The following is a 57,510-nucleotide window of genomic DNA, read 5'->3' as shown; positions in this document are numbered from 1 at the left end:
ACGTCATTCGGGAGCTCGTCACGGAGTCCTACCGCCTTGTCGTCGCGCAATTGCCCCGGTACTCCCGCCCCATCGACCCAGAGACCTTCGGCCGCGCGGACCTCCGCGAAAAGACCGAGGAATAATCTCACACCCGCGGCCAGGCCTGCGTGCACGCAGCACGCCCACGCCGGATGAACGCAGGGTCCGATACCATCGCCGTATGGACCATTTCGCAGTCGTCGTCATCGGCGCTGGCCAAGCCGGGCTTGCCTGCGCCCAACAGCTCTCCTTCCGCGGGCTCGAACCAGGTGAAGACTTCATTGTCCTCGACGCGAACGAGGGGCCCGGCGGCGCGTGGCGCCACCGGTGGGACTCACTCACCCTCGACAAAGCGCACGGGATCGCAGACCTTCCCAGCATGAAGGCCCCCACCACCGAAGACGGCGCGGGCCAGCCCGCCAGCCGCGTGGTGAGCGACTACTACCAGCGCTACGAGGAACAGTTCCACTTGGCAGTGCGACGCCCGGCGCGGGCCGTGCGCGTCGAGGAGGCTGACGGCTTCATTGTCACGCTTGCCGATGGCACGGAGCACGGCTGCCAGGTCATCGTCAACGCCACCGGCACGTGGGACAGTCCGTACATCCCAGACCTCCCGGGCCTGGAGACCTTTGGCGGCCACGTGCTACACACCCGCGACTTCGTGCGCCGCGAAGACTTTGCGGGCCAGCGCACGCTCATCATCGGCGGCGGGTTATCGGCGGTGCAGTTCCTCCTCGAGCTCGAGGGGGTCACCGACACTATGTGGTCGACGCGCCGCGTCCCGGACTTCGTACGTACCGAATTCGATCACCACTGGGGCCGCAACGTCGAAGAAGCCGTGCGTGAGCGCACCTTCGCCGGCTACCCGCCGGCCTCGGTGGTCTCGGCCACCGGTATCCCGCCGTGGGAGGAATATACCGAAGGAGTGCAGCGCGGTGTCCTCGTCTCGCGCGGCACGATTACTCAGGTCACGCCCACCGGCGTCGTCTTTGGCGACTCTCCTGCCACGGACGCCGCTCGTGCCTATTGGGATCCTTTCCCCGCCGGGCACCGTGAGGACTTTGACATTTTGTTCTTTAATACCGGCTTCCGCCACTCACTAAAGCACCTCGAGCCCCTGGGAATCTTCAGCCAGCGCGGCGGAATCGAAATGACGGATGAGGTCACAGTCAAAGCTGACCCGCGTATTCTACTCGCCGGCTACGGCTCCACGGCCTCGACGCGCGGGGCCACTCGCGCCGGCCGCCTAGCCGCCAAGCGCGCGGCACATCTCCTCTTTCCCGGCGGGCGTTAACGACGCCTCCCTTTTTCTTGCGCGCGATGTTAAACTCAGCTTATTGTTGTCACGTCAACCAAAAGAAAGATTCAACATGAAAGCCTTCGGTTTCCTCTCCTTCGGTCACTACGCCTTTGGCGGTACCCGCGGCCCGAGCGCCGAGAAGATGGCGAAAATCCATCTCGAATTATCCCAAGCCGCAGACGAGATCGGCGTGAATAACGCCTCCTTCCGCGTTCACCATTTCGTGCCACAGGCCTCGGCCCCCATGCCGTTGCTTGGCGCTATCGCTGGCTCCACCAAGCACATCGAGGTCGGCACCGGAGTTATCGATATGCGTTATGAAAACCCGCTCTACCTCGCTGAGGAAGCTGCGGCGCTCTACCAGCTCTCTGGCGGCCGCGTGGCCCTGGGCGTGTCCCGTGGCGCCCCGGAGGTCGCGGACCGCGGCTGGGAGGCCTTCGGTTACAAGGGTGAGGCCCCGAACGGCGCAGACGTTGCGCGTGACCACTTTGAGAAGTTCCTCGAGGCCATCCAGGGCTACGGCTTCGCGCATGCCGCTCCGCTCGAGCGCCAGTACCCGCAGATGTTCCAGCCAGGGTCCGGCCTGCCGGTCTTCCCGCATGCTCCCGAGCTGCACAAGCACATCTTCTACGGCTCCGGCACGCACACGTCCGCGGCCCAGGCCGCCCGGGACGGCGTCAACCTCATGAGCTCCACGCTCGTCTCCGAGACCACCGCAGATACCTTGGGCGAGGTCCAGGTTCAGCAGATCAACGCCTACCGTGAAGCATGGAAGGAAGCGGGCCACGACTGGGCACCGCGTATCTCCGTCTCCCGTTCGATCTTCCCCATCGTCGATGGCGCCGATGCACAGATGTTCGGTATGCAGGCCTCCGGCCACGACCAGGTCGGCGCCCTGCCGGACGCCGGCAACTCCATCTTCGGCCGCACCTACGCCGCCGAGCCGGATAAGCTCATCGAGCAGCTCAAGGCCGACCCGGCCATCGCCGCCGCCGATACCCTGCTCATCACCGTGCCCACCGGCATGGGCGTCGACGTCAACGTGAAGATCCTCGAGAACTTCGCCACGCACGTCGCGCCGGCCCTGGGCTGGAAGCCGAATACGGAAGGCCCGGTGACGGGTTATCCGATCGACTAATACACTGCTAGATATGCAACATCTGGCGGACCTCATCCTAGAAAATCCCTCGGCATTTCGTGACCGCGTGCACGAGGATTTCTACACCAGGATTCTCGAGGCCCGCCAGATTTTTGGTTTTCGCATGGCCGAGACCCACGTGGACATGGCTCCGGCCCTCGCGTGGTACCTTCAGCACTGCTCGGAGGGCGGCGTGCCCAACGCGCACGCGCGCGAGCGCATTGCTTTCCTCGGCCGCGACCACCGCCGCCACGGCTTCCCTCCCGCGGCATTCGCCGCGTTCTCCCAGTCCCTCATGGCGGGCCTGAAGCCCTTTGAGCTTTCCGATGCCGCCTCCCACGCCGCCCAGCGCGCCTTCACTGAGCTCGCCGCCCTGCTCTCCGGCGCCGCCGAGGAGGCTGACCTCGCAGGCACCCCGCCGGCGCACCAGGCACAGGTCGTCGACGTCGTCCGTCCCAACCGCGAGCTCGCCCTCGTGCGCCTCGAGTCCGCCATGCCTATTGACTTTGCACCCGGTCAGTATTTCCCGGTGACGTCTAAGTTTTTACCCGGCACCTGGCGTCACCTCACCCCGGCCGCACCCGCGACCTCCACAGGCCAGCTCGAATTCCACGTGCGCGGCGTGGGGGATGCCTCGCGCACCCTCGCGCGCGCCCAGGTGGGCGACACGTGGACCCTCGGCGCGCCGCGCGGCGAGTTCGCGCACACGCTGGGCGACGGCGATTACCCCGTCTTCCTCTGCTTCGGGGTCGGCTGGGCAGCCGTGCGTACCTGGCTCCTCGCCCAGGTCGAGGCCGCCACCGAGACCCCCGCCGACATCGAGTGCTCGCTCTACTCGGTGGCACCGAGCCCCGGGCATCACTACGACACGACGGTGCTCGACAACCTGGCTGCGCTCAACCCGGACATGCGCGTCCATCTCCTCGTCGACGCCGCGGAGGACCCGCTCCTCCTGGGTGCCCCCGAGCCTGACGTCTACTGCGAGCCCACCAACGATCCCGTCATGACCATGCTCTCGCGCGAGGACGCCCACGGCTCCCGCTTCATTCTCGTGGGTCCCGAGGCCCGCGTCACGGACGCCGCCGCGAAGCTGCGCGCCGCGGGCATCACCGCCGTCGAGGCACACCCCTGGGGACGAACGAGTCACAGTTTCTAGCCCGGCGCACCGCGCGAATTTACACTGGATTTATGACTGAAAATAATTCACGTATCCAGCTGCGTTCCGCCATGCCGGAGACCTCCCGCGCGCAGTACGCCGTCACGGACACCATCGTCGCCCGTGCCACCGAGCTCGGCATCCCCCGCGCCGTCCTCGAGCTCGCCTTCGTCCGCGTCTCACAGGTCAACCGCTGCGCGTACTGCACGGATGTCCACTCGCGGCTCGCCACGAAGTTCTACACCGAGGCTGGAGAATCTGCCGAAGACATCACCCGCAAGTTCGCCCTCGCTCCCGGCTGGCGCGAAGCCGCTGGCGTGTACACCGACCTCGAGCGCGCCGGACTCGACATCGCCGAGGCTGTCACGAGCGTCGAGCACGGCGCCCTTCCCGACGAGGACTATGACCGCCTCCGCGCGCAGCTCGGCGATGACGTCCTCGCGGTATTCCTCATGGGCTGCATCAACATGAACGTCTTCAACCGCATTCACCTGTTCTCCCACACCGTGGTGGGCCAGCCCTAAGCAGCGGTAACATCTCTAGAGAACAGGCAGCGCCTTGCGCGCCTTGTCCACCTCTGTCATGTCGAGGTCGGCATAGAGGATCTCGTCCTCGTAGCCGGCCTCCTCAAGCCGAACGCCGGTGGGGCCCACCACAACGCTGTGCCCCAGCCCCGTCGGCCCCGAGGCCTCGCCCGCCATGGCTTCGCCGCCCGGGCGCGACTGGCCTGCCGCCACGATGTAGCTCGTGGAATCCAGCGCACGCGCCGCCGAGAGCAGGCGCCATTGCTCGCGCTTGCCCGGCCCGTCAGCCCAGCTAAACGGCACGGCGATGACCTGCGCACCCGCGCGCGCCAAGTCTCGGAACTGCTCGGGGAAGCGCACGTCATAACACGTCGCCACGCCCACGGTCACGCCGTCAAGGTCAAAAGTGACCAGGTCCGTGCCCGGTCGCACGGTATCTGATTCCTTGTAATCAAAAGCGTCATACGTGTGAATCTTGTCGTAGCCGCAATGGATCCCGGGGCCAGTGATAAGCGCAGTATTCGAGACGCGATGGATAGTCTTCCCGTCACGCTCGACGGCATCGGCAGGCCGGAACATGCCCGCAATGACCGTGACCCCCAGCTCCTCAGCCACCTCGCGCAGCCCCGTGGCGAAGGGACCATCAAAATCGGATGCCTGCGTATCGAGACGCCCGGAGTTGAAGCTCTGCGCCGTCGCCTCCGGCAACACGATAAGCCGCGCGCCCTCACCGGCAGCGCGCCGGATAAGCTCCGTGGCGCGCTCCAGGTTGGCCTTCGTATCTCCAGTGGACGTAAATTGCACAGCTGCGACCTTCATGGTTGCCCAATGTAATGGGCAACCGGTGAGTTATCCACAGATTTCTTTTTTTCGCCCTTGCCAGATGGCGGCGCACCCCGTAGTTGTGAAGGCATGATCTACTTCACTGATAACGCACCACAGCACCTGTCCACTCTGCGCAGCCACCACTTCACGCCGCACTTTCCTACCGCAGGAGGCCCGCACACCTCCCGCGCCTTAGCCACCGCCACCGCTCGCTGGTCGTCAGCGATTAGCCAGGCTGAGGCTGCTCGCGGGGCACACCTCGACGCCCTCGAACGCCTACTTACTGATATGCGAGTCGGCGACGAAGCACTCGCCGCGCGCTTAGGAGGCCTCCCATGAGCCCCGCGCGTTCCTTAGCCACCGCCGCCGCCCAACTCGACTCCACCTCCTCTCGCCTGCACGGATACACAGTGGAGTGGCTCTATCATTCGGATACCCTATTTTTGGCAACAGCTGGCCTCGCACCTGAAAGCGCACGCCACAACGTCGAGCTCGCCCGCGCGTCCCTCAAGCAACCACGCGCCGAAATGGCCGCCGTGGCGGGAGTCCTCCGCAGCTACTCCCCACTAGAAGACCTCCTCGAACCGCTTGCCGATGGCCTCGCCCCCGGGCTCGCGGGCATCGGCGAGGCGCTCGACTGGATGTGCGCCCGTGAGATCGCGGCGCTCTGCTCGGACATCACAACCGAGCCACCCCACCTTCTCGAAGACTTCGAGGGCCTCTCACTCGAGGGAATTCATGAGATTCATCTATCCAGCGCCCCAGCACACGTCATAGCTTTGGCCGAAGCCAACCCCGATCTGCTCATCCTCGAGGCCTCCGAGGGCAGGTTCGCCGCCCTCGTGGATCCGACCTCCGCCCGCACGCAACCGTCGTCCATCACCACGTATATCCCCGGCACCGGGTCCTCGAATCCGGCGAGCTGGCAGTCTCACATCGACAATGCCCGAGCGCTCGCCACCGCGACGGGAAGCCCGGCCGTCGCGTGGGTGGGATACGACGCGCCGCCGCGAGTACCACTGGCCGCCCGGCGCGCTCCCGCAGAGAAAGGGGCCCGCGCGCTCACCCGTTTTCACCGCACGCTGCGTCGCCGCTTCCCACGCGCGCAACATATCGTGGTCGGCTATTCGTATGGTTCGACGGTCGCCGGCTACGCCGCACGCGACGGCATGCGCGCCGACGATCTCGTCTTCGTGGGCAGCCCCGGCGCCGGCGTCCATCGCGCCGACGAACTTCCGGGACGCGTGTGGTCCGTGACGAATGCGGACGATCCGATCCGCTATTCCACGGGTCCCGTGGGCGGCGTCCACGGGACCGATCCCAGCACGCCGTGGTTTGGAGCCGACCCCGTGCCCGGAACGCAGGGAAGGCCGGGTGACCATTCCAGCTATTGGTCAGACCCGGCCTTCTTTGAGGGCGTGGGAGCTATCGCCCGGCGCTACTAGAACAGGCCCGCCGGCTGCTCGCTGTAGGAGACCAGAAGGTTCTTGGTCTCCTGGTAGTGAGCGAGCATCATGAGGTGGTTCTCGCGGCCGATACCAGACTCCTTGTAGCCGCCGAACGCGGCGTGCGCCGGGTAGACGTGGTACTGGTTCACCCACACGCGACCTGCCTGAATGTCACGACCAGCGCGGTAGCAGATGTTCGCATTGCGCGACCACACACCAGCGCCCAGACCGAAGTTCGTGTCATTCGCAATCTGGATGGCCTCGTCGTAGTCCTTAAAGGTCGCGACGGAGAGGACCGGACCGAAGATCTCCTCACGGAAGATGCGCATGTCGTTCGTGCCCTTGAAGACGGTCGGCTCGATGTAAAAGCCGTTGTCCAGGCCCTCCACCTTATTCACGTGGCCACCGGTGAGGACCTCCGCGCCCTCCTTCGGGCCAATCTCCAGGTACTCGGTAATCTTGTCCATCTGCTCCTGGGACGCCTGGGCACCCATCATGGTCTCCGTGTCGAGCGGGTGGCCAATCTTAATCTTCTTCACGCGCTCGATGGCACGCTCGATGAACTTGTCCGCGATGGACTCGTGGACGAGCGCGCGCGACGGGCAGGTGCAGACCTCGCCCTGGTTGAGGGCGAACATCACGAAGCCTTCGACGCACTTCTCGAGGTAGGTGTCATCCTCGTCCATGATGTCCGGGAAGAAGATGGACGGGGACTTGCCGCCCAGCTCAAGGGTGACCGGAATGAGCTTGTCGGCAGCAGCCTTGTTGATGATCTTGCCCACCGGGGTCGAGCCTGTGAAGGCGATCTTTGCGATGCGGTCCGAGGTGGACAGCGCCACACCGGCTTCCTCGCCGATGCCGTTGACGATGTTGACGACGCCTGCAGGGAGCAGGTCGCCGATGAGCTCCATAACGAAGAGGACGGAAGCCGGGGTCTGCTCGGCCGGCTTCAGGACGACCGTATTGCCTGCGGCGAGCGCCGGCGCCAGCTTCCACGCCGCCATGAGGAGCGGGAAGTTCCACGGGATGATCTGGCCCACGACGCCGAGCGGCTCGTAGAAGTGGTAAGCGACGGTGTCCTTGTCGATCTGCGACAGGCGGCCTTCCTGGGAGCGCAGGGCGCTCGCGAAGTAGCGGAAGTGGTCGACCATGAGCGGGATATCTGCGGCGAGCGTCTCGCGCACAGCCTTACCGTTATCCCATGTCTCCGCGACGGCAATCTTCTCGAGGTTCTCCTCGATCCGATCCGCGATCTTGAGCAGGATGTTGGCGCGCTCGGCGGGCGAGGTGTGGCCCCAAGTCTCAAAGGCCTTCTCTGCCGCGTCGATGGCGAGGTTGATGTCTGCTTCCTTACCACGCGCAACCTGGCAGAAGACCTCACCCGTGATCGGCGTGATGTTGTCCATGTACTCGCCGTCGGCTGGGGCAACCCACTCGCCACCGATGTAGTTGTCGTAGCGGTCGCGGTAGGTGACGATGGAGCCTTCAGTGCCGGGATCTGCGTAGCGGGTCATGGTGGTGTCCTTTCGAAGCGGAGGCGTCGCCACAATTCTTTCCTTTAGTGAGCTACGCCATATCGGATTGAGTTACCCCACAGTAACTGAAATGACTTAACTACCGCCACAACTCCGGCACTACTTCTTTGCGAAACTTTGCAAGGATCCCCCACCCATGAATATTCACGCTGTTCACACGACATCCGACCCCAACTCAACGGGGGTATTCCAATCGGCTGGCAGGAATCAAAAACACCCGAGCGCTCTTCCTGTTGGCTCAACAAAGGGGGCGCTCGAGTGTACTGACGTGGCGTACTGCGCTAGCGGCTGCGCTTGCGGCGCGGGGTCCACATGACCACAGAGGTCGACCGCGGAACGTGGACGAGTTCGCGACCCGTCGAAGTGCCCATTCCCCTTGAGCACCTGCGAATCCGGACGAGCCACCTGGAAGATCGTTGTGGCAGCCTTGACACGATTCCTGCCACTAGAGACCGGCATGAGACTGGCTAGATTGGGGGCAACCATTCAGCTCGACTTAACCCCTGTTAAAAGTGGGCCGGGACTCTCATGTGGAGACACCAACTTCGACACGTAAGGTTGACCAAGCAGCCACGTTGACGTACCGTAAGAAGCGATAGATCCTCGGTCAGGCCTCTAATCCCGCAAGGGACAATGCATAAATGACCGGGGCCTTTCACATTCTAGGAAGCTCATGGTCAAACACTGGCACAACTACGACGAACAAATCACGCTGCTTCAAGAACGCGGTTTGAACGTCGCTGACACCGCATCAGCAGCCGAATTTCTATCTCGCGTAAACTACTACCGTCTTTCGGGATATTTCCGTTATTGGCAAGTTGACCCAATGGCAGGCAACAATCGCTTCCTCGATGGTTCCTCCTTTGAAGATATTCAGAGGCTCTACGAAGCCGAGCAAGACTTGGTTGCAGTATGCGATGAAGTTCTCCACCCGATCGAGGTCCTTCTGAGAACCCGGTTCGCCTACTATTACGCACAGCGGGTCGGAGCGATCGGAACGTTCGCCCGTGGTGACGGGTTCACGCAATCGCCCGATCCTAATGACGAACGTGTCGAAGAACATGCGCTGGCGAATTTAGATCGCAGCAAAGAGACCTTTGTGTCTCACTACCGCGATGAGCTCAAAACGGGCAACGCTTACAGCATCGATGCCTATGCGCGCATGCCCATCTGGGTAGCGGTTGAGGCCTTCTCGTTTGGCAGTCTATCCAGGCTTATTGAAGCTTCAAGCAAGTCCGGAGTGCTGCACGACATGGCAGCGTCGATGAACGTTTCTCCAACTACGCTGCCAAGCCAAGTCCGGTCATTCGTCTACTTGCGCAACCGCAACGCCCACTGTGCGAAGCTGTGGAACCATGCGGTCCTCGACCGTCCAGGACTCCTGCCTAACATCGTACGACGAGTCAAACGAAACCACCGTCAGTTCAGTGATCACTCGATCTACAAGATCTTCGTAGCGCTTGACCAGGTCGCCACCAAGACCGGCCTCCAGCATGATTGGCTCGCCAACCGCGTCGAGCCAATCCTTGCCACGCATCCCCTTCTTGCCGCAGGCATCGCAACCCCAGCCCGCTACGGAGAAATGTCGACGCAACTACTCACCACAGACCACTAGCACCGCACCGTCCCGCCTACGACATCCCACTCAAAATAGACGATGAAACCACAAGCACCCGAGTGCCCTCCTGTTGAGCCAACAGGGAGAACCCTCGGGTGCAGCGAGCTGGCGTGCGACACTAGCGGCTGCGCTTGCGGCGCGGGGTCCACATGACCACGGAGGTCGACCGCGGAACGTGGACGAGCTCGCGGCCCGTCGACGCAGACGAGGAGCGGGCACGCAGCTCGCGGACTTCCTCAAGAAGCGCGTCGCGCTCGGCGAGAAGCTGGTCGCGTTCCTCGGTGAGCTCGATAATCGACTTAATGCCAGCGAGGTTGACGCCTTGCTCCTGGGACAGCTCCTGGATGTGGCGCAGCAGCTCGATGTCTCGGTCAGAGTAGCGGCGTCCGCCGCCGCGCGTGCGGGCTGGGGACACCAGGCCCATCCGGTCGTACGTGCGCAGGGTCTGCGCATGCATTCCGGAAAGCTCCGCAGCGACGGAGATAACGTACATCTTCTTCGGTGCCTCGCGCGGACCGTCGGTGGAATTGGCCATCACTGCTCACCTGCCTTACTTGTTGCCCGCCCAGTCGGCGCGCGGGTTAAAGCCGGAGTCGCGCTCAGCCTGTGCGTAGGTGCGCAGAGCCGAGGTGGCTGCGGCATCGAGCGCCGAAGGGACCTTGACCTGGACCGTCACCATGAGGTCACCCGGTGTACCGGAACGGCGCGTGATGCCACGGCCACGCACGCGCAGCGTGCGGCCATCCGGAGTACCGGCGGCAATCTTCACGCGCACCGGCTGGTCGAGCGTGGGCACCGTGATGGTGTCGCCGAGAGCCAGCTCCGCAAAGGACACGGGGACCGTGATGTGCAGATCGTCGCCGTCACGGGTGAAGACCTTGTCCGGCTTCACGGACACGCTCACAAAGAGGTCGCCCGCGGGCGTGCCGTTGGGGCCTGCCTCGCCTTGGCCGGCCAGGCGTACCTTTTGGCCGTCGATGACGCCGGCGGGGATGCGCACGGTGATGGAACGAGTGCGGCGCACGGTTCCGCTTCCGTTGCAGTCCGGGCAAGGATCCGTGATCTTCTGGCCGGTGCCGCTGCAGTCGGTGCACGGCTGGGAGAAGCCGAAGGTGCCGCGCTGCTCCGAGGTGAACCCGGTGCCGTCACAGCGAGAGCACTTCTGCTTCTTGCCGGAGCGGGAGCCGGAGCCATGGCACGTGGTGCACGGCGCGTCACCCGTTAGTTGGAGCGGAAGCGTCGTCCCTTTCGCCGCTTCACGGAATTCAAGGGTGACGTGCGTTTCGACGTCCGCCCCCCGCGACGGGCGAGCTGTTCGGCCAGCACCACCGCCGCGGTTGAAAACGCCACCGAAGATATCCCCAAAACCACCGCCGCGAGGCGCTCCTCCAGCGTGTCCAAAGATGTCCGAGAGGTCGAAGTCCGCTTCGAAGCCTTGCCCCGGCGCTGTGCGAAACCCGCCGGGAAAGCCGGCGCCTCCCGTCCCAAAGCCGCCGCCGCGTGCGACCATAGCCTTGAAGTCGTCGTATTCCTTGCGGGTCGCGGCATCAGCGAGGACCTCGTGGGCCTCGGCGACGGCCTTGAAGCGTTCGAGCGCCTCCGGATTATCGGGATTAGCGTCCGGGTGGTTCTCGCGGGCCAGCTTGCGGTAGGCGCGCTTGATCTCCTCCGGGGTTGCGGATGAGGAGACCCCCAGATCCGCGTAATAATCTTTCTCTGCCCATTCAGGTTTCACGCTCACTGGGCATCTCCTCCTTTCGTGTTGGTCGCCGGCCCACACCGGCGTGGTGTCATTGTCAACGTGTGTTCTAAAGCTCTAACTAAAAATCTAAAAGGTGCGGATACACCGCGGGCGCCGGATAACCATTGGTGTGGCCCCGGCGCCCCAGCGTTCTACTCCGCGTCAGTCGCTGACTCAGCCTGCTCGGCGGGGTCCGCGATAATCACCATGGCGGTGCGGATGAGCTTCTCGCCCACCCGGTAGCCCTGGCGCAGGACGGTCCCGATGACCTGCTCGGAACCGGAGGAGAGATCCTGGACTGCCTCGTGAATCTCCGGGTCGAATGCGTCGCCCTCCACGCCGAAGGCTTCCACCTTCTGAGCGGTGAGCACGCCCACGAGCTTGTCTGAGATGGACTTGAGCGGGCCATCCTCCAAGTCGCCGTGCTGGCGAGCCAGCGCAAGGTCATCGAGGATGGGCAGGAACTGCCCCAGCACCTGCGCCTTAGCGGTCTCAATGACCTGGGAGCGCTCGCGCTCCGTGCGGCGGCGGTAGTTGGTGTACTCCGCGTTGAGACGCTGCAGGTCCTCGGTGCGCTCGGCGAGCTGCTCCTCGACCGTCGGCTCAGCAGAAGCCTCGGCGTCGGAGGCGGCATCGGCAGCCGCGGCCTCAGCCTCTGCGCCGTCCTCGGTGGCGTCGAGGTCAGCCTCGACGTCGGCGAGGGCCTCTTCGAGGTCGGACTCGAGCGTGGGGTCAAGCTCCTCAGCGGAACCGTCAGCCTGGGCGGCGCGAGCCTCCTCGGCAGCGGACTCGGCGCGGTCGGCCGAAGTAGCCTCCGGGTCGGTGTGCTCCGGGTCGCCGGGGTTATCCGGCATTCCGTTGTGGTCAGCCATTACTTGTTGTCCTTATCTTCGGTGTCCTCGTCGACAACCTCAGCGTCGACGACGTTGGGGTCTTCGTCAGCTCCTGCCGACGCGCCAGCGTCGGCAGCGGCGGCATCGGCAGCCTGAGCCTCGTAGATCTGCTTACCCATCTCCTGGGACTCGGTATTGAGCTTCTCCACGGCGGACTTGATGGCCTCGATGTCCTCGCCCTTGAGGGCCTCGTCGACGGCGTCGGCAGCCTCGGTGACCTTGGCCTTGACGTCCTCAGAAACCTTGTCTGCGTTCTCGTCAAGGAACTTGCGGGTCTGGTAGGAAGCACCCTCAGCCTGGTTGCGGACCTCCTGCTCCTCGCGGCGCTTCTTGTCCTCCTCAGCGTGCTGCTCGGCGTCCTTGATCATGCGGTCGATCTCCTCCTGGGAGAGGCCGGAACCATCCTGGATCTTGATGGTGTTTTCCTTGCCAGTGCCCTTGTCCTTCGCGGACACGGAGACGATGCCGTTGGCGTCGATGTCGAAGGTGACCTCAATCTGCGGCACACCGCGCGGGGCCGGAGCGATGCCGCCCAGCTCGAAGGAGCCCAGCAGCTTGTTGGCCGAAGCCATCTCGCGCTCGCCCTGGAAGACCTGAATCTGAACCGACGGCTGGTTGTCCTCAGCCGTGGTGAAGGTCTCGGACTTCTTAGTCGGGATGGTGGTGTTGCGCTCGATGAGCTTGGTCATCACGCCACCCTTGGTCTCGATACCGAGGGACAGCGGGGTGACGTCGAGGAGCAGCACGTCCTTGACCTCGCCGCGCAGAACGCCAGCCTGCAGGGCAGCGCCGACGGCGACAACCTCGTCCGGGTTCACGCCCTTGTTCGGCTCGCGGCCAGTCATCTCCTTGACCAGCTCAGAGACGGCCGGCATACGGGTGGAACCACCCACGAGGACGACGTGGTTGATGTCCGACAGGGACAGGCCAGCGTCCTTGATGACCTGGTTGAACGGCGCCTTAGTGCGGTCGAGCAAGTCCTGGGTGATCTTCTGGAACTCGGTGCGGGACAGGGTCTCGTCGAGGAAGAGCGGGTTCTTGTCCGAGTCGACCGTGATGTACGGCAGGTTGATGGTGGCGGATTGGGAGGAAGACAGCTCAATCTTGGCCTTCTCCGCGGCCTCGCGCAGACGCTGCAGGGCCATCTTGTCCTTGGTCAGGTCAATGCCGTTGGCGTTCTTGAATTTCTCCACCAGCCAGTCGACGATGCGCTGATCCCAGTCGTCACCACCGAGCTGGTTGTCACCGGCGGTAGCCATAACTTCAACAACGCCGTCACCAATCTCCAGCAAGGAGACGTCGAAGGTACCGCCACCAAGGTCGAAGACCAGGATGGTCTGCTCCTGCTCGCCCTTCTCCAGGCCGTAGGCCAGAGCAGCGGCGGTCGGCTCGTTGACGATACGCAGGACGTTGAGGCCCGCAATCTGGCCGGCTTCCTTGGTGGCCTGGCGCTGGGAGTCCTCGAAGTACGCCGGGACGGTAATGACGGCGTCCGTGACGTCCTCACCGAGGTAAGCCTCCGCGTCGCGCTTCAACTTCATGAGCGTACGAGCGGAAATCTCCTGCGGGGTGTACTTCTTGCCATCAATGTCCATGGTCCAGTCGGTGCCGATGTGGCGCTTGACGGAGCGGATGGTGCGGTCAACGTTGGTCACAGCCTGGTTCTTGGCAGACTGGCCAACGAGGATTTCGCCGCCGTTCTTCGCGAATGCGACGACGGACGGGGTGGTGCGAGCACCTTCAGAGTTAGCGATAACAGTCGGCTCGCCGCCTTCCAGAACGGAAACGACCGAGTTCGTGGTGCCGAGGTCAATACCTACTGCGCGTCCCATAATGATGTTCTCCTTCTACAGGTTTGTTGTGTATTCATCGTTTCGGGCTGCCCCTTAAGTCTTAAGGGTTGACCCGGCGTGACTCAACTTCGCTGGAGTCCTTGCGCCACTCTAACAGAAGTCCGCGACTCGAAGGTAGAACCTTGAGCGCCTGTCACTCAACCTACACAACGGCATGACTTCCAAAGTTGTTCCCATATGACTCAACTTTCTTCAAAGTTTTCCTAAACCCGCAGGTAAAAGGTAGAAAATATTTTTCCACCTCCACGAAAGAACCCGGTTACCCCCGCGTGCAGGGATGGGTTGACTGGGCTCACAGTGCTCGCTATCTTTCTCCTCAAGCGAGATGGATCACGCAACGCACCCCGGTTAGAGGCGCGTCACATGGCAGCTCGCGCGGTGCCCGGCATAAAAGCCCACGTTGAAACCCAGGTATAAAGACCTGGTTAAAGCCCGGCTTCAGGCCCCGGCACCTCGTACCTACAAGGGCGCACGCACCCGTGAGGCCCCCTCAAGTGCACCACCACATATTTTCTTCTTCGGACCCGACTCGCCCCGGGCCACGGCACACCAGCCGCGAGCCAGAGGCAGGGACGTGTCTGAGCACCGTGTGTCGTGCTTTCGAGGGTTCGGCCACGGTGAGCATGACTGAGAGGTACTGTCACTATGACCAGCCAGAATTCTTCTGCCCCAGCGCACACTCGCCTGCCGGAATCCGATGATGTCGACGCCGTCGTCGAGGCCGCCGTCGCCCGCGCCCACGAATTCCTCAACGCCAGCGCGGACGATCAAGACAAGGGAACCGAGCAGCTCGCCAGCCTGCTGCGGGATTCCGATGGCGTGAACTTCACCATGGACTTCGTCGACCGCGTCATGCGTCCGGAGGACAACGCCGTGGCCGCCGACGCCCTCAAGGACGTCACTAGCCGCTATGACGCGCGCTTCCTGGGTCTTATCAACGGCACGCTCGTGGGCCTGGGTGGCTTCTTCGGTCCGATCCTCCCAAGCCTCGTCATGCCGCTCGCGCGCCTGCGCATGCGTCAGATGGTGGGCCACCTGGTCCTCGACGCGGAGTCGGACGCCCTGGACAAGATGCTCGACAAGGCCGCGGCGTCCGGCGAGCACTTGAACCTCAACCTTCTCGGCGAGGCCGTCCTCGGCGAGGACGAGGCCCGCTCGCGCGCCGCGCGCACCCTGGCGCTCATCCAGAACCCCAAGGTCACGTACGTCTCCGTCAAGGCGTCGTCGATGGTGGCGCAGCTCAATCCTTGGGATATCGATGGCTCGGTCGAGCGCTTGAAGGAGCGTCTGCGTCCGCTCTACGAAGCCGCGGTGGCGCGCAGCCCGCACGTCTTTATCAACCTGGACATGGAGGAATACCACGACCTCCACCTCACCATTCGCCTCTTCAAGGAGCTGCTCAGCGAGCCGGAGTTCCACAACCTCGAGGCCGGCATCGTGCTCCAGGCCTACCTGCCTGATACGTTCGAGGCCCTGGAGGAGCTCGCGGAGTTCGGCGTTGAGCGCGTCGCCAAGGGCGGAGCGCCCATCAAGATCCGCATCGTCAAGGGCGCGAACCTCTCCATGGAGCACGTCCAGGGCGAGATCCACGGGTGGAAGGTCGCCACCTACGAGGACAAGGCGCAGGTCGACGCGAACTACTACCGCCTGCTTGACTACATCGTGCGCCCGCAGTTCGCGGACGCCGTGCGCATCGGCATCGCCACGCACAACCTCTTCACCGCGGGCATGGCCTACGAGCTCGCCACCAAGCGCGGCGTGCTGCGCATGCTCGACTCGGAGATGCTCCAAGGCATGTCCCCCGCCCAGCAGGAGGCCGTCCGCACCCGCTTCGAGGGCCGCCAGATTCTCTACACCCCGGTCGTCCACGCCGAGGACTTCGACGTCGCCGTGTCCTACCTCGTGCGCCGCCTCGAAGAAAACTCCGCGTCCCAGAACTTCCTCTACGCGCTCTTCGCGCCGGACCAGAAGCAGGCCCTCGCCGATCAGGAGCAGCATTTCCGGACCGCCGTCGCCGAGCGCTGGGAGACCTTTGCTGGTCCGAAGCGCACGCAAGATCGCGTCGATGAATCAACGAACAAACAAGGACGCCAGGCCCCACGCACCGGCCGTTTTGCCAACGAGCCGGACACGGATCCGGCGCTGCGCGCCAACCGCCAGTGGGCACAGGAAGCGCTCACCACCAACCCAGGCGAGCACGGCATCGAAGAGGTCACCGATCCCCAGCAGGCTGTCGCCGCCATCGCGACGGCCAAGGCGCTGGCGCCCGAGTGGGGTGCGAAGACCGGCCACGAGCGCGCGGAGGTCCTCGACACCATCGCGGACAAGCTGGCGGACCACCGCGGGGACTTCATCTCCGTCGCCGCGTGGGAGGCTAACAAGACGGTGACGCAGACGGACCCGGAAGTCTCCGAGGCCATCGACTTCGCCACCTACTACGCCCAGTCCGCACGCTTGCTTGACGATGCCCGCTCGATCTTCACCCCGAACCAGGTCACCGTCGTCACCCCGCCGTGGAACTTCCCGGTGGCCATCCCGGTGGGCGGCATGCTGTCCGCGCTCGCCGCGGGCTCGGCCGTCATCATCAAGCCGGCGCCGCAGGTCGTCCACTGCGCCAAGGTCGCCGTCGACGCCATCCACGAGGGCCTGCGCGAGCACGGCCTCGATCCCAACCTCGTCCAGCTCGTGCTCACCGACGAGGGCGAGGCTGGCAAGGCACTCATCTCCCACGAAGACGTCGACGCCGTCATCCTCACCGGCGCCTCGGACACCGGCGCGCTTTTCCGCTCCTGGCGCCCGGAGATGAACCTCATGGCGGAGACCTCCGGCAAGAATGCGCTCATCATCACCCCGGCCGCGGACCCGGACCTGGCCATCGCGGATCTCTACAACTCGGCGTTCGGCCACTCCGGTCAGAAGTGCTCCGCCGCCTCCCTCGTCATCTTCGTCGGCGCCGCAGGCACCTCGCAGCGTCTGCGCACGCAGCTTATCGATGCCGCCAAGACCCTGAAGGTCGGCCCCGGCCACGACATCACCACGACGATGAACGGTCTCGTCGAAGCTCCCGGCGAGAAGCTCCTGCGCGGCCTGACCCAGCTGGAGCCGGGCGAGACGTGGCTGCTCAAGCCGGAGAAGCTCAACGAGGAGGGCACCCTGTGGTCCCCGGGCATTCGCGATAACGTGCAGCCAGGTTCCTGGTACCACCTGAACGAGTGCTTCGGTCCAGTGCTCGGCATCATGCATGCAGACACCCTCGAGCAGGCCATCGCGTGGCAGAACGCCACTGGTTACGGGCTCACCGGCGGCATCCACTCGCTCGACGACAAGGAAATCGAGTACTGGATGGACCACGTCGAGGTGGGCAACGCCTACGTCAACCGCGGGATTACCGGCGCCATCGTCCAGCGCCAGTCCTTCGGCGGTTGGAAGAAGTCCGTCATGGGCCCGGGCGCGAAGGCCGGCGGCCCCAACTACGTCCCGCAGATGGGCACGTGGTCCGACGGCGAGCTCCGCGTCCACGACGTCGACATCCAGGCCCCGGTCAAGGCCCTGCTCTCTCAGCTTCCCGATGCCCCCGGCGCTGGGTCCGGCGAAGGTCTCAGCGGCGGACTCAGCGAGGAGGACGTCGCCTGGCTGTGGCGTGCCGGCGAACTCGACCAGCTCGCCTGGCAGGAGGAGTTCGGCCGCGAACACGACCGCGCAGGACTCATCTCCGAGGCCAATATCTTCCGCTACCGCCCAGTGCTCGAGCCGCTGCGCATCCGCATCGGCTACGGCTACGCGCTGCGCGACGTCGTCCGCCATGCCCTCGCCGGCGCCCTCCTGCGCGCCGAGTTCGACGGCGCCCACTTCGGCAACGTGGAGCCGCGTTTCTCCGCGACGCCGGAGATTGCAGCCGAGCTGGCGGAGCGGGGCATCGGCACGCTGGGCGTCACAGTCGCTGCACAGTCGGACGAGGACTTCGCCCGCGAGCTGGCCCACACGCCGTCTGCACGCGTGCGTGCACTCGGCGCCGTCGCGGACGATGCCCGCACGGCCGCCGTGGAGTCCAACTCGGTCATCCTCGACCAGCCGGTGCTTGCCGATGGCCGCCGGGAGCTCCTGCCCTACCTCCTGGAGCAGGCAGTTTCGGTGACCATGCACCGCTTCGGTATCATCCGCTCGGTCGCTGGCATCGCGCGTTAAGCGCGCCTGCGGCGTGCCATAGACGCACGCTGTCATGCCCCAACTTTCTGCCCTTTGTGCAGGAAGTTGGGGCTTTTGTGGCAATATGGGACGGGTGAGTTCTGACAAATCCCAGGAAAACCCCAGCCAGTCCAACGCTGCCGCTGAATCCGGCACCGCCGTGCCCCAATCGGGCACCGGCGGCGCGCCGCGCATTGCCCAGCCCCTCGTCGCCGCGGATGAGCAGGGCATCGGCGCCGATGTGCCCGATGCCCTCGCGCACGACCGCAAGTCCGCCGTTATCCACCACGACTTTAAAAAGCTCGCGTCGACCTCGTGGCGCTTTATCGTCATCGTGGCAGCCATCGCGCTCATCGGCTACGTGCTCAAGTTCGTGTGGGCGGGGATCCTCCCGGTCATCCTCGCCATTTTGGTCTCCACGGTGCTCTATCCCGTCACCGCGTGGATGCGTACGAAGTGGCGCTTCCCTGCGGCATTAGCGGCGGCGACTACCCTCATCGGGTTCTTCGCCATCGTCGGCGGAATCTTCACCGCCATGGCGCCTACGGTCAAGGAACAGAGCGGCCAGCTGTTCTCGCAGGCCGAAGAAGGCATTAACAAACTCGTCGGCATGACGGACCAGCTGCCCTTCAACGTCGACCAGGCCCAGATCCAGTCCGTGGTCGATGACGTCACGAACCTCATTAAGAACCAGGCCTCCAACATCGCTGGCGGCGTGCTCTCTGGCGTGTCCACGGTGAGCTCCATCGTGGTCACCCTCGTCATCATGCTCTTCCTCACCTTCTTCTTCATCAAGGAAGGCGAGAAGTTCCTGCCCTGGCTGCGCAAGTACGTGGGCCACTCCACTGGCTGGCACATCACGGAGCTGTCCAACCGCATCTGGAAGACGCTGTCTGGCTTCATCCAGGCCCAGGCCACCGTCGCCTTCGTCGACGCCGTCCTCATTGGCGCTGGCCTGTGGATCATGGGCGTGCCGCTGGCCTTCGTCATCGGCGTCGTCACGTTCTTCGCCAGCTTCATCCCCGTCATCGGTGCTGTGACCGCCGGCGTCCTCGCCGTCGCGGTTGCGCTGGTCTCGCAAGGCTTCACCAGCGCCATCATCGCGCTCATTATCGTCGTCGCCGTCCAGCAGATTGAGGGCAACGTCCTCCAGCCGCTGCTGCAGTCCAAGGCCATGGGCCTGCACGCGGCCATCATCCTGCTCTCCGTGACGGTCGGCTCCGGCCTGGCCGGCATCATCGGCGCGTTCCTTGCTGTGCCCGTCGCCGCGACCCTCGGCGTCATCTTCCGCTACAACGCACTCGTGACCTCCATCCGCTCCGGCGAGGTCGACCCCGCCGCCGCGGAGATCGTCACCGGCGCGCCCAAGCCCGATAAGAAGTCGAAGAAGAAGGACGCCACCAAGGCCGCGGAAGCCGTCACCCACGAACAAGACGCCAACGACAACGCGACCGACTCCAGCCCCGACATGGACGCCGCCCGCGACATCGAGCGCCTCGCGCCCGACTCCCCGCGCGCCAAGGTGCGTGAGCTCTACCTCGCGATGGCGCCGAGCGCGAACTAAACAGCTCACTGCCCAACCTCCCGCTCCACATGTCGGCGCGGGAGGTTTCAGCGTTTTACGCCGCTCGCATTCATCCCCCACCCACAGACAGCACGAACGTCACAACGCAGTGTGACCTCCATGATTCTCATGAAGAGGCGTTCATGTCGACACCCCCTGGCATGCTGTGGTCACTCGATTACAGCACCACAGTCAAGGAGCTTCGCCATGAGACCGCTTACTATCATTCGCCTCAGCGTCCCCCTTGTTTTCGCTGCGCCCTTCGCGTGGAACGCCGCCCTGCGCCGGTACCGCCGCAGCCGCGCCATCCCGCTCGCCGCGCCTCGCGCCCGCAGTCCTCACAACACAGGCCCCAGCGAGCTCAATCTCGATGACGCCAAGCAGGCCATCGCCACGGCATTAACCACCACGCCGCCTTCCACCCGTGTCACCGTCACTAGCGCGAGCCCCGCCGCTCACGCGGCGTACACGAAGGCTGGGTTCACGTTGCCCGCCATCAACGCGATGTTGACCACCGCGGATTCGTTCCCGGGCCGGGGTGGCCGCTTGTGTTTCCTTACTGCCGCACACTTCCTCGTCGTCGACCCCACCGACGGTGTCCTCATCGATTTCGCGCCAAAGAAGGAGACCCACACACAGAAAGCGGACCAGCACCGTCCTGCCCCGTGCACGTCCGGCACGCGCCGTCAACCCACGCGCTCCACACGCCACCGCACCAAGCCTGTAACGCTTCCGCTTCCCACGACGCGCAAGGATTTCATCGACCTACTCGAAGACCGCGGCTTCACCATCACGCCAGGCCGAAAGCACGCGAAGATCACGCATCCTGCTCATAAGGGAAAGCAGAACATCATCCCCTCCACCGCCTCTGATTATCGGTGGATCGCCAACGCCGTGCGCGATATCAGGCACAACTTCGGCATTGACCTGCGGCGGGCTGCCGGGGAAGACGTCTGGGAGGCAATGACCACTAGTGGGCTGCGATGAATCCCGACTTCACGCACGCCTCATGCAGCTCATGCGCCGCGCGCGGCAGCGCGTCATCCCACTTGCCCACACTCGACTCGTTCGCCGGATCTGAGACCTGCTTGAGCAGCGTCACCGGCACGCCAAAGCGCTGGCACACGGCGGCGATGGCATAGCCCTCCATGTCGCACAGGCCCGAGTCCTGCGCGAGTCGGTCACGCGTCGCCGTATCCGAGACGAACATGTCGCCCGTGGCCAAGCCCTGGACCGGATGGTTGCCGGAGACGGGAATCTCGATGACCTTGGGCAGCAGGTAGCGGTCGATGTCGGTGAGGATGTCGAGCTTGAAGTCGTGCTTGGTCACGCGGTCAATCTCGTAGACGCCATCCAGCCCATCGCGCAGCGCGCCCACCGTGCCGATGTTGACCACCCGGCGCGGCAGGGTGCCCTCCTCGCGCGCCACCGTGAGATACTCCGTGAGCGCTATCGCCGCCGGCAACGTGCCAATACCGGTCACCAACAGCGGAGTGCCCTCCGGCAAGGCCGCAGCTTCTTTATCCACTGCGGCAACAAAGAGGATCTCTGCCGCATAGTTGTCCAGAGCCTCACTGGCGTTGGGATAAGCATTGAGGGTTGCATCCATAGTGTCTAAGAGTAGCGGACTAAGGATGCCCGCGACCTCCACAGAGTGCACAAGCCAAACAACCACTGTGATGTTAAGCTTTGGGCTAACTGGGGGCCGTCATGCAACTGAAAAACGGCCCCAAGGATAACCTCGGGACCGAAATTTCTTTTAATTTGCAGGTGATTCCTGCTCAGTAACACTCAGCCTACTTCTTCTCTTCAGAACAAGCAAACCTTGCCAATGCAAAGTTCACGTAAGACGTAATAAATGAAAAAATCGACTTCTCTCAAGCTCCTCAGCAATATTCCTGCCCCGCGATTTGAGACGTATCTTGAGGAGGCAGATCAAGATCCCGAAAGGGCTCTCGCGCTTTATCAGTGGAACATCGAAGTGGCAGCCGCCGTCACTAGCACTCTAGCGATCGTCGAAGTTGCACTCCGCGACACAATGGACCAGCAACTCCGAGAATGGAATGCACTCAAGGGCGGAAACAGAGATTGGATCACCCAACCTCAGGTACCGCTTTCACACATTGTCCGACCAACTCCGCCTCCCCAGTGGTCAAACAATCCGCGCCGACGTTCAACGGATTTATACGGGAAGTGGTGGGAAGCTAAAGCACTCGGGGCAATGAACGATCCCCTGCAAGGCCGCCCCAATCGAAGACCAACCCACGATGATTTGGTGGCTTCACTGACTTTTGGCACATGGAGACACCTCATCCCCAAACCCGTGAGCATGGGAGGTCGCTCAACTGCCCCACAGATTGACATCTGGAATGAGGCTTTAAATCTACGTACCAACCTGTGCGGAACGGGCAAAGGTTTCGATACTTCAGCAGGCACAGCGTATTACTGGTGTTCGACATTGTTGCATGCGCGAAATCGAGCGTCTCACCTCGAACCACTCCTAGATGTTCCCACGCTACGCCACTGGCACCGTATCGCCAGCCGCACTGTGCGCGCTTTATGGCCAGGGGCCGAGATATGGATTACTGGGCCAGCCCGAATCCCGGAGGTGATCAGCCGGAAGCCTTGAAAGGCGTAGCTCATGCGGCCTTCTCGGGGACTAGTCCGAGAATCGAGCATCCGATTTCCAAAAGAAGAGCTTACGTACCTTCTTCCGGGGGTCCCAGGGGCGAGTCGAAAAAATGGCGCCGCGAGCCTCCTGCCGGCGCCGATGCCACCTCGCGCAAGATTATCGGTATCCCTGCAGGCCACACGCACTTTTTAAAATCCTCAGCTCAGGTACATTGTGGAGAAGTAATCCTGTGTGAACGCCTGGAGGAATAACGTGAAGAAGCGCATCGAAGTCACCGCGGCAGTCTTGGTCCGAGACGGCAAGGTTCTTGGAGCCCGGCGCGGCGAGCAGATGTCTTTGGCGGGTTTCTGGGAGTTCCCCGGTGGAAAGATCGAGCCGGGCGAGACACCGGAGCAGGCACTGCACCGCGAGCTCAAAGAGGAGCTCCTCATCGACGCCCAGGTTGGCGAGCACCTCGTCACCACGGAGCACGAATACGACTTCGGCATCGTCGTCCTTGCATCGTTCCTGTGCCGACTGCTTTCGGGCGAACCGAAGCTCACCGAGCACGCCGAGATCCGCTGGTTCGCGCCGGAAGATCTGTTGTCCGTCGACTGGGCGCCCGCTGACGTCGAGGCCGTCGAGCTCGTTCTGGCCCGCATGCAGCAGCCTTAAGCCGAACGGCCTCAGAAACATCTACAGACCAGCACGACATGGATAACCGCACTCTCCTTGACGACGTCCGCTTCGGATTTGTCGATCGCCGCACGCCCGCCGAGAAGATCCTCAATCCGCGGCTCATCAGCAATGAAAAGCCGGACACCATGCACCGCGCGATCCGCGATGAGCTGCGCCGCGCACAATCGTTTAGCTTCTCCGTTGCGTTTATCTCGGCGAGCGCGCTGGCGCTCCTCAAAGAGGACCTTCTCGAGTTCGTGGCGCGCGGCGGTCGCGGCGAGATCATCACGTCGAACTACCTCGACTTCAACGAGCCGACCATGTTCCGCGAGCTGCTGGGGCTCGAGGGCATCACCGCCTACGTCCACGACGATGAGCACGGCGGCTTCCATCCCAAGGGTTACGTCTTCCACGACCCTGGCGAGGTCACCGCCATCGTGGGCAGCGCCAACCTCACTCCCCATGCGCTCATTCACAATCGCGAGTGGAACCTGAAGTTCTCGACGAGCTATGACGGCGATATCGCGCTGCAGCTTGAGGATGCCGTCCGTCTTCAGCGCACGCGCGGAACGCTGCTCACCGAAGAGTGGATTGCACGCTACGAGCAGACGCGGCGCAACCGCGTGCTCATCGTGCCCGATGCGGCGCCGAACGCTGGCCACATCGTCGCCAACGCCATGCAACGCGAGGCGCTCGACGGCATCGGAAAGCTGCGGCAGGCCGGTGAGAAGAAGGCACTCATCATCTCCGCGACGGGCACGGGCAAGACCATCCTCGCCGCACTTGCGGTCAAGGAGATGGCCCCGCGGCGCGTGCTTTTCATTGCTCACCGAGGCGAGATTCTCTCCAAGTCCCGCTCCGAATTCCAACGAGTGCTGGGCGGTGCCGACAACGACTACGGCCTGCTCGTCGGCGGCCATAACGACGCCGACGCGCGCTATGTGTTCGCCTCCGTGCAGTCCCTCAACAGCCGGGATGCCTATCGCCAGTTCGCTCCCGATGCCTTCGACGTCATCGTCGTCGACGAGGCCCACCGCGGCGCCGCGGCCAGCTACCGCACGCTCATCGACTACTTCCGTCCCGGTTTTCTCCTCGGGCTTACCGCAACCCCGGAGCGTCCCGACAGCGGCGACATCTTTGAGCTCTTCGACTACAACGTGCCCTATGAAATTCGCCTGCAGGCAGCCCTCGATAACGATATGTTGGCGCCGTTCCACTATTACGGCGTCACCGATTATGAGACCGAGGACGGCAAGCTCATCGAGGATACAACGCAATTGTCCCGCCTCGTCTCCCACGAACGGCTCGCCCACATTCTGCGCACGCTCGAGACCTACGGACATGCCGAAAACGTCCGTGGCCTCATCTTTTGCTCCCGCATCGAAGAAGCGGTGGAGCTCAGCAATGGGCTCAACCAATCAAAAATCAACGGCCGTCTGCTCACCACCGTCGCTCTTTCCGGCAAGGACAGTCCCGAGGTCCGCGACGCCGCGCTCCGTCGACTCAACGCCGGCGAGCTCGACTACATCCTGACCGTCGATATCTTTAACGAGGGCGTGGATATCCCCTCGGTCAACCAAGTCGTCATGATGCGCAACACGCAGTCGTCCATCATCTTCACCCAGCAGCTCGGCCGCGGCCTGCGCAAGGCTGCCGGCAAAGACCACCTGCGCGTCATCGACTTCATCGGTAATTACACGAATAACTACCTCATTCCCGTCGCCCTCTTTGGCGACAACAGCCGCAACAAGGACTCCATCCGCAAGAAGATCATCGACGCCGCCGAGGACAACACCATCTCCGGCGTCTCCAGCGTTAACTTCACGAAGGTCGCCCGCCAGCGCATCTTCGCCTCGCTTGCCGTAGCACGCATCGACAGCCTCGCCGAGTTCAAGAAAGACATCGCATCACTTCACTCGCGGCTCGGCCGTATTCCCCGCCTCATCGACTTCGCTCGCTTCGACACCGCGGACCCCTACGTCCTCGCCACGCGCCGCACGGATCATTATTGGGATTTGCTCGTCAAGGCCAAGCTTGCCGATGCCCCTTCACCGCGGGCGTCCGAATACCTCAAGTTCCTCTCGCGCGAGCTGCTCCATGGCAAAGCCCCGCAAGAGCTCATCCTTCTTCAGCGTCTGCTCTCGGGTGGTCCGTGCTCATCGTCTGAATTCGAGTCGATCCTCGAAGCCCACCACGCCGCACACTCACCAGCCGACCTCAGCGTGGTCGAGCGCGTTCTTTCCCTCGAGTTCTTCACGGAGGGCGCCTACAAGTTGGAGGGCGTCGTCACTCTTGCCGACGGTGTCTATCGTCTCGATCCCACTTTTATCGAGACCTACCGCAGCAATCTCGAGTTCCGCGCTCACGTCGACGACGTCATCGAGACCGGGCTCTTCCTCTCCCGGGAGCGCGGCTTTACCGGCGGCGAGCTCAAGGTGGGCAACAAATACTCGCGCAAGGACGTCTCGCGACTGCTGCGTCTCGAGTCCAACCAGGAGGGCACGCTCAACGGCTACAAGGTCGACAAGTACTCCGCGACCATTCCCATTTTCGTCAACTATCACAAGGCCGAAGACGTCGACGCTTCCATCGCCTACGAGGATAAGTTTCTCGACACCGGCACCATGAAGTGGTTTACGCGCTCCAACCGCACGCTCCGCAGCGGCGAGGTCCGCGACATCCTCGCTGACGAACTGCCCATTCACCTCTTCGTGCGCCGCGACGACACCGAGGGACGCGACTTCTACTACCTCGGTCTCGTTCACCCCAGTCAGCCCGAGCAGACCACCATGCCCCAAACCGGCCAGCCCGTGGTGACCATGCACCTCACTCTCGAGCAGCCCCTCACCGAGGAATTCCTGGGCTACCTCCAGTCGAAGTCCTAAATTTCGCGCCATCACAGGCAAGTGGAACGCCGAACCGTTCGGATCCTGGGTGTTAAATCGTTCAATCGCAGGGTGTTAAAACGTTCAATTAAAGAGTGTTGAAACGTTCAAAGTCAGGGTGTTAGAACGTTCAATCTTCCTGCGCGAGAGCTTCTGGCGCACCAAAATAATGGGGATTGCCGATTTTCTGAGCTGCGGGAACGCTCATGTCCTCGACTGTGGCGGGGCGGGAAGCAAAGGTGAGCGAGAGGGCATCGGCAAGCTCGGAGTACGTCGCGGTCATACTGGCTCCTGCGGGATACGGCGCGCAGTGGGCGAGACAGCCTAGACTGCCCGGCTGAAAGTGCCCCGGCGCGAAGTCCAGGTGCACGGCGGCGAAAAGACCGAAATTTTTAACCTCATGGCTCGACAAAGACTGAGGACGCAGGAAACTACTTCCACGTCTTTCTCCGTTTGGATTGACCGCGGGTCCCCCCAAAAGCCTGCATGTCACGTATATGTGCATGATTTATGTCACCTGGTGAAACACTATGAAATTCACAAACGATTATTAAATTAAGAAAGGAAATTCTGTTCCTTTCGCCCGCTCTATCACTCAATCTCGAGTTTGCTTCATGCCTCTCGCCTCTCGCCTCGCACCCACTGCCGTCGCTCTGGCTGCCGCCACCTCCCTCATGGCGGCGCCGGCGTCGGCCGTTCACAATGCGCCGATTGCTTCCGATGCCCTCTCGAACACCGCCGCGCGCGTCACCGCCGACGTCGCAGGTGGCGAGTTTGTATGTACCGGCGCCGCCATTTCACCGACCGTTATCCTGACTGCCCGCCACTGCACAACCCAGGCCGATCCGACCTCAGTGACGGCACCGGATGGCACCGTCATCCCCGTTACTGGCTTCACTGCAAGTAACAAGTCCGACCTCGCCGTGCTCAAGCTGGGCCGAACCTGGACTGGGGATATCGCCCGCACTTCCGTGGTTCCTGCCCGTTCGAAGTCCGCCTTCGCTGCCTATGGAATGGGTGGCGACGAGAACAACACGCTACGCATCTCGCGCGGCGTTGTCACGATTCCCGTGTCCTCGAATACCTCCATGAGTTTCGATGGTCAGTTGCTCTCCCCCGCTCATGGGTGAGACCAGCGATGGTTCCTCCTGGGAGCACGGCGATTCGGGCGGACCGGTAGTCAACAACAACGGCGAGATCATCGGTGTCATTTCGGGCGCCTCGGCGACGGGATTCTTCTCCGACAAAGCGATGAACGTCATCGGACCGCTGTCCGTCGATGCCGCGTTGCTGACCAACGCAGGAGTGACGCCGGTCGTGTCGTCCCAGTCGGATCCCACGCCGCCTGTTCCGGGCACCATCATTCCGAATCCGTCGGACCTCGTTCCTGGCTCGAGCAGCTCTGATGCGGGTTCGTCGCTGGATGCCGGCTCGATCATCGGCATCATCACTGCCGTCATCAGCCTGCTGGGCGTACTCGGCGGCCTCGCCTCGCAGTTCGGCCTCATCTAACGAGTAGGCACGCACAGAAGCCGACGCAGTGAATGCGTCGGCTTTGACATTCTTGGAGTGTGGCTGAGCCGTGGGGCTCCCCCACCTTAACTAGGCGAGGGCGGGGGCGGCGTGGAAGTCCTCGTTGGACTCCATGCCGATGAGGGCCTCGATGTCCGCGTGTGCCAGGGCCTCGGTGAACTCGTCGCGGATGCGGTCCCAGACGGCAGTGTTGCGGCCGCCGTGCAGCCTCCACTCGCGGTCGCGACGCGCGTAGACCGCAGCGCGGTCCGCGAACTCGTTGAGCAGGTGGCCGTGGTGGCCGCGCACCCAGTGGACGTTGACCACGACGCCGGCGTCGCGCCATTCCTGGACAATCTGCGCACACTTCTTCATGCCAACGTGATGCAGAAGGCCCGGGTACTCCTCCGGCTGGTTGAAGAGGCGATAGCACGTCATGCTGTCCGTGAGCACGTCGATGACGCGGAATCCACGGTGGCCGTAGCCCTGCACCGCCGAGGCTATGGCAGTGGCTTCAGCGGGCGCGATGGATTGAGCGCGCAGGCTACCAATAAAAAGGTCGCCGGTCGAGGACGCGGCTGCCCAGCCAGCGGTAGAGCCGTACGTGTTGCGGGAGGCGTCCGTGCCAACGACAACGTGAGCAAGAGCCGCGTATTCGGCAGCAGCCTTGGCTTCCTCTTCGCGGGCACGCTTGGCTTCGTACTCGTCCTGCAGAGAGGTCACGGCGGCGGAGTGCCAGGTGCGGCAGGCCTGCCACGTGGACTGCATGGCGGCGCCGGAGACAACAGTGCGCACAACCATGCCGGGGTACTCCTCCGGGTAGGCGGTGAGCACCTGGCAGACCTCCGGCGAGGAGACGTACACGGCCGTGGTGCCGTCCTCTGCAGGAGCGGCATGCTGCGACCACAGGCGGTGGAAGGCCTCTGCCATGACGCCGGCGAGGTCCAGTGCCTCGGCGCGAGCGACCTGCATGCGGCAGTCCTCGAGATCGCCACCAAACCCGCGCTCCTTGGCTGGCGTCAGGACGCGGACAAAGAGGTCCTTGGCACGACCATTGCAGCCGGTGGAGACGACCGCGTAGCGGACCGAGTCAACGGTGAGCAGCGCACCATAGACGACGAGCGATGCAGCGACCGGGCGCGCGGAGGCAGCGATGGCAGCCGGATGAGGGGTCAGCGTGCCGGGTGTGTGGGAATAGGGGGCGGACATGGGATTGGTTCCTTTTCTTCTACGAGGGTCGACATCGGTCATAGCGCTCGGGATTGCGCGCTATGGTGTCCACCTTAAGAAGCGACTCGACATGAGCATGGGCGCTTAAGACCGGAGCCTAGAACGAGCATGCGAAAGCCCCCGTCGCGGCATCCACGTTCGTTCGATCACCGTCAGCATCGAGCGAGGTCAAAGGCCCTAGGTTACAAAAATGTCGCCCCGAAAACCACAAAATTCGGCCGGACACCACAGGCTTTCTGCGATGTCCGGCCGAATTCAGGGCCACTACACAAGGTGCGGCCTAGCGCAGGCGCTGCCCCACGAAGCCAGCGGCCAAGGTGTTGCCGCTGGACTGGTCGATGAGCAGGAAGTTGCCCACGGCGCCACGAGCGGCGTAGTCCTCCACGGGCAGTTCCTGGGCGGTCTGCAGCGTGATGTGCGCGATGTCGTTGAGGGTGGCCTTGTCGGGGTTGTCGGTGTCGGCAATGCCGTCGAGGTCAAGGATGCGGTCGACACTCGTGATGCGGGCCTTGACCTGGGCCGCGCCGTAGCGCAGCGTGAGCATCTGACCCGGGGTGAGGTCCTTCTCGGTGAGGACAACGGCGGTGGCGGCGAACTCGCGGACGGGCTCCGGGCGGGGGCCGGCGGCGAGGAGATCGCCGCGGGCGAGGTCGATCTCATCGGCAAGCCGGAGGACGATGGAGTCGCCGGCGCAGGCGGCATCGGCAGGCCCATCGGTGGTGTCGATGTTGGTCACGGTCGTGGTGCGGCCGTGCGGGGCGGTGACCTCATCGCCCACGGCGATGGAGCCGGCCTTCACGCGGCCCGCGTAGCCGCGGTAGTCCGAGGCATGTTCGCGGATGACGTACTGAATGGGGAAACGGAAGTCGAGCTCCTCCGCGCGGCCACCGGTGACGGGGATGGACTCAAGGACCTCCAGCACGGTGGGGCCGGTGTACCAATCCATGTTGGTCGACGGCTCGACAACGTTATCGCCCTTGAGCGCGGAGATGGGCACGACAGTGGAGTCGGTGATGCCCAGGCGGTTGGCGATGGAGTCGAAATCCTCCTCGATGGCGCGGAAGGTCGCCTCGTCATAGTCGACCAAGTCGATCTTGTTCACGGCGAGGATGACGTGGCGCACGCCCAGGAGCGCCGCGACGTTGAGGTGGCGGCGGGTCTGCTCGACGACGCCATAGCGGGCATCGATAAGCAGGACGACGACCTGGGAGGTCGACATGCCGGTCACAGTGTTGCGGGTGTACTGCACGTGGCCCGGGGTGTCCGCGAGGATGAACGTGCGCTTATCCGTTGCGAAGTAGCGATAGGCGACATCGATGGTAATGCCCTGCTCACGCTCGGCGCGCAAACCATCGACGAGGAGGGAAAGATCCATGCCGTCGAAGCCGCGGTCCGCAGAGGAGCGTTCCATGGACTCGACCTGGTCGGCGAGTACGGACTTGGTGTCGTAGAGCAGGCGGCCCACGAAGGTGGACTTGCCGTCGTCTACGGAACCGGCGGTGCACAGGCGCAGGGTCTCACGCTCTTTGAGGGCGGCTACCTGCGGCGTTGCGGTATCAATAGCGGTAGTCATCAGAAGTAGCCTTCCTTCTTGCGGTCCTCCATGGCGGACTCGGAGAGTTTGTCATCGGCGCGGGTGGCGCCGCGCTCGGACAGGGTGGAGATGGAAATCTCAGCGAGGATCTCGTCCGGGGTGGACGCGGTGGACTCGACGGCACCGGTGCAGGACATGTCGCCCACGGTGCGGTAGCGCACGGTCTTGGTCACGAGCTCCTCACCCTCCTTGGGGCCGCCCCACTCACCGGGGCACAGCCACATGCCGCCCCGGTTAAACAGCTCGCGCTGGTGGGAATAGTAAATGGACGGCAGCTGCAGGTTGCGGGCGCCGATGTATTCCCAGATATCGGACTCCGTCCAGTTGGAGATGGGGAAGACGCGGACGTTTTCGCCGGCCATCTTGCCGCCGTTGTAGAGGTCCCAGAGCTCGGGGCGCTGGCGGCGCGGATCCCAGCCGCCGAAGGAGTCGCGGATGGAGAAGATACGCTCCTTGGCGCGGGCGCGTTCCTCGTCACGGCGGGCGCCGCCCAACACAGCGTCGTACTGGCGCTCGGCGATGGTTTCGACGAGTGGAACGGATTGCAGGGGGTTGCGCGTTCCGTCGGGGCGCTCCTGGAGGTCGCCGCGGTCGATCCAGTCCTGGACCTTCGCGACGTGGAGGCGGGCACCAGTTTCGGCGACGAGACGGTCGCGGAACTCGATGACCTCCGGGAAGTTGTGGCCGGTGTCGACGTGGAGGAGCTCGAAGGGCACGGTGGCCGGAGCGAAGGCGCGGCGGGCGAGCTCGAAGACGACCACGGAGTCCTTGCCGCCAGAGAAGAGCAGGCCGACCTTGTCGAATTGGCCGGCGACCTCGCGCAGGATGTGGAGGGATTCGTTCTCCAGGTCCTTGAGGTGCGGCGAAAGGTGTGTCTTGGTTGCAGTAGTCATGTCGTGTTTCCTCTTGTTCGTGCAGCCCTTTATTCGTGTAATCCGCACTCGGTCTTGCCATCCGCAAAAACGCGGCCAGAGCGCGCGTCCTCGCCGTCGGCGACGGGGAAGGTGAGCGGGGCACAGCCAATGGAGCGGTAGCCCTTGAGCGTGAGCGGGTGGATGATGAGGTCGTGGTCCTTGATGTACGCGTCGGTGTCATCGAGGTCCCACGTAATAATCGGCGAGATTTTCAGGCGGCCGTGGTGGTCGAGGCTCAGCGCCGGCGCGGTGGCGCGGTGCTCAGAGTCGGCACGGCGCAGGCCGGTGACCCAACCGACGTAGGGGTCCATCGCCATGTTGAGCGGCTCGACCTTACGCATGCGGTTATACGCGGCGACGTCGCGAGCATAGAGGCGGGGGCCGTAGATCTCGTCCTGCTCCTCGGGGCTCAACAGCGGGAGGACGCGCACGAGCGGGAGGTCCGGGTAGCGCTCCGCGACGCGGTCGGCGGTCTCAAGGGTCTCCGGGAAGTGGAAGCCCGTATCAATAAAAAGGAGGTCCGCGTCGAGGTGCGCGCGGTGCGCGAGCTCGGCCAGAACAGTATTCTCCATAGACATCGTCACAGCGAGGCGGCCCGGCGCGTGCTCGGCGGCCCACTCGATGATCTCTTCTGCCGTCGCGTCATGGAGCTTGTCTGCCCAGTCCTCGACGAGCGCGCGGTTAGTGGCGGCCACCTCGGGGTCAAGCGGCGCGGTATCGCGCGTGCCCTCGGGGCTCATGGCCGGGTCGCGGAACGTCTTTCCCGCGTCCAGGAGATTAATCGGTTCTGTCATGCCGAACACTCTAAAGAACCACGCAGTCTGCTGCAGCCCGAACCGGACATTACGGGGCGTGAGCTTGCCCGATGTGATGAATGTTAATTGCGCAAGGCGTACGGCTCGGTCTATATTTGTAGACAATCTAGTCTAGAGATGCAGAAAGGACGACACGCATGCACGACGACCAGCGCGTCATCATCGTCGGCGAAGGCCCATCCTCGCTGTCCGCAGCAGAACACCTCATCGCTGCGGGCATGTGCGTCGACCTTATCTCTCCCTCCCCTGCACCGCTCGGTCTACTCCAGCGCTATGCTTCCGATGCCTTCAATCCCTGCGGCCCCGCAGCCACCCCGCGCCTGCGGCTTATCGGCAACGTGAAAGTCGGCGCCCGCCCCGGAGAGGGGGATATCACCCACGCCGAGCTCCACCGCCTCGCAGCGACCGGCCAGCGCGAGCTCATCATCCTGGAGCTCAAGGCGCGCGGCGTGCCCGTGACCACGTGGGAGGGCCTGTGCGTCCCTCTCGACGGCGGGGAGCCCACGGACTGGGAGGCCATCCAGTCCAGCGCTCGCCATGCCGGCGTGCGCGCCACCGAGCTCGCCATGGCGTAGTTCGCGCACATAAGCGACGCTGCAAGCGAACCCCCAGTTCGCAGTTAAAGCTTTAACACCGAAGATTGCTAGGGTTGGTTCCTTGTGGAACTGATCAAACTCATCGGTCGCTACGCGAAGCCGTACACCTGGCATATCCTTGCCGTGCTCGCGCTGCAGGCCATCTCAACCGCAGCGACGCTCTACCTGCCGTCGCTTAACGCGGACATCATCGACCAAGGCGTCGCCCAGGGCGACGTCCCCTATATCTGGGCCACGGGCCGCGTCATGCTCGCCGTCGCGTTCGTCCAGGTCATCGCCGCCGTCATCGCCGTGTGGTTCGGCGCGCGTTCCGCCATGGGCCTCGGCCGCGATATCCGCGCGATGGTCTTCCGCCGCGTCGCGCGCTACTCCGCCGAGGACATGGGGCACTTCGGCACACCGACGCTCATCACGCGCGGCACGAACGACGTCCAGCAAGTCCAGATGACGTTCATGATGACCATGAACTTCATGGTGGCCGCACCGATTATGGCCATCGGCGGCATCATCATGGCCATGCGTGAAGACGCTGGCCTCTCCTGGCTCGTGTGGGTCTCCGTCGCAGTGCTCCTCGGCGTCATTTCCGCGCTCATCGCCAAGCTCATGCCGCTCTTCCGCGTCATGCAGGACAAGCTTGACGCCATCAACGGCACGCTGCGCGAACAGATCACTGGCATCCGCGTCGTCCGCGCCTTCGTCCGCGAGGCCCACGAGACCGAGCGCTTTACCGAGGCCAACGAGGACATCACGCAGCTCTCGCTCAAGATCGGCAACCTGTTCGTCACGATGTTCCCCATTATCACGGTGGTCCTCAACGTCGCGACCGGCGCCGTACTCTGGTTCGGCGGCCACCGCGTCGACGACGGACTCGTCGAGGTCGGCTCGCTCACGGCTTTCCTCCAGTACCTCATGCAGATCCTCGCCGCCATCATGATGGGCACCTTCATGGCCATGATGCTCCCCCGCGCCATCATCTGCGCCAAGCGCATCACCGAGGTCCTCGACCACGCCCCGTCCATCGTCGAGCCCGAGCACCCCATCGAGCCCGCACACGAGACCGGCGAGGTCGAATTCGATAACGTGACGTTCTCCTACGCCGGCGCCGATGCCCCCGTCCTCGAGAACGTCTCCTTTACCGCCCACCCCGGCCAGACCACCGCCATCATCGGCGCGACCGGCTCGGGCAAGACCACGCTGCTCTCCCTCATCCCGCGTCTCTACCTGCCCACGCAGGGCCAGGTCCGGATCGACGGTGTGGCAACGAGCGACCTGGCGCGAGAGGGCATCGTCAAGCGCGTGGCCCTGGTCCCGCAAAAACCCTACCTGTTTAGCGGCACCGTGGCCTCCAACCTGCGCACCGGCGCACCCGACGCGACGGATGAGGAGCTGTGGGACGCGCTCAAAGTCGCGCAGGCGAACTTCGTGACGGACCTCGACATGCCCATCGCGCAGGGCGGCACGAACGTCTCCGGTGGCCAGCGCCAGCGCCTGTCCATCGCGCGCATGCTCGTCGCAAAACCGAAGGTCTATCTCTTCGATGACTCTTTCTCCGCGCTCGACGTCATCACGGACGCGAAGGTCCGCGAGGCCATGCGCTCCTATACCGCCGACGCCACGGCGATTATCGTGGCCCAGCGCGTGAGCTCTATCGAGAACGCAGACCAGATTCTCGTCCTGGAGTCCGGCCGCGTGGTGGCCAAGGGCACCCATGCGCAGCTGCTCGAGACATCCCCGACGTACCGCGAGATCGTCGAATCCCAGGCGACGGTGGAGGCATAAACCATGGCTAAAAAGACTCAAGAACTCTCCGAGCAGGAGCTCCACGAGCTCGAAGCCGCCACCGCCGGCGACGAGTGGTCCGGCTCCGCCCCGCGCACCGCGAAGAACTTCTGGCCCTCGGCCAAGCGCCTCATTGGCCTGCTCGGCGGGCACAAGGCGGCGCTCGCGGTCATCGGCCTCTTCAACGTGATCTGCGTTGTCCTCGCCGTTGTCGCGCCGAAGATCATGGGTAAGGCCACGGACGTCATTTTCTCCGGCGTCGTCTCGCGCATGCTGCCCGCCGGCACCACCAAGGAAGAAGCCGTCGCGGGCCTGCGCGCTGCTGGCCAGGACCAGTTCGCGGACATGGCGTCGGGCATGGAGCTCCACCCCGGCAGCGGAATCGACTTCACGCGCCTGGGCCAGATCATCATCCTCGTCATCCTCATGTACGTGGTGTCCTCGCTCTTCCAGCTCTGGCAGGGCTTATGGCTCAACAAGCTGGTCATGGGCGTGGTCTACGACTTGCGCCAGGACGTCGAGGCCAAGGTCAACCGCCTGCCGCTGAACTACTTCGACACCAACCAGCGCGGCGACCTCCTCTCGCGCACTACCAACGACGTGGATAACGTGCAGCAGGCCCTCCAACAGGCGATCAGCCAGATGTTCTACAACGTCCTGCTCGTGGTGGGCATTACCGTCATGATGTTCAACGTCTCCTGGCGCCTCGCACTCATCGCGCTGCTCTCGCTACCGCTTACCGGCATCGTCATCGGCGTCATCGGCACCCGCTCCCAGAAGCAATTCAAGACGCAATGGAAGTCCACGGGCCTGCTCAATGGCCAGGTCGAGGAGGCCTTCTCCGGCCACGAGCTTGCCCAGGTCTTCGGTCGCACCAAGGCCATGACCGCCGAGTTCGACGAGCGCAACGAGGAACTCTTCCGCTCCGCGTCCCTCGCCCAGTTCCTCTCCGGCATCATGATGCCGATCATGCAGTTCATCTCGTACCTGTCCTACGTCGCCATCGCCGTCCTCGGCGGCCTGCGCGTGGCCCACGGCCAGATGACCTTGGGCGATGCCCAGGCGTTTATCCAGTACTCCCGCGAGTTCAATCAGCCGCTCGGCCAGCTGGGCGGCATGGCCCAGCAGGTCCAGTCCGGCGTCGCCTCCGCCGAGCGCGTCTTCGAGTTCCTCGACGCCGAGGAACAGCTTCCCGATGCCCCCTCCTCCCATCCCGGCCGCGCCCGCGGCCTCGTTGAGTTCGATCATGTGGCGTTCTCCTACGATTCGGAGAAACCCTTGATTAAGGACCTGTCACTGCGCGTCGAGCCCGGCCAGACTGCCGCCATCGTCGGCCCCACCGGTGCCGGTAAGACCACGCTGGTCAACCTGCTCATGCGTTTCTACGAGATCGACTCGGGTGAGATTCGCCTCGACGGCATCTCCACGGCTTCGCTCTCGCGCGCTGAGCTGCGCTCCCAGGTGGGCATGGTGCTCCAGGATGCCGTGCTCTTTAAGGGCACCATCATGGATAACATCCGATACGGCCGCCTGGATGCCACGGATGAAGAGGTCATCGCCGCCGCGAAGGCCACGTACGTCGACCGCTTCGTGCACTCCCTCCCCGACGGCTACGACACGGTCATCGACCAGGACGGCGGTTCCGTCTCCGCCGGCGAGCGCCAGCTCATCACCATCGCGCGCGCTTTCCTCGCCCAACCGGCGCTGCTCATCCTCGACGAAGCCACCTCCTCCGTCGACACCCGCACCGAGGTCCTCGTCCAAGACGCCATGAACGCCCTGCGCGCCGACCGCACGTCCTTTGTCATCGCCCACCGCCTGTCCACCATCCGTGACGCGGACCTCATCCTCGTCATGGAAGACGGCGACATCGTCGAGCAAGGCACCCACGCTTCACTGTTGGAGGCCCAAGGCGCGTACTGGCGTCTCAACCAGGCGCAGTTCGCGGAGGACTAGTTCCTCGCACACCATTCCCCCTCGTGATCTCGGGTGCACTAGGCCCAAAATCGCGGGAAATGGTCGCTAACGCGCCCGATAATGCAGTGCTCGGCGGTGCGTCCTGGGCGCACGCGGGCAAAGAAAACGCCTCGAGCCCCGACCGAAAGGCCGGGGCTCGAGGCGACTCTATCTCTCTTAGGAGGTGTCCCATTGGCGGTGTCTCACGTCGCCACCCCGGGACCCGGGGCTATCTCTCTATCTCTCTCAGGTATGCGCCTCTCAAACGCATGAACCCAGTATGGGGCGCGCACCTTGCGCAGGCCGTACGAGCGCCTGCGCGCTTTCTGGCAGTTCCTGATAATTCTCTGGCAACAGGTGAAATGGCGCACTCACGGCGGGGTGTGGGAAATCGATAACGGTTGGGCCACGGAGCGGCGCCGAGAGTAGGCACACGGCGCGGGAGGAAAGTACTCTAATCGCATGACTCACACTCTCGCCGCAGATGTTGTTGTCCTCGCGGCAGGTTCTACCGAATACACGCCCTCGCTCGTGTCCTTCGCCTGGATCATGGCGGTGGCGCTCGCCGCGCCCATCGTGGCCTCGATGCTGCGCAACCGCCTGCCGTCGGTGGCGCTGCTCATTATTTTCGGCATGATCATCGGCCCGTCCATCCTGGATCTGGCGCACGAGGATCCGGGCATCGGCATGCTCAAGGAGATTGGCGTGGGCGCGCTATTCCTCCTCGCCGGCTTCGAGATTGACCTCGGCACGCTGAAATCCAAGCAAGCGAAGACCGCGTTTACGACGTGGCTGATGTGTCTTCTCGCGTGTATCGCGGGCGCGTACTTCCTGGTGGATACGATTCCCCTCGCCATCGTCATGGCCATCGCCGTGACCTCGACGGCGCTGGGCACGATTACGCCGATGCTCAAGCAGGACAAGCTCATCGGCACGCGCGTGGGCGACTCCGTGATGATCCACGGTGCCATTGGTGAGCTCGCACCGATTACCGCGATGGCGCTGTTGTTGGGTACCCGCGCCACGTGGCTCACGGCGCTCATCCTCCTGGCCTTCTTGGGCATTGCGGTCTTTGTGGCGGTCGCGCCCCAGGCCATCGGCAAGCTCGCGCCCTGGGTGAAGCGGGCGTTTATCGCCGGTGCGGGCGCGACGAACCAAACCATTCTGCGCCTTATCGTGCTGATCCTGGCCATCCTCATGGCTGTCACGGCGGTCTTTGAGCTCGACATCGTCCTGGGCGCGTTCGCGGCTGGCATTATCTTGAACCGCGTGGTGCCGGACGAGTTCCACAAGGGCCTGGAAAACCGTCTCAACGTGCTGTGCTACTCCATGCTCACCCCGGTCTTCTTCGTGGTCTCCGGCATGTCCATCGACTGGAAGGTCATCGCGGACAAGCCGCTCCAGGTCATCGGCATCCCGCTGCTCATCCTGTTCACGCGCGGCCTGCCGGTCTTCCTGCGCGAGAACGTCCACCACACCGGCTCCGAAATCGAAACCACGCGTGAGCGCCTGCAGGTTGCGCTCTACGCCGCGACGGGCCTGCCGATCATCGTCGCCGTGACCACGGTGGCAGTCACGTCCGGCATCATGGATGACGAACACGCGTCCATCTTCATCGCCGGCGGCGCGCTCACCGTTGTACTCTTCCCGCTGCTGAGCTCTCTGGTGCGCAGCACTGACCCGAACGCGAAGGAGAAGCAAGAAGAAGACTCCCCGGCCGAGTCCAAGGAAGAAGCGGAGCACGCTGAGAGAGAACAAGCGGTCAAGGACGAGCTCCGCAAGGATTCAAACGCTTAATATAGACACCGTGACTAGCTTTGGAGCCTCCCCGTTTGATAATTCGCTGCGGCTTTCTGATGCCGAGCGCACCGACGCCATGAACCAACTCGCCCGCGCCGTGGGCGAGGGACGGATTACCATGTCCGAGTTCGAAGAGCGCTCGGATGACATCATGCGCGCGGCCACGCGCCGCGATCTGGTACCGCTCTTTGCCGATATCCCGGCGCGTGGCACACAAGAGCTCAAGGTCTACTCGCACGGCGATCTGGAGCGGGCACGAGCTGCGGCGCGGAAGCCACGTCTGGCCACGGCGCTCATCGGCACCATCGGCCTCAACGTGGCCGCCATCTCCGTCGGCGTTGCGGGCACAGGTGTCGGAGCGGACGTTGGGGTGGTCACCCTCTTAGCACTGGTACCGGTGCTGTGGATCCTCCTCTACGTCGCGAAAGTGGGTCCGGAAAGCTGGAGTACGCCCAGCGCCCGGCAAATGGAGCGCCAACGCATGCGGGAAATCCAGCAGGCCACGGCGGCACAGCGCGCAGAGCAGAAAGCCATCGAATCCCAGATGTGGGCGCAGCGCCGCCAGCAGGCAAGCGAGCTCACGGGCGAGGCCATGAATTTCGCAAAGAAAAAATTCAATCAGTGGAACGAAAAGTAGCCTAGTCGGGGTATAGACTTAGGCGGCATGACTCGCATTTTCGATCAGGCAGACAAGCTCAAGGGCGTCGCGTACGACATCCGCGGCCCGGTGACCGCCGAGGCCGAGCGCATGGAGCTCGACGGCCATTCCATTCTGAAGCTCAACACCGGCAACCCGGCCATCTTTGGCTTCGACGCGCCGGACGTCATCATGCGAGACATGATTGCGGCGCTGCCCACCTCCCAAGGCTATTCCACCTCCAAGGGCATTATCCCGGCGCGCCGCGCGATTGTGACGCGCTATGAGCTGGAGGATTTCCCGCACTTCGACATCAATGATGTCTACGTGGGCAACGGCGTCTCCGAGCTCATTTCCATGACGACGCAGGCGCTGCTCAACAACGGCGACGAGGTCCTCATCCCCATGCCGGACTATCCGCTGTGGACGGCGGCGACCTCACTCGCGGGCGGCACCCCGGTGCACTACCTCTGTGACGAGGAAGACGACTGGAACCCGTCGCTCGAGGACATCCGCGCCAAGGTGACGGAGAAGACCAAGGCCATCGTCGTCATCAACCCGAATAACCCGACGGGCGCGGTGTACTCCCGCGAAATCCTCCAGGGCATCGTCGACATCGCCCGCGAGCACGACCTGCTCATCCTTGCCGACGAAATCTACGACCGCATCCTCTACGACGGTGCGAAGCACATCTCGATCGCCTCGCTGGCCCCAGATCTGCTCACCATCACGTACAACGGCCTGTCCAAGGCCTACCGCGTCGCCGGCTACCGCGCCGGCTGGATGGTCGTCACGGGACCGAAGAAGCACGCTCACGGCTTTATCGAAGGCCTCGATCTCCTCGCAGGCACTCGCCTGTGCGCCAACGTGCCGGGCCAGCACGCCATCCAGGTCGCGCTCGGTGGACGCCAGTCCATCTACGAGCTCACCGGTCAGGGCGGCCGCCTGCTCGAGCAGCGCAACGTCACGTACGAGGGTCTCAACAAAATTCCGGGTGTCAGCTGTGTGAAGCCGATGGGCGCGCTCTACGCGTTCCCGCGCCTAGATCCCAACGTCTACGAGATCCACGACGACACGAAGCTCATGCTCGACATCCTGCGCGCGGAAAAGATTCTCATGGTTCAAGGCACGGGCTTTAACTGGCCGAACCCGGATCACTTCCGCATCGTCATGCTGCCGTGGGCCTCGCAGATCGAGAATGCCATCGAGCGCCTGGGCAACTTCCTCGTGAGCTACAAACAGTAGCAATTTCCACTATTGCTGCAGATGGTTCACAATAGGAAACATGTCTCGACATTCCGCACCGGTCACCGGCCGCAACCCATGGCGCGTCGGCCTGGCCGGTGCGCTGCTTTTCGCTTTCCTCCTCACCGCGATCGGGCTCGCATGGCAGTGGCCTTCGGGCACCCCGACGTTGAGCCCCGAGTTCACACGAACCTACGCGCTCAATCAGCCACAGATTACGGCGCACGTTACGACGGTCGACCATCACCTGTGCGCCTCGCCGCTCACCGGCACGGCGTTTGACGAGCCGCCATTGCGCCCCGCGTTCGAGGAGGACACGTCCTGTACACGCGCGCTGCTCGACATCACGAGTGGGGCCAATGAAGGCAAGCAGACGCAGCTCGTCTTCCACGGCGTGACCGGCGACCCGACGCTTGAGGTTGACCAAGAAGTCCTGCTTTCCGAGGCCACCAACCCTGACGGCTCGCTTACTTATTCCTTCGCCGACTACGAGCGCGGCGGCGAGCTGTGGATCTGGGCCGCCATCGTGGCGATCATCATCGTGGGCTTCGGCGCGTGGCAGGGCCTGCGCGCGCTCCTCGGGCTCGCCTATTCACTCGCGGTCGTCTTCTTTTTCCTGCTCCCCGCGCTCCTCCAGGGGCATAATCCCATCGTGGTCACGCTGCTCGCGTGCTCCATCATCGTGCTCATCGCCGTGCCCATGGTCCACGGCGTGAACTGGAAAGCCGCTGCCGCGATGGGTGGCTCACTCCTCGCCCTAGGCGTCACAGCACTCCTCGCCTGGGCGATGATCGGCACGACACACCTGCAGGGACTGAGCTCCGAGGACAACCTCAAACTCGTGCTCTACCTGCCCACTGTGTCTGTCATCGGCGTGCTCATGGCCGGGTTCATCATCGGCGCGCTGGGCAGCCTCAACGACGTCGCCATCGCCCAGGCCTCGACCGTCACGGAGCTCGCCGCTGCCGAGCCCGAAGCCCGCGCTGGTTCCCTCTTCGTCTCCGCGATGAAGGTCGGCCGCGACCACATCGCCTCGATGGTCTATACCCTCGTGCTCACCTACACCGGCGCCGCACTCCCGCTGCTCATCCTCATCACGGCGGCGAAGCGTCCCGCCGGCCAGATCCTGGTCTCCGATCTCGTATCCACCGAGCTCCTACGCTCGGGCATCGGCGCCGCGGCGCTCACCATCGCCGTGCCGCTCGCCACGATCATCGCAGCGCTCACAGTCCCCGAGCGTCGCGCTCTCCAGGTCGTTTCCGAATCCGCACCGCGCTAGCTTTGGATTTATGGCGCCTCACACGAGATTTCGACGCCGAGGCGCCATAAACCCAAAGCTGGGAGCCCTAAAGCGAGCGGCCGAGAGCGTCGAGCGTCCAGCCAGCAGTCTGCCACGCCTCGACCTCAAGGACGTTGCGGCCGTCGATAACGTGGCGGCGGCTCACCAGCTCACCCGCAGCCGCCGGGTCGAGCTCCTTGAATTCCTTCCACTCGGTGGCGAGGATGACCAGCTCCGCGTCGCGCAGCGCGGACTCGCAATCAGCCGCGTAGTTGAGCGTGGGGAAGACCTTCTTCGCATTCACCATGCCCTCTGGGTCGTACACCGTCACGGCCGCGCCTGCCAGCGAGAGCGAACCGGCCACGGACAGCGCCGGGGAGTCACGCACGTCGTCCGAGTTCGGCTTAAACGCGCAGCCCAGCACCGTCACGCGGTGGCCGAGCAGCGAGCCGGCGAAAGATGCCTTGGCCAGGTCCACCACGCGGTCACGGCGGCGCATATTGATGGCATCGACCTCGCGGAGAAACGTGAGCGCCTGGTCCGCGCCGAGCTCACCCGCACGTGCCATGAACGCACGAATATCCTTGGGCAAGCAACCACCGCCAAAGCCAAGCCCAGCCCCGAGGAACTTGCGGCCAATGCGATCGTCGTACCCGATGGCATCGGCAAGCTTTGTCACGTCGGCCCCTGCAATCTCGCAGATTTCGGACACGGCGTTGATGAAGGAAATCTTCGTGGCAAGGAAGGCATTGGCCGCGACCTTGACCAGCTCCGCGGTCTGCAGATCGGTGACGATAAACGGGGTGTCCGCGGCCAGCGGCTGGGCGTAGATCTCGCGGGCGACTTCTTCGGCGCGGCCGCCCTCCTGGACGCCAAGGACGATGCGATCCGGAGTAATGGTGTCCTTGACCGCGTAGCCCTCGCGGAGGAACTCCGGGTTCCAGGCGATCTCAACGGTGGTGCCCGCGGGAGCGAGCTCGTTGGCCATGTCTTGTAATTCCGCGGCGGTGCCGACGGGAACGGTGGACTTGCCGAGGATGAGGTTATCCCCGGTCAGCTGCGGCACGAGGTCCGTGATAACGGCCTTGACGTAGGTCATATCCGCCGCGTACGAACCGTGGCGCTGCGGCGTGCCGACGCCCAGGAAATGGACCTTCGCAAACTCGGCGGCTTCTGCGTAATCGGTAGTGAAGTTCAGGCGACCGGCCTCGATGTTGCGCTCGAGGACCTCCGGCAGCCCCGGCTCGAAGAAAGGAACCTTCCCGGCTTGGAGCGCCTCAATCTTGGCTGCGTCCACGTCGACGCCCAGAACCTCGTGGCCCAGCTCCGCCATGCACGCCGCGTGCGTGGCACCCAAATATCCAGTTCCGATCACAGTCATTCGCATAAAGGGCAATCCTACGAGCGACTGGTAAACAAAGGGCGACGTTCAGCTTAAGACTTAACGGAAGTTGAGGTAAGACTTCGACGGCGTGGGACCGCGCTGGCCCTGATACTTCGAGCCGAGCGTGCCCGTGCCGTACGGGTTCTCCGCAGGCGAAGACATCTTAAAGATCGCCAGCTGGCCCACCTTCATGCCGGGCCACAGGGCGATGGGCAGGTTCGCTGTGTTCGACAACTCCAGCGTGATGTGGCCAGAAAAGCCCGGGTCAATAAAGCCCGCCGTGGAGTGCGTGAGCAGACCCAGGCGACCCAATGAGGACTTGCCCTCAAGACGACCCGCGAGGTCCGCCGGCAGCGTGAACTTCTCGTACGTCGCGCCGAGCACGAACTCGCCCGGGTGCAGGATGAAGGACTGATCCTCTTCCACCTCGACCAGGCTGGTGAGATCCGGCATCTCTTCTTTCGGGTCGATGTGCGTGTAGCGCGAGTTATTAAACACGCGGAAGAACTTGTCTAGGCGCACGTCGACGGAGGACGGCTGGACCATCTCCGGGTCGTACGGCTCGATAACGAGGGACTCGGAGTCTAGGGCGGCACGGATGTCACGATCTGAAAGAAGCACGTCCTACATCTTACGCGGTGCGTTTCCGTGTCGCGGCGGGGGCGGTGCTAGACTGTCGGAGTTGCTAAAACTTCTAGCAGCAGTGCCGACGTAGTTTAATGGTAGAACTTGAGCTTCCCAAGCTTACGGCGCGGGTTCGATTCCCGTCGTCGGCTCATTCCGAAAGCGGCCCTGAACTTGTTATTTAACAGATTCCCGGCCGCTTTTTGCATGCGGTCGTAGCGCTAAGATTCCACAGTCGATCCACACGCGACGTACTGTTCATACGATCTCTACCGACGCGCCATGTCGACGAACTATGGTGATGCGGTCTCACTCCCACAGACCGAAGGATCCTCATGCTCCCTCGCCGCGTGTCTCCCACTGGGCAAGACGAGCGATCATTCGAAGTCACATATCGACGTGCCTGGCGATGCCCCCTCCTGCACCGGCAGCTCCGCAGGCAGCATCTTCGCCGTCATCGCTGCGGTCGTCGGCGTCCTTGCCTCGTTCAGCACTGCTGCTGGCTCCTCCCTGCCGCAGCTGCGTGAGATTGCCAAGCAGTTCGACATCACGCTGCCGTTATAGTACCGAGTCCGATACCCCAGGAAGCTCCCAGCAACTGCCAGGAAACGCGTAGCCACGGCTACGACTCTTGCAAGAACGGTGTCCCATAATGTGTTTATGCGTTTGAGAGGCGCATACCTGAGAGAGATAGAGAGAGCCCCGGGTCCCGGGGTGGCGGCGTGAGACACCGCCAATGGGACACCTTTCGAGAGAGATAGAGTCACCTCGAGCCCCGGCCTTACGGTCGGGGCTCGAGGTGTTTTTCACTCCGCCCATCGATAGCCACAACGTCCGAATAAGATCCGAAATTTTCCATTTTTCGGGTCTTATTCGGGCGTTGTGGTCAAAGGGTCTACCGAGCGAACTTCTCGTCCGGCGTCGCGGACAGACGCGCGGTCGTGGGGCTCATTCCATACGGAGGCGTCTGGAAAGCGCCCTTGCCGTCGGTCTCTTTGACGTGTTCGGAGAGCGCCATGAGTTCATCCTTAACACCAGTGTGGACTCAACGATGCTCCTCCTTGTCCGCCGCATGCACGAGCGCGGCATACGCCCCAGCGCGCGCCATGAGCTCGTCATGCGAGCCAACCTCAACCACGTGCCCCTCGTCAAGGACCGCGATCTGGTCGGCGTCCTGAATGGTGGACAACCGGTGCGCGATGACCAGGCGCGTGGCGTGCGCATCGAGGACAGTTTCCTGGATCGCCTTTTCCGTCTCGTTGTCCAGCGCGGACGTGGCCTCGTCAAGAATCAAGATGGATGGCTTACGCAGCAGCGTGCGCGCCAGCGACAGGCGCTGCTGTTCGCCGCCCGAGAAGCGGTAGCCGCGCGAGCCCACCATGGTATCGAGGCCTTCGGGAAGCGCTGCAATGACGTCGTCAACGCGGGCGGTCTTCAGCGCGGCCCACAGCTCGTCATCCGTCGCAGCAGGAGCAGCGAAGAGCAAATTATCCCGTACCGTCGCGTGAAGCAGGTAGGTCTCCTGGGAGACGACACCCACCATGTCGGCGCGGTCGGAAGCAGAAATCTGAGACACCGGCACGCCGCCAATCGTAACGGTGCCCGAGGTCGGGTCCGCCAAGCGCGCGAGCAGCGAGGCCACCGTGGACTTGCCGGAACCGGTGTGGCCCACCAGCGCCGTGGTGGTGCCGGCGGGGATATCCAGCGACACGCCAGCAACCGCGTCAACGTCGGCGCCCGGGTACCGGAAAGAGACGTTCTCGAAAGCGACATCAGCGGAGGCAGGCACACGCGGTACAGAAGGCTCCACCACATCCGGCTTCAGATCCAGGTACTCGAAGATACGGCTAAACAGCGCCATGGACGCGACCCACTGGGCGGAGACGTTCAGCAGGCCCGTGACCGGTCGGAAGATCTGGGTCTGCAGGGTGGAGAATGCGATCAGAGTACCGATGGAAATCCCCTGCCCCGGCCAGCCCGCCACGAGGTAGATGAGGGCGGGGATGATGCCGAAGATGACCTGCAGCGTCGCCATGCGCCAACGGCCAGCAAGCTGCTGCTCGATTTCCAGGTCGATGAGCTCGTGCGAGACGTCATAGAACTGCTCATACACGCGCTCTTGCGCGCCGAGCGTGTTGGTCAGACGCACGCCGGAGACGGAGAGGTTCTCCGAAATCTGCTGCTGCATGACGGCCTGAGCGCGCTGGTGTTTTTCGGTCACGCGGCGGCGCAGGAGCGCGGCTTGGCGCGTGAGATAAATGGCTGGCGGCAACGTCACCAGGGAAAGCAGCGAAAGAGTCGGTGAAAGGGCCACCATAGCCACGATGGTCGCAATCGTGGTGGTCACGTTCGTCGCGATAGACGTCGCCGTCGTCGTCACGACGTTGCGCATGCCCGCCACGTCGTTGGTGAGGCGCGACTGCACCTCACCGCCGCGGTGGCTCGTGAAAAAGTCGAGCGACTGGCGCTGCAAGTTGCGGAAAACGTCGGTGCGCAGCGTGTGCATGATGGTCTGCCCCACGCGCGTAGACAGGAACGTCTGAATGACGCCGATGCCCTGCGTGAGCACCGTGAGCCCAATCATCGCGGCGACGAGCCACGCAAGCAGGCGCAGGTCCTGGTTCGGAATGGCCTCGTCCACGGTGCGGCGAACAAGGAAAGGCTGCACGACGGTGAGACCAGAAGTCGCGACGATGAGCGCCACAACGACGCCGAGCGTGCCCACGTGCGGGCGAAAGAGCGCCGCGACGCGCGAGAAATGGACGGGCGCGAGGGCGAGTTGTTCAAGGTCCTCGGCGGATTTTGTCTGGGTGGAGGTGCGCATAGTCCCCTTTTACTGTAGTTACTTCATAATGTAGTCAACCACACTAAAGGTGATAAAATTCCCGGCATGACGGAAAGCTTCGAACTCGGCGAGATGACCACGCAGCTCGCGCGCCTTATCCGCCGCCGCAGCCGCCAGCTCCCCCTGGCGCCGCACCAGCACCGGGCCCTGCGCATTATCGCGCACCAGCCCATCCGCCCCGCCCAGCTTGCCGATGCCCTCTCGGTCACCCCCCGCGCCATCACCGACGTCGCAGACGCACTCGTGGAGCAGGGGCTCATCTCCGTCGGCGCGGATCCCACTGACCGGCGCGCGAAGCTGCTCACCATCTCCCCGCGGGGCGCGGAGTATCTCGAGTCCACGCGCGCCGCTCGCGCGCAGATCGCCAGCGAACTCTTCGGCACGCTCAGCCCGGACGAGCGCGAACAGCTCGGCGCTCTACTCCAACGGGTCCTCGCAGCCGCCGAAAACTACATGGCCCCTCGAGGGCCAGGTAGAAGCTAGGAGCAGGTGACGATCGGAACCGGGTCGTAGACGGTGGTCTGCGTCTCGGAGGAAATCTGGTTGCCGGACAGATCCTTGATAATGCGCGTATCCGAGGTGGTAAAGCCCGGCGCACCGGAGGACGGCGAGCAGTCATCGGTGACGGTCATCCTAGTGGGCTGCGTCGTGGCCCAGCGGCCGTTGTTCACGGACTCGACGTTGACGGTCTTCACGCCCATGAGGCGGACGGTGATCTGGCCGCCGCCGAAGGACGTATCGATGCGCACCGGGTGGTCTGAGGTGTTCTTAAACTGCAGGTCGATGGCGCCTTCGTAGACGGTGGCCTCACGGCCGGCCGGGTAGCGCGAGATGTAGTAGGAGTGCGGGGTGTGCGCGACGTCTTCCATGCCCGCGAAGTAGGACGCGTTGTAGAGCGTCGTGGCGAACTGCGAGATGCCGCCGCCCACGGCCGTGCCCGCGTGGCCATTGATGATGATCCCGGACTCGACGTACCCCTGCGCCGTGCCGCGCGGACCGGTGTAGCCGTTGAGCGAGAAGGTCTCACCCGGGTTGACCACGGCGCCGTTGACGGTCTGCGCAACGATTCGGATGTTCTCGCCCGAGGGGCCAGAAAAACCGCCGGTGGAGAACTCGCCCACGACCTGGTCGAAGGTCGAGGCCTCGGCTTCTTCCGTGGTGAACGTGGCCGGCTCCGGCTTGTACGCCGCCTCCCACTCACGGTTGTCGTCGCTGCGCACACGGGAGTCGAAGTCTTTCATGGTCTCTTCCCAGTTGACGACGTTGCCGTCCTGGGACGGCGTGACGGACTTGCCGCCGCCGGCGAAGCTCACTTTGGCGTTCTCGCCGGGGACCTCGGACTCCGCAAGCTGTGCAGCAAGCAGCTCCTGCGCCTTCGCGTCGTCGATATTGAGAACGAGCTTGCCGTCCTTCGCGGAAATCGAGACGAACTGCGCGATCGCGCCGCGGTCGAGCGTCGCCGTGACGTCCTTGTCCCCCTTGACCACGAGGTTCTTATCGAGCGCGGTCTTCGCCTCGCCCTTTTGCATGTCCTCGATGACCTGGTCATTGATGGCAGGTTCGACGACTTCCGGTTCCACCTCGACGCCGGCGGGGTCGAGCCAGTCGGCTTGGACGGCATCGGAAAGCTGAGCGGGGTCGACCGTCTGGCCGAGCTTGGGGTCTGTGACCTTGAAGTCTGCGTTCTCGATGGCCAAGGCGCCATCGACGGGAGCGATGGACAGCTCGCCCTTGACGCGCTCGAGCTCCTTGTTCAGCGCGGCGTCATCGACGTCCACGGCGACGGGCTGCTCGCGCGGGTCCATAAAGAAGGACGCGAGGCGCGTCAACGGATTGAGCGAGGCGTCAGGAATGCCGTCCACGGCTTTCTGGAAGTTCATAGCGAGGCCGGAGGCAGACGGCAGCAGTTCGCTGTGCTTCTCCCCCGCGCGCACGGTAACGACCTGACTTTCGATGCCGCCGAGCTCCTTCTGGAGCTTGTCCACCGCGGCAGTGCGCTCCATGGACGAGATGTCGACACCGCCCACGCTCGTCGCGCGCGGAACTTTGCCCTGGTTCTGGGCGATATCGAGGGCATATGCGACCCCGGCGAGCACCAAAAGCCCCAGCACCACCGCGAGGGTGATGATGAGTCCCTTAGACTTGCGCTTTCCTACTGCTTTCTTCACAACACTTAAGGTTATCGTTTGAAGCGCGAAAACGTTAGCGCGGGGCGAGTCCAGCCGCAGAATGTGCGACGGCATCCGCGAAACGCTGCTCCGGAATGATACCGACCTCCACCGCACCGACGACCTGGTCGATGATGAAGTTGATATCCGTGGCCGTCGACCACAGTGCCACATCCGCGCCCGAGGCGAGCGCCGTGACGATGGCCTGCTCTGGGGTATACCGGCTGGTAATCGCCGCCATACCGGTGAGGTCATCGGTGAAAATCCGGCCGCCAAAGTGCTCGCGGGTGCGCAGCAGGTCATACGCCGCGGGGTTGAGACTCGACGGCGTGACGCCATTGCCCAGCCCCGGCACGACCATGTGTCCGACCATCGCATCCGCGCGCGGTTCGCTGGCCAGCGCGCCGTCCCACGGCACGATATCGAAGGCTTCCATCTCCGGCAGCGGCGGCGTCACTGCGGCGCCCAGGTGCGTGTCACCGGAGGCGCGGCCGTGGCCCGGGAAGTGCTTGAACACGGCGTCGACGCCCGCGTTTTCTAGGCCGCGCGCGAACGCGGCGCCGTACTCGCCGGCGCGCACAGGGTCCGTGGAATACGCACGGTCACCCACCACGTCGAGGTCCGCGCCGCCCACGTCGAGCACGGGCGCGAAGTCCAGCGTGATGCCGTACGCGGCGAGCGTCTGGCCAATCTGGAACGCGGTGCCCTCGACCTGTTCGGGCGTGCCGTGCGCCATCTGCTGCGCCGACGGGTAAGACCCGAGAACCTCCGAGAAGCGCTGGACGCGGCCGCCCTCGAAGTCGATGGAGACCTCAAAGTCACGGCCCACAGCCTCCCGCAGCGCGTGCAGGTCACGGCCCGGCTGCGTGAGCAGACCCGGGTCAGCCCAGCTCACGATAAAGATGCCGCCCACACCGGCCTGCAGCTTAGCCAGCGCGTCGTCGTAGTTGACCACGGCAGGCATGAGCAGTGAGGCCGCCGCCGCGCGGCGCTGCTCCGGTGGGACGAGCGGGTTGGCAGCGGGAGTGTCCGGAACTGCCGATGAGGGGTCGGACGGAGCGGCGGAAGAAGGTGCAGGCTCAGACGACGTCGGCGCCGGTGACGGGCTCGCCAGAACTCCCGCACTCACGGACTCGAGGGAGGCGGGCGAGGGCTTTTCGCCTGGCGGGTCGCAGGCTGCGAGCGCCGCCGCGGACGCGACGACGGCGAGCGCGAGAATTTTCTTCATTATTTCTCAGTATGGCGTACGAGTGAAAATCTCGCATGCATAAGGTCCTCCTCGGCGCGCGTGGGGCGCTAGGCTGGGGGACCATGAACGGTCAGACCATGTTGATTGCGTACGACGGCTCCGAGCGAGCGGACCGCGCCATCGAGTATGCGGCGCAACTGCTGCGCCCGGGCATCGTGGAGATCCTCACCGCGTGGGAGCCCGCCGCGCGCCAGGCGGCCCGCGCCCTGGGCCGCACGGGCTTGCACCAGTCCACGTATGCGCCCGATGACGCGGCGCAGGAAGAAGACCCAGCCTACGAGGAAGCCATGGCCGTGTGCCGCAAGGGCGTCGCCGTTGCGGAGAAGCTCGGCCTGGCGGGCCGCGCGCACCTCGTCGAGGTCGTCACCACCACCGCAGAGGCGCTGGCCGATGCCGCCGAGGAGCTCGACGTCGACGTCATTGTCACCGGCACCCGCGCGCTCACCGGCTTTAAGGCGTGGTGGAACGCGTCGACCGCGGACCAGCTCGTGCGCACCGCGGGCCGTCCCGTCCTCGTCGTCCCGCCGGAGCCGGACGACCCGAACGACGCCAACTACACCGACACCGCCGAATAATCGGCGGACCTGCGTGAGCAGGCTGCTAGGATGTGGCCTTATGGCACTTGAATCCGACTCCATGACAAAGCGCACCCTCGGCCCGGCCGTGGGCTCCGCGGTGGTCGGCATCGCGCTCGGCATCGTCGCCATCGTGGGCATTGCCCAGTTCAGCGGCCAAGACACCATCCCGTCCTCGGCGGCGGTCTCTGCGGATGATGCTTTGCTCGGCGGCCCGGAATACGGCTCCCGCAACTAGCTTGACCCAGCTTTTCGCGCGCCCCTGGGCGGCGCATGCGGCCGGGTGGCTCCTCGCCGCCCTCCTCGCTTTCACGCAGCCGTGGGGCCGCGTCGCGGCCGATACGAAGCACGATCTCGCCGCCAACCCCGCCGGCTTCCTCGCCGGCGCCGCGCACGCGTGGACGGACACCTTCACCCTGGGCCAGCTCCAAAACCAGGCCTACGGCTACCTCTTTCCCCAAGGCGCATTCTTCGCGCTTTCCGATGCCCTCCCCGACTGGGTCGCGCAGCGCGCCTGGTGGACCCTCGTGCTCGGCGTGGGCTTGTCGGGAGCGCTCGCGCTCGCCCGGCGCGTAGGCCTCGCCACGGCGCCGGCCTGCCTCGCAGCCGCGGCGTTTGCGCTCTCGCCGCGCACGCTCACGACGCTCACGGCGATTTCCTCGGAGACGTGGCCGGTCATGCTCGCGCCGTGGGTCGTGCTGCCTTTCCTTCCGCGGGCCGACGGGACGCGGTCGAGCGCCTGGCGCACGGCGGCCGCAGCGACGCTGCCGGTTGCCTGCATGGGCGCGGTCAACGCGACGGCGACGCTCGCGGCCTGCGTCCCGGCCGCCCTTGTGGCGCTTTACTATCACCGCCGGGCGCTGCTGCCGTGGCTCGCCGGCTGCGCGCTGGTGAGCGTGTGGTGGATCGGTCCGCTTCTCATCCTGGGCCGCTACGCGCCGCCGTTTACGGACTACATCGAGTCGTCGTTCGTCACGACGCGCTGGCTCAACCTCGCGGAGATCCTGCGGGGCACCACGAGCTGGTCGCCCTTCGTCGACAATGAGCGCCTCGCTGGCACGCTGCTCGCCACCGAGCCTTTCTTCGTCCTCGTCACGGCGCTCGTCGCCGCGGTGGGCCTGGCGGGACTCACCAAGACCCCGCGTGTATGGACCGCGATGCTCCTTGTGGGCGTCGCGGTCCTCGGCTGCCACTACGCGGGCTACCTCGATTTCCTCGACGGCTCCGGCGCGGCGCTGCGCAACGTCCACAAATTCGATCCGCTCGTGCGCCTGCCGCTCGCGCTCGGCGTCGGCTTCGCGTTCACCGCCCTCGGCACGCTGAGCAACGTCGGGCAACGCGCGACGGCGCTGGTGGCCGTGGTGCTGGTGGTGGGGGCATCGGCAAGCCCGGCGTTCACGGGCCGGCTCTTGCCGCGCGGGGCGTACGAGGCGGTGCCGCAGTACTGGCAGGACGCGGCGGATTTCCTCAACGCCCATGCGCAGGGCACGCGCACCCTCATTGTCCCCGAGCGTTCTTTCGCGCGCGAGGACTGGGGCTGGACGCGCGACGAGCCGCTCCAGCCGCTGCTCGACGTGCCGTGGGCCGTGCGCGACGCCATCCCGCTCGTGCCGCCCGAGGCCATCCGCGGACTCGACGGCGTCATGGCCGCGCTCCAGGCGGGCGACGCCTCGGGGCTTACGCGCCTAGGCATCGGCGCGCTCGTCGTCCGCCACGGCGTGGACAAGCACGGCGCGCTCAAGGACGTCCCGGGCGAGGTCCACACCTTCGGCGACGTGGACGTCGTCCTCCTCAACGAACGGCCGGACATGCTGCTCGGCTCCACCGACCCGGTACGCGTTGCCGGCGGCGGCGAGTCCCTCGCCTTCCTGCCGGGCGGGCCGTACTCCTTGGTGGACGCGGACGCGGACGTCGTCACGGACACGCCGCTGCTCGTGGACCGCAACTTCGGCACGCTCGACGGGCCGGTCTCCGCGCCGCTCACCGCGGACGAGCCGACACACTCGCACAACGCGGAACGCGACTACCCGTCTGCGGGACCGCGCGTCACGGTCGAAGAACGCGGCGGGCATGTGCGGGCCTCGAGCTCTGCCGCGGACGCAAATGCCCTGGGCGGGGCGCGTCCGGCGCACTCGGTGACCGCGGCGGTGGACGGGGAGGATTCCACCGCCTGGTGGCCCGCGCCGGGCGATACCGGCTGGCTGGAACTCGAAGGCGAGTTCCCGGCGCGCTCGACGCTCACTTTGACCGCGACGGCAGAGACGACCGTGACGGTCCGCAACGGCGACGCCTCCGTGGACGTCAAGCTCGGCGAAGAACCCACCGAGGTCCGCATCCCCGGCGGGGCCGCGAGCGCGGTGCGGGTCGAGCTCCACGAGCGCGTGGGTCTCGCCAACGCACAGGTCGAGGGCCACGAGATCACCCGGACCGTCGTCGTGCCGGATAGCTCGCCGAAGGTGCGCGCGTTCCTCTTCCAGCGCGCCGTCGTAGACACCGGCGTGCTCATCCGCGAGTTCACCGCCCCGCGGGACATGTCGCTAAAGCTCGACGCGGACCGCCCCGTGGACATCGACGGCGAGACCTACGAGCCCGGCGCGACCGTCCCCATGGACGCGGGCACGCACGAGCTGCGCACCCGGGCGAAGGTCGTGCGTCTCGGCGAGACGGACGCAGGCGCGTACACCCCGACCGGCCGGGACATCGCGGCCGCTGACACGGACCGGCTGCTCGTCACCACGCGCGCATTCAATAAGGGCCTGCGCGGCAACCTCGGTGACACGGAGCTCGAGCCCCGCGAGATCGACGCCGCGTCCCAAGCCTTCGTCATCCCGGCGGGCGCGGCGGGCTCATTCCGCATGGAGTTCGCCGGGGAGCGCGCCTACCGTCTCGCACTGCTGGGTGGCGGTTCCCTCGCACTGCTCACGGTGGCGGGTTGCCTGCTCCTTCTCGCTCGCCCGCGCCGCGGTTACGTCGCATACGCGGCGCGGGTTCCCGTTCCGCTCCTGGCGCTTGCGGCGCTGGCGGCGGCGGGCCCGGCGGGGCTTGCTGGGGGCATCGGCGGCTTCGCGGCGGCACGGTGGACGACGCTGCGTCCGAGCTGGCTGTCTGCCGGACTCATGGCCACCGCGGGCCTCATCCTCGCGCGCGGGCCCTGGGGCTCAGGCCACTACGCGGGCGATTTCTGGCTACTCGCGGCCTTCGCGGGGGCGAGCCTCGGCGCGTTGGCCGCCAGCCACGCGGACGCGGGAACCTCGACCCAGTAGTAGCTCGCCGCCGCGATGGGAATGGTGAGCGCGGCCGTCGCGATAAGCACGAGGAAGAAATAGCCGGAAAAGAGTGGCAATCCGATGAGCGGAAAGACGATCCACAGCACCGCGACGTGCCAGAGGAAGATGGCATACGACCACAGGCCAAGCCGGCGCATGAGCGGGGATTCCAAGACGCGCGAGCGCGTGCCCAGCGCGTAAGGCACGACGATGGCCGCGGCGAAGACGGCGCCCACTACGACGCGGCGGGCAAACTCGCCGGGCGTGGGGTGGGTAAGTCCCTGCGGTCCGAACCACTCCCGGGAACCCAGCCACACGCACGCCGCGGCCAGCAGCCAGAACGGCCACGCGCGGCGCGGGGCGCGAACGCGGCCCTCGAGCTCCGCGGCGGCCATGCCCACGGCGAACCACGCGGCGTACGCGGGCGGCCAAATCTGCGCATTGACGCCGGTGAAGTCCTCAATGGGGGCTGCAACCCACGCCCAGCCGAGACTGAGTGCTGCGACGGAGCCTAGGACGATCAGGCGTGCGCGCAACGACCGGAAGGACGGCAGCCACGGCAACACGAGATAGAACGCGAACTCCACGCACAGCGACCACAGCTGGGTCACGCCGGAGGCCAGCCCGTCCGGAACGTAAATCTGGGTCGCGGTGAGCGTGGACAGGACCTGCACCACGGAGAAGGACGCGCCGGGCAAAGCGAGGAACACCACGGCGACGCAAACCCAATACGCAGGCATGACGCGGCGAAAGCGCGCGAGGTAATAGCCCGCCAGCGAGTGCGCGTCGCGGCGGCGCCACAGCACGAAGGCAGACAGAGCGAAGAAGACCGCCACGAAGTAGTCGAGCCGTTCGGCCCAGGCCCAGCCTGTGGCGGTCTGGAAGCTCACGTGCGTGACGAGCACGCCCAGCCCCGCGACCGCGCGCAGGCCGTCTAACGCGGGTAGGTGCTGCGGTAAGGTATTGGCCATCGTCTGCCCAACTTAGCACCAAAGGATGTTCCCCTATGGCCCGCTCGCCCTTGCCGTGGCTCGTTATCGCCGCGATCCTCGCGCTGCTCGCGGGCGTGCTCGTGCCCTCGCTCGTGGTGGGACGTTCCATCCGTCTCGCCGACGACGTGGAATTCCACGCCGTCACTGAACCAGCCGCGGTCCTCGTGGAAACCGGTGCGACCACCGTGCGCATGGACAACACCTACATCACCTCGCCGAACGAGGAGGATGATGCGCTGGTCCAGCTCGACACCACCAAGGATTTCTACCGCATGCCCGAGGGCCAGCCGGAGAACCGATCCGCGCATCTGTCCGCCTCGCTCACGCTCAACCGCGAATCCGCCTATCCGGAGGCGGGTCACGCGAGCCACCAGTCCTTCGCGGTGCGGCAGCTCAACCTCGGCGCGTCCATCGACAACGGCGACATGGAGGGGCTCACCGCGTTCTTCCCCGCCGACACGGAGCAACGCTCCTACCCGTACTTCGACTTCATCGCGCAAGAGGCCGTGCCCATCGACTACACGGGCAAGTCCAAGCGCGGCGGAATCGACGTCTACGAGTTCCACCAGCACATCGACGCCCTGCCGGCCCAAGACATCCTCGCGCGCACGGCCGAGTACGCGACCGAAAATGATCCCACGTTCACCCCAGAAGATCTCCGCCGCCGGGGTCGCGCCGGGGATTTCTACACGAACGAGGAACTCGCCCACTTCGGTCTGAAGAAGGACACCGCCGTGGTCCTCGACTCGTTCTATTCCGTTGATCGCACCGTCACCGTGGACCCGGCGACGGGCACGATTCTCGATCTCGATGAGAACATCTCCTTCGTCTGGGCCACGGACGCCAAGCAGGCGCGCGATACCTCGATCCCGCCCGAGCGCCGCGCCGTCTTCGTGGGCGATCTGCACTGGGACCAGACCACGCAGGACGCCGCGCTTGAGCTCGCGCGCCCCACGGTCCGCCTCCACAAGGCCATGGGCTTGGTGAGCTGGGTGGGCAAGGGGCTTGCTGTCGCGCTCCTCGCCGCCGCGGGGCTCACGTACCTGCGCCGCCGCGACCATGTTTAAGCGCAGCTGGCCCGTCCTCTGGGGTGCTGCGCTCGTGCTCGCGGTGACCTGGCCGTTCCTCCTGCCCGGCTCCGAGTTCCTCTGGCGCGACATGGCCGTGCCCGAGACCTTCGGGCTCACCCCAGCCAATTTCGGCGCGGGCGACCTTGCCGCACGCGCCGCACCCCAGGACGGCGTCTTCGCCCTCTTCTCCACGCTCCTTCCTGCACCGTTCCTCCTGCGCGCGCTCGTCGTCTCTGCCGCCGCGGCCGCCGCCTGGGGCGCATGGCTGCTAGCGCCCACTACGCCCGCGATGTTCCTCGCCGTCATCAATCCCTTCACCGTCGAGCGCCTCCTCCAGGGCCAATGGTCGTTGGCCGTCGCCGCGTGGCTGCTCGTGCTCCTCGCCGCCGCAGGCTTGCGCGGCCGCCCCTACCTCGCGTGGGCCGCGCTCTTCGGCGCCTCGCTCACGCCCACTGGCGCGCTCCTCGGCCTCGCCACAGGCGTCGCCACGGTCAAGGGCCGCCGCCTGGCCACCGCGGGCCTGGGCCTCGCGGTCTGCGTCCCCTGGCTCGTGCCCGGGCTCATCGACTCCCTCCACCCCGCCCCGCTTTCCGATGCCCCCTCCTCCGTCGCCGCCTTCGCCCCCCGCGCCGAGGCTGGCGCCGGGACGTTGGGCTCCCTGCTGCAGCTCGGCGGCCTATGGAACGCGGACGCGCTCCCGGCTTCGCGCCAGGCGGGCTTCGCAGTCTTCGGGTTTGGAGTGCTTGCCTGCGTCCTCGTGGGCCTGCGCCGCGTGCCGTGGCCGCTGCTCGCGCTCGGCGCGGCGGGCCTGGGCGGGGCGATTGGATGTTGGCTGCTGCCGGACGTACTCGCGAGCGTCATCGACGCCTTCCCCGGCGCCGGCATCCTCCGCGACTCTGGCAAGCTCGTGGCACTGGCGCTTCCGGCCTACGTCGCTGCACTCGGTGCGCTCGACCGGCGCGGCATCATCGCGGCGCTTATCTGTCTCGTGCTCCAGATGCCCGACGCCGCGACCTCCGTGAGCGTCCTCGCCCCGCGCGAGTCCTCCATCGACACGCGCCTCGTGGGCGAGCTCTCCGGCCGCGCGGCCTTCTTCGCGGACCGGCCCAACCTCGTCGAGGTCACCGCCCAGGACGGCACGCGTGCACCTGCTGTGGACCCGTATTCCAAGGCCGTGGCGCAGATTGCCTCCGGCGAGCTCGTCGTGGACGGCCAGGTCGTCGACACGCCCTCGCCTCGTTGGGTCGCCGCCCGCACCGCGTGGGAGGCCCGCGATACGGCCGAGCTCGAGCGGCTCGGCATCGGCGCCGTCGTCGAGGACGGCCGCGTCGTCACCACCACCAACGCCCCGGCTCCAGGCGCGCCGTGGGTTCTCACCGTCGCGTGGCTGCTCCTGCCGCTCGCGGTGCTCCTCGTCGCCGCCTTCCGGCGCGCCTCCGCCGAGTAATCCACAGGCTAGGTGCTCATGGTTGCCCACTCAATTGTGCACAAGCCGAGTTATCCACAGATCTGCACGACCATCGTTGCAGGCCTTGACAGGTTTTTATAGCGTCAAAGACATGAACTCTTTCGTCTCTCGGCTCAAGGAAGAAAACGTCGACTCCTTGCGCGAACTTACAGGCTGGCGTCGCACCGACTACTGGCACGCCGGCCTGTCGACCGCCGACGCCGACTTCTACATGCCCCTCGTGCGCACCTTCTGGGAAGCCTCCCATCCGCGCATCAAAGAGGCCCGCGACGCCGCCCGCCGGCTTGGCCACGGCATCCGGGTCCTCGCCAAAATCGACCGGCTCGCCAAGAAAGGCGACAACCCCAACGACCTGCGCGTGGTGTTGTGCGGCACTGTGGAGTCGAAACTCGACGAGGTCGCAGCGCAACACACCACCCCACCAGAAACCAAGAACGAGGCCACCGTCGGCGTCTCCCAAGACGGGCGCAACCGGCTGGTCATCCGCTCCACCGAAGCGTGGCTTATGGACTATATCCATGGGCTGCCCGGGGTGGA

49 protein-coding genes and 1 tRNA gene (1 of these 50 only partly in view) are annotated in these 57,510 nt (G+C 64.6%); 31 read left to right on the top strand and 19 right to left on the bottom strand.

Annotated features, from left to right (window positions below):
* The 5 genes from ABJ196_RS08785 to ABJ196_RS08765 all read left to right on the top strand — a co-directional run.
* Window positions 1-125 carry the 3' end of an MmcQ/YjbR family DNA-binding protein gene (locus tag ABJ196_RS08785; protein WP_257052767.1) on the top strand. Its footprint begins 277 nt before the window's first position, so only the last 125 of its 402 coding nucleotides appear in the window; its start codon lies off the left edge, out of view; the stop codon is at window positions 123-125.
* A gap of 77 nt (window positions 126-202) precedes the next feature.
* Window positions 203-1,315 (top strand): NAD(P)-binding domain-containing protein, encoded by a 1,113-nt coding sequence (locus ABJ196_RS08780; protein ID WP_347306293.1) that lies wholly within the window; start codon window positions 203-205, stop codon window positions 1,313-1,315.
* A gap of 76 nt (window positions 1,316-1,391) precedes the next feature.
* Window positions 1,392-2,459: an LLM class flavin-dependent oxidoreductase gene (locus ABJ196_RS08775; RefSeq protein ID WP_347306291.1), complete on the top strand. Its 1,068-nt coding sequence runs from the start codon at window positions 1,392-1,394 to the stop codon at window positions 2,457-2,459.
* A gap of 13 nt (window positions 2,460-2,472) precedes the next feature.
* Entirely contained in the window at window positions 2,473-3,615 is a 1,143-nt protein-coding gene (locus tag ABJ196_RS08770; protein ID WP_347306289.1) for an FAD-binding oxidoreductase, read from the top strand.
* Between the two features lie 32 nt (window positions 3,616-3,647).
* Window positions 3,648-4,139: a carboxymuconolactone decarboxylase family protein gene (locus tag ABJ196_RS08765; protein WP_347306287.1), complete on the top strand. Its 492-nt coding sequence runs from the start codon at window positions 3,648-3,650 to the stop codon at window positions 4,137-4,139.
* Window positions 4,140-4,154: 15 nt separating this feature from the next.
* On the opposite strand, the gene ABJ196_RS08760 is transcribed toward ABJ196_RS08765, so the two are convergent.
* Window positions 4,155-4,958 carry a carbon-nitrogen hydrolase family protein gene (locus ABJ196_RS08760; RefSeq protein ID WP_347306285.1) on the bottom strand — a complete coding sequence of 268 codons (804 nt, stop codon included), beginning with the start codon at window positions 4,956-4,958 and terminating at the stop codon, window positions 4,155-4,157.
* A 93-nt stretch (window positions 4,959-5,051) separates the two neighbouring features.
* Here ABJ196_RS08760 and ABJ196_RS08755 point away from each other — a divergent pair, with 93 nt between their 5' ends.
* Window positions 5,052-5,303 carry a hypothetical protein gene (locus ABJ196_RS08755; protein WP_347306283.1) on the top strand — a complete coding sequence of 84 codons (252 nt, stop codon included), beginning with the start codon at window positions 5,052-5,054 and terminating at the stop codon, window positions 5,301-5,303.
* Window positions 5,300-6,409, top strand: a complete 1,110-nt coding sequence (locus tag ABJ196_RS08750) for an alpha/beta hydrolase (protein WP_347306281.1) — start codon at window positions 5,300-5,302, stop codon at window positions 6,407-6,409. The genes ABJ196_RS08755 and ABJ196_RS08750 overlap by 4 nt, the downstream gene beginning before the upstream one ends.
* Here ABJ196_RS08750 and ABJ196_RS08745 read toward each other — a convergent pair.
* Window positions 6,406-7,926: an aldehyde dehydrogenase family protein gene (locus tag ABJ196_RS08745; RefSeq protein ID WP_347306279.1), complete on the bottom strand. Its 1,521-nt coding sequence runs from the start codon at window positions 7,924-7,926 to the stop codon at window positions 6,406-6,408. The two genes, ABJ196_RS08750 and ABJ196_RS08745, sit on opposite strands and share 4 nt — an antisense overlap.
* Before the next feature lie 694 nt (window positions 7,927-8,620).
* Here ABJ196_RS08745 and ABJ196_RS08740 point away from each other — a divergent pair.
* A complete protein-coding gene (locus ABJ196_RS08740) occupies window positions 8,621-9,562 on the top strand; it encodes an Abi family protein (RefSeq protein WP_347306277.1) in 942 nt (313 codons plus the stop codon).
* 121 nt (window positions 9,563-9,683) lie between these two features.
* Here ABJ196_RS08740 and ABJ196_RS08735 read toward each other — a convergent pair whose 3' ends face one another.
* The 4 genes from ABJ196_RS08735 to dnaK form a co-directional block, all read right to left on the bottom strand.
* Window positions 9,684-10,100 (bottom strand): helix-turn-helix transcriptional regulator, encoded by a 417-nt coding sequence (locus tag ABJ196_RS08735; protein ID WP_257052790.1) that lies wholly within the window; start codon window positions 10,098-10,100, stop codon window positions 9,684-9,686.
* Between the two features lie 15 nt (window positions 10,101-10,115).
* Window positions 10,116-11,306: a molecular chaperone DnaJ gene (gene dnaJ, locus ABJ196_RS08730; protein WP_347306275.1), complete on the bottom strand. Its 1,191-nt coding sequence runs from the start codon at window positions 11,304-11,306 to the stop codon at window positions 10,116-10,118.
* A 152-nt stretch (window positions 11,307-11,458) separates the two neighbouring features.
* Window positions 11,459-12,178 (bottom strand): nucleotide exchange factor GrpE, encoded by a 720-nt coding sequence (grpE, locus tag ABJ196_RS08725; protein ID WP_347306273.1) that lies wholly within the window; start codon window positions 12,176-12,178, stop codon window positions 11,459-11,461.
* Window positions 12,178-14,031: a molecular chaperone DnaK gene (gene dnaK, locus ABJ196_RS08720; protein WP_347306271.1), complete on the bottom strand. Its 1,854-nt coding sequence runs from the start codon at window positions 14,029-14,031 to the stop codon at window positions 12,178-12,180. The genes grpE and dnaK overlap by 1 nt, the downstream gene beginning before the upstream one ends.
* A gap of 666 nt (window positions 14,032-14,697) precedes the next feature.
* Here dnaK and ABJ196_RS08715 point away from each other — a divergent pair.
* The 3 genes from ABJ196_RS08715 (at window position 14,698) to ABJ196_RS08705 (ending at window position 20,788) form a co-directional block, all read left to right on the top strand.
* Window positions 14,698-18,237 carry a bifunctional proline dehydrogenase/L-glutamate gamma-semialdehyde dehydrogenase gene (locus ABJ196_RS08715; protein WP_347306269.1) on the top strand — a complete coding sequence of 1,180 codons (3,540 nt, stop codon included), beginning with the start codon at window positions 14,698-14,700 and terminating at the stop codon, window positions 18,235-18,237.
* 94 nt (window positions 18,238-18,331) lie between these two features.
* A complete protein-coding gene (locus ABJ196_RS08710) occupies window positions 18,332-19,801 on the top strand; it encodes an AI-2E family transporter (RefSeq protein ID WP_347306267.1) in 1,470 nt (489 codons plus the stop codon).
* A gap of 207 nt (window positions 19,802-20,008) precedes the next feature.
* Window positions 20,009-20,788: a hypothetical protein gene (locus tag ABJ196_RS08705; protein ID WP_347306265.1), complete on the top strand. Its 780-nt coding sequence runs from the start codon at window positions 20,009-20,011 to the stop codon at window positions 20,786-20,788.
* Here the strand turns inward: ABJ196_RS08705 and ABJ196_RS08700 are convergent.
* On the bottom strand, window positions 20,772-21,410 hold the full coding sequence (locus ABJ196_RS08700; protein WP_347306263.1) for a nucleosidase: 639 nt from the start codon (window positions 21,408-21,410) through the stop codon (window positions 20,772-20,774). The genes ABJ196_RS08705 and ABJ196_RS08700 overlap by 17 nt on opposite strands.
* Before the next feature lie 1,275 nt (window positions 21,411-22,685).
* Here ABJ196_RS08700 and ABJ196_RS08695 point away from each other — a divergent pair.
* Together ABJ196_RS08695 and ABJ196_RS08690 are read left to right on the top strand one after the other, a co-directional pair.
* Window positions 22,686-23,087 carry a (deoxy)nucleoside triphosphate pyrophosphohydrolase gene (locus tag ABJ196_RS08695; protein WP_347306261.1) on the top strand — a complete coding sequence of 134 codons (402 nt, stop codon included), beginning with the start codon at window positions 22,686-22,688 and terminating at the stop codon, window positions 23,085-23,087.
* Between the two features lie 38 nt (window positions 23,088-23,125).
* Window positions 23,126-25,975 (top strand): DEAD/DEAH box helicase, encoded by a 2,850-nt coding sequence (locus ABJ196_RS08690; protein WP_347306259.1) that lies wholly within the window; start codon window positions 23,126-23,128, stop codon window positions 25,973-25,975.
* 130 nt (window positions 25,976-26,105) lie between these two features.
* On the opposite strand, the gene ABJ196_RS08685 is transcribed toward ABJ196_RS08690, so the two are convergent.
* Entirely contained in the window at window positions 26,106-26,258 is a 153-nt protein-coding gene (locus ABJ196_RS08685; protein ID WP_347306257.1) for a hypothetical protein, read from the bottom strand.
* Window positions 26,259-26,589: 331 nt separating this feature from the next.
* On the opposite strand from ABJ196_RS08685, the gene ABJ196_RS08680 reads away from it, so the two are divergent.
* Together ABJ196_RS08680 and ABJ196_RS08675 are read left to right on the top strand one after the other, a co-directional pair.
* Window positions 26,590-27,105 (top strand): trypsin-like peptidase domain-containing protein, encoded by a 516-nt coding sequence (locus ABJ196_RS08680; protein ID WP_347306255.1) that lies wholly within the window; start codon window positions 26,590-26,592, stop codon window positions 27,103-27,105.
* Entirely contained in the window at window positions 27,098-27,487 is a 390-nt protein-coding gene (locus ABJ196_RS08675; protein WP_347306253.1) for a trypsin-like serine protease, read from the top strand. Before ABJ196_RS08680 ends, ABJ196_RS08675 begins: the two co-directional genes overlap by 8 nt.
* 90 nt (window positions 27,488-27,577) lie before the next feature.
* On the opposite strand, the gene ABJ196_RS08670 is transcribed toward ABJ196_RS08675, so the two are convergent.
* The 4 genes from ABJ196_RS08670 to ABJ196_RS08655 form a co-directional block, all read right to left on the bottom strand.
* Entirely contained in the window at window positions 27,578-28,696 is a 1,119-nt protein-coding gene (locus tag ABJ196_RS08670) for an RNase H family protein (RefSeq protein WP_347306251.1), read from the bottom strand.
* A gap of 301 nt (window positions 28,697-28,997) precedes the next feature.
* Complete coding sequence (locus ABJ196_RS08665) at window positions 28,998-30,290, bottom strand: GTP-binding protein (RefSeq protein ID WP_347306249.1); 1,293 nt, start codon at window positions 30,288-30,290, stop codon at window positions 28,998-29,000.
* Window positions 30,290-31,204: a sulfate adenylyltransferase subunit CysD gene (gene cysD, locus ABJ196_RS08660; RefSeq protein WP_257036029.1), complete on the bottom strand. Its 915-nt coding sequence runs from the start codon at window positions 31,202-31,204 to the stop codon at window positions 30,290-30,292. Before cysD ends, ABJ196_RS08665 begins: the two co-directional genes overlap by 1 nt.
* Window positions 31,205-31,233: 29 nt before the next feature.
* The gene (locus ABJ196_RS08655) at window positions 31,234-32,019 is read right to left on the bottom strand and encodes a phosphoadenylyl-sulfate reductase (RefSeq protein ID WP_347306246.1); all 786 of its coding nucleotides are present in this window, start codon (window positions 32,017-32,019) and stop codon (window positions 31,234-31,236) included.
* A gap of 158 nt (window positions 32,020-32,177) precedes the next feature.
* Between ABJ196_RS08655 and ABJ196_RS08650 the strand changes: the two genes are divergently transcribed.
* The 7 genes from ABJ196_RS08650 (at window position 32,178) to ABJ196_RS08620 (ending at window position 41,332) form a co-directional block, all read left to right on the top strand.
* Window positions 32,178-32,615 carry a methylenetetrahydrofolate--tRNA-(uracil-5-)-methyltransferase gene (locus ABJ196_RS08650; RefSeq protein WP_347306244.1) on the top strand — a complete coding sequence of 146 codons (438 nt, stop codon included), beginning with the start codon at window positions 32,178-32,180 and terminating at the stop codon, window positions 32,613-32,615.
* Between the two features lie 84 nt (window positions 32,616-32,699).
* Complete coding sequence (locus ABJ196_RS08645) at window positions 32,700-34,415, top strand: ABC transporter ATP-binding protein (RefSeq protein ID WP_347306242.1); 1,716 nt, start codon at window positions 32,700-32,702, stop codon at window positions 34,413-34,415.
* A 3-nt stretch (window positions 34,416-34,418) separates the two neighbouring features.
* The gene (locus ABJ196_RS08640) at window positions 34,419-36,371 is read left to right on the top strand and encodes an ABC transporter ATP-binding protein (protein WP_347306240.1); all 1,953 of its coding nucleotides are present in this window, start codon (window positions 34,419-34,421) and stop codon (window positions 36,369-36,371) included.
* A gap of 462 nt (window positions 36,372-36,833) precedes the next feature.
* A complete protein-coding gene (locus ABJ196_RS08635; RefSeq protein WP_347306238.1) occupies window positions 36,834-38,168 on the top strand; it encodes a cation:proton antiporter in 1,335 nt (444 codons plus the stop codon).
* A 10-nt stretch (window positions 38,169-38,178) separates the two neighbouring features.
* Entirely contained in the window at window positions 38,179-38,808 is a 630-nt protein-coding gene (locus ABJ196_RS08630; RefSeq protein WP_347306236.1) for a DUF1707 domain-containing protein, read from the top strand.
* 27 nt (window positions 38,809-38,835) lie between these two features.
* Window positions 38,836-40,053 carry a pyridoxal phosphate-dependent aminotransferase gene (locus tag ABJ196_RS08625; RefSeq protein WP_347306234.1) on the top strand — a complete coding sequence of 406 codons (1,218 nt, stop codon included), beginning with the start codon at window positions 38,836-38,838 and terminating at the stop codon, window positions 40,051-40,053.
* Window positions 40,054-40,093: 40 nt separating this feature from the next.
* Window positions 40,094-41,332, top strand: a complete 1,239-nt coding sequence (locus tag ABJ196_RS08620; protein WP_347306232.1) for a YibE/F family protein — start codon at window positions 40,094-40,096, stop codon at window positions 41,330-41,332.
* A gap of 67 nt (window positions 41,333-41,399) precedes the next feature.
* Here the strand turns inward: ABJ196_RS08620 and ABJ196_RS08615 are convergent, their stop codons facing one another.
* Both ABJ196_RS08615 and dcd read right to left on the bottom strand, forming a co-directional pair.
* Window positions 41,400-42,719: a UDP-glucose/GDP-mannose dehydrogenase family protein gene (locus tag ABJ196_RS08615; RefSeq protein ID WP_347306230.1), complete on the bottom strand. Its 1,320-nt coding sequence runs from the start codon at window positions 42,717-42,719 to the stop codon at window positions 41,400-41,402.
* Window positions 42,720-42,773: 54 nt separating this feature from the next.
* Window positions 42,774-43,337, bottom strand: a complete 564-nt coding sequence (gene dcd / locus ABJ196_RS08610) for a dCTP deaminase (RefSeq protein ID WP_257070456.1) — start codon at window positions 43,335-43,337, stop codon at window positions 42,774-42,776.
* Between the two features lie 84 nt (window positions 43,338-43,421).
* Between dcd and ABJ196_RS08605 the strand changes: the two genes are divergently transcribed.
* Together ABJ196_RS08605 and ABJ196_RS08600 are read left to right on the top strand one after the other, a co-directional pair.
* Window positions 43,422-43,492, top strand: a tRNA-Gly gene (locus ABJ196_RS08605).
* A 130-nt stretch (window positions 43,493-43,622) separates the two neighbouring features.
* Window positions 43,623-43,904, top strand: a complete 282-nt coding sequence (locus tag ABJ196_RS08600) for a hypothetical protein (protein WP_347306228.1) — start codon at window positions 43,623-43,625, stop codon at window positions 43,902-43,904.
* Window positions 43,905-44,235: 331 nt separating this feature from the next.
* Here the strand turns inward: ABJ196_RS08600 and ABJ196_RS08595 are convergent, their stop codons facing one another.
* Window positions 44,236-44,358, bottom strand: coding sequence for a hypothetical protein (locus ABJ196_RS08595; RefSeq protein WP_347306226.1), 123 nt, complete (start codon window positions 44,356-44,358; stop codon window positions 44,236-44,238).
* A gap of 27 nt (window positions 44,359-44,385) precedes the next feature.
* Complete coding sequence (locus ABJ196_RS08590) at window positions 44,386-46,164, bottom strand: ABC transporter ATP-binding protein (protein WP_347306224.1); 1,779 nt, start codon at window positions 46,162-46,164, stop codon at window positions 44,386-44,388.
* A 66-nt stretch (window positions 46,165-46,230) separates the two neighbouring features.
* On the opposite strand from ABJ196_RS08590, the gene ABJ196_RS08585 reads away from it, so the two are divergent.
* Window positions 46,231-46,668, top strand: a complete 438-nt coding sequence (locus ABJ196_RS08585; protein ID WP_347306222.1) for a MarR family transcriptional regulator — start codon at window positions 46,231-46,233, stop codon at window positions 46,666-46,668.
* Here the strand turns inward: ABJ196_RS08585 and ABJ196_RS08580 are convergent.
* Both ABJ196_RS08580 and ABJ196_RS08575 read right to left on the bottom strand, forming a co-directional pair.
* Window positions 46,665-48,353: a VanW family protein gene (locus tag ABJ196_RS08580; RefSeq protein ID WP_347306220.1), complete on the bottom strand. Its 1,689-nt coding sequence runs from the start codon at window positions 48,351-48,353 to the stop codon at window positions 46,665-46,667. The two genes, ABJ196_RS08585 and ABJ196_RS08580, sit on opposite strands and share 4 nt — an antisense overlap.
* A gap of 34 nt (window positions 48,354-48,387) precedes the next feature.
* The gene (locus ABJ196_RS08575) at window positions 48,388-49,581 is read right to left on the bottom strand and encodes a glycoside hydrolase family 3 N-terminal domain-containing protein (RefSeq protein ID WP_347306218.1); all 1,194 of its coding nucleotides are present in this window, start codon (window positions 49,579-49,581) and stop codon (window positions 48,388-48,390) included.
* 83 nt (window positions 49,582-49,664) lie between these two features.
* On the opposite strand from ABJ196_RS08575, the gene ABJ196_RS08570 reads away from it, so the two are divergent.
* The 3 genes from ABJ196_RS08570 to ABJ196_RS08560 are packed head-to-tail and all read left to right on the top strand — an operon-like array spanning window position 49,665 to window position 53,440.
* Window positions 49,665-50,177: a universal stress protein gene (locus ABJ196_RS08570; protein ID WP_347306216.1), complete on the top strand. Its 513-nt coding sequence runs from the start codon at window positions 49,665-49,667 to the stop codon at window positions 50,175-50,177.
* A 40-nt stretch (window positions 50,178-50,217) separates the two neighbouring features.
* Window positions 50,218-50,415, top strand: a complete 198-nt coding sequence (locus ABJ196_RS08565) for a DUF2613 domain-containing protein (RefSeq protein WP_347306214.1) — start codon at window positions 50,218-50,220, stop codon at window positions 50,413-50,415.
* Window position 50,416: 1 nt separating this feature from the next.
* Entirely contained in the window at window positions 50,417-53,440 is a 3,024-nt protein-coding gene (locus ABJ196_RS08560; RefSeq protein WP_347306212.1) for an alpha-(1->3)-arabinofuranosyltransferase family protein, read from the top strand.
* Here the strand turns inward: ABJ196_RS08560 and ABJ196_RS08555 are convergent.
* A complete protein-coding gene (locus ABJ196_RS08555; protein ID WP_347306210.1) occupies window positions 53,344-54,414 on the bottom strand; it encodes an acyltransferase in 1,071 nt (356 codons plus the stop codon). The two genes, ABJ196_RS08560 and ABJ196_RS08555, sit on opposite strands and share 97 nt — an antisense overlap.
* Window positions 54,415-54,449: 35 nt before the next feature.
* On the opposite strand from ABJ196_RS08555, the gene ABJ196_RS08550 reads away from it, so the two are divergent.
* The 3 genes from ABJ196_RS08550 to ABJ196_RS08540 form a co-directional block, all read left to right on the top strand.
* Window positions 54,450-55,502 (top strand): porin PorA family protein, encoded by a 1,053-nt coding sequence (locus tag ABJ196_RS08550; protein ID WP_347306208.1) that lies wholly within the window; start codon window positions 54,450-54,452, stop codon window positions 55,500-55,502.
* The gene (locus ABJ196_RS08545; protein ID WP_347306206.1) at window positions 55,495-56,952 is read left to right on the top strand and encodes a hypothetical protein; all 1,458 of its coding nucleotides are present in this window, start codon (window positions 55,495-55,497) and stop codon (window positions 56,950-56,952) included. The genes ABJ196_RS08550 and ABJ196_RS08545 overlap by 8 nt, the downstream gene beginning before the upstream one ends.
* A gap of 112 nt (window positions 56,953-57,064) precedes the next feature.
* Window positions 57,065-57,510 (top strand): hypothetical protein (locus ABJ196_RS08540; RefSeq protein WP_347306204.1); only part of this gene is annotated, 446 nt, incomplete at its 3' end.

The organism is Corynebacterium sp. SA-MJD20WY100, from assembly GCF_039822565.1.
GTDB classification, from domain to species: Bacteria; Actinomycetota; Actinomycetes; order Mycobacteriales; family Mycobacteriaceae; genus Corynebacterium; species Corynebacterium phoceense_A.
The sequence above is the reverse complement of the archived record's forward strand: the minus strand, read 5'-3'. Positions and strand labels throughout refer to the sequence as shown.

Bases quoted from the DNA above. Each gene is read 5' to 3' on its own strand.
- ABJ196_RS08625 (WP_347306234.1), top strand. From the start codon at position 38,836: ATGACTCGCATTTTCGATCAGGCAGACAAGCTCAAGGGCGTCGCGTAC.
- ABJ196_RS08715 (WP_347306269.1), top strand. From the start codon at position 14,698: ATGACCAGCCAGAATTCTTCTGCCCCAGCGCACACTCGCCTGCCGGAA.
- ABJ196_RS08555 (WP_347306210.1), bottom strand. From the start codon at position 54,414: ATGGCCAATACCTTACCGCAGCACCTACCCGCGTTAGACGGCCTGCGC.
- ABJ196_RS08765 (WP_347306287.1), top strand. From the start codon at position 3,648: ATGACTGAAAATAATTCACGTATCCAGCTGCGTTCCGCCATGCCGGAG.
- ABJ196_RS08570 (WP_347306216.1), top strand. From the start codon at position 49,665: ATGAACGGTCAGACCATGTTGATTGCGTACGACGGCTCCGAGCGAGCG.
- ABJ196_RS08640 (WP_347306240.1), top strand. From the start codon at position 34,419: ATGGCTAAAAAGACTCAAGAACTCTCCGAGCAGGAGCTCCACGAGCTC.
- dnaK (WP_347306271.1), bottom strand. From the start codon at position 14,031: ATGGGACGCGCAGTAGGTATTGACCTCGGCACCACGAACTCGGTCGTT.
- ABJ196_RS08670 (WP_347306251.1), bottom strand. From the start codon at position 28,696: ATGTCCGCCCCCTATTCCCACACACCCGGCACGCTGACCCCTCATCCG.
- ABJ196_RS08700 (WP_347306263.1), bottom strand. From the start codon at position 21,410: ATGGATGCAACCCTCAATGCTTATCCCAACGCCAGTGAGGCTCTGGAC.
- ABJ196_RS08760 (WP_347306285.1), bottom strand. From the start codon at position 4,958: ATGAAGGTCGCAGCTGTGCAATTTACGTCCACTGGAGATACGAAGGCC.
- ABJ196_RS08575 (WP_347306218.1), bottom strand. From the start codon at position 49,581: ATGAAGAAAATTCTCGCGCTCGCCGTCGTCGCGTCCGCGGCGGCGCTC.
- ABJ196_RS08690 (WP_347306259.1), top strand. From the start codon at position 23,126: ATGGATAACCGCACTCTCCTTGACGACGTCCGCTTCGGATTTGTCGAT.
- ABJ196_RS08585 (WP_347306222.1), top strand. From the start codon at position 46,231: ATGACGGAAAGCTTCGAACTCGGCGAGATGACCACGCAGCTCGCGCGC.
- ABJ196_RS08600 (WP_347306228.1), top strand. From the start codon at position 43,623: ATGTCGACGAACTATGGTGATGCGGTCTCACTCCCACAGACCGAAGGA.
- ABJ196_RS08615 (WP_347306230.1), bottom strand. From the start codon at position 42,719: ATGCGAATGACTGTGATCGGAACTGGATATTTGGGTGCCACGCACGCG.
- grpE (WP_347306273.1), bottom strand. From the start codon at position 12,178: ATGGCTGACCACAACGGAATGCCGGATAACCCCGGCGACCCGGAGCAC.
- ABJ196_RS08590 (WP_347306224.1), bottom strand. From the start codon at position 46,164: ATGCGCACCTCCACCCAGACAAAATCCGCCGAGGACCTTGAACAACTC.
- ABJ196_RS08775 (WP_347306291.1), top strand. From the start codon at position 1,392: ATGAAAGCCTTCGGTTTCCTCTCCTTCGGTCACTACGCCTTTGGCGGT.
- ABJ196_RS08705 (WP_347306265.1), top strand. From the start codon at position 20,009: ATGAGACCGCTTACTATCATTCGCCTCAGCGTCCCCCTTGTTTTCGCT.
- ABJ196_RS08745 (WP_347306279.1), bottom strand. From the start codon at position 7,926: ATGACCCGCTACGCAGATCCCGGCACTGAAGGCTCCATCGTCACCTAC.
- ABJ196_RS08675 (WP_347306253.1), top strand. From the start codon at position 27,098: ATGGGTGAGACCAGCGATGGTTCCTCCTGGGAGCACGGCGATTCGGGC.
- ABJ196_RS08565 (WP_347306214.1), top strand. From the start codon at position 50,218: ATGGCACTTGAATCCGACTCCATGACAAAGCGCACCCTCGGCCCGGCC.
- ABJ196_RS08650 (WP_347306244.1), top strand. From the start codon at position 32,178: ATGCACGACGACCAGCGCGTCATCATCGTCGGCGAAGGCCCATCCTCG.
- ABJ196_RS08545 (WP_347306206.1), top strand. From the start codon at position 55,495: ATGTTTAAGCGCAGCTGGCCCGTCCTCTGGGGTGCTGCGCTCGTGCTC.
- ABJ196_RS08665 (WP_347306249.1), bottom strand. From the start codon at position 30,290: ATGACTACCGCTATTGATACCGCAACGCCGCAGGTAGCCGCCCTCAAA.
- ABJ196_RS08755 (WP_347306283.1), top strand. From the start codon at position 5,052: ATGATCTACTTCACTGATAACGCACCACAGCACCTGTCCACTCTGCGC.
- ABJ196_RS08620 (WP_347306232.1), top strand. From the start codon at position 40,094: ATGTCTCGACATTCCGCACCGGTCACCGGCCGCAACCCATGGCGCGTC.
- ABJ196_RS08635 (WP_347306238.1), top strand. From the start codon at position 36,834: ATGACTCACACTCTCGCCGCAGATGTTGTTGTCCTCGCGGCAGGTTCT.
- ABJ196_RS08770 (WP_347306289.1), top strand. From the start codon at position 2,473: ATGCAACATCTGGCGGACCTCATCCTAGAAAATCCCTCGGCATTTCGT.
- ABJ196_RS08550 (WP_347306208.1), top strand. From the start codon at position 54,450: ATGGCCCGCTCGCCCTTGCCGTGGCTCGTTATCGCCGCGATCCTCGCG.
- ABJ196_RS08655 (WP_347306246.1), bottom strand. From the start codon at position 32,019: ATGACAGAACCGATTAATCTCCTGGACGCGGGAAAGACGTTCCGCGAC.
- ABJ196_RS08685 (WP_347306257.1), bottom strand. From the start codon at position 26,258: ATGACCGCGACGTACTCCGAGCTTGCCGATGCCCTCTCGCTCACCTTT.
- ABJ196_RS08680 (WP_347306255.1), top strand. From the start codon at position 26,590: ATGCCTCTCGCCTCTCGCCTCGCACCCACTGCCGTCGCTCTGGCTGCC.
- cysD (WP_257036029.1), bottom strand. From the start codon at position 31,204: ATGACTACTGCAACCAAGACACACCTTTCGCCGCACCTCAAGGACCTG.
- ABJ196_RS08780 (WP_347306293.1), top strand. From the start codon at position 203: ATGGACCATTTCGCAGTCGTCGTCATCGGCGCTGGCCAAGCCGGGCTT.
- ABJ196_RS08595 (WP_347306226.1), bottom strand. From the start codon at position 44,358: ATGGCGCTCTCCGAACACGTCAAAGAGACCGACGGCAAGGGCGCTTTC.
- ABJ196_RS08750 (WP_347306281.1), top strand. From the start codon at position 5,300: ATGAGCCCCGCGCGTTCCTTAGCCACCGCCGCCGCCCAACTCGACTCC.
- ABJ196_RS08740 (WP_347306277.1), top strand. From the start codon at position 8,621: ATGGTCAAACACTGGCACAACTACGACGAACAAATCACGCTGCTTCAA.
- ABJ196_RS08735 (WP_257052790.1), bottom strand. From the start codon at position 10,100: ATGGCCAATTCCACCGACGGTCCGCGCGAGGCACCGAAGAAGATGTAC.